This is a genomic window from Acinetobacter sp. XS-4 (assembly GCF_023920705.1).
Classification (GTDB): Bacteria; Pseudomonadota; Gammaproteobacteria; order Pseudomonadales; family Moraxellaceae; genus Acinetobacter.
The window spans coordinates 4,093,379-4,151,049 of sequence record NZ_CP094657.1 but is presented as its reverse complement, the minus strand read 5'-3'; the positions used below and the strand labels follow the sequence as shown (position 1 = coordinate 4,151,049).

General features: G+C 38.8%; 52 protein-coding genes, 2 tRNA genes, 3 rRNA genes and 1 pseudogene (2 of these 58 running past the window's edge). 26 read left to right on the top strand and 32 right to left on the bottom strand.

The genetic code is table 11. The features are described 5' to 3' along the window. The 6 genes and pseudogenes from MMY79_RS19305 to MMY79_RS19280 form a co-directional block, all read right to left on the bottom strand. Nucleotides 1–77, bottom strand: partial view of a hypothetical protein gene (locus MMY79_RS19305; RefSeq protein WP_080645631.1) — the 5' portion only. It extends 298 nt beyond the left edge of the window; only the first 77 of its 375 coding nucleotides appear in the window; the start codon lies at nucleotides 75–77; its stop codon lies beyond the left edge, outside the window. Between the two features lie 101 nt (nucleotides 78–178). Beyond that, nucleotides 179–1,188: pseudogene (locus MMY79_RS19300) on the bottom strand (M57 family metalloprotease). A gap of 81 nt (nucleotides 1,189–1,269) precedes the next feature. Then, nucleotides 1,270–2,187 carry a matrixin family metalloprotease gene (locus MMY79_RS19295; RefSeq protein WP_252611046.1) on the bottom strand — a complete coding sequence of 306 codons (918 nt, stop codon included), beginning with the start codon at nucleotides 2,185–2,187 and terminating at the stop codon, nucleotides 1,270–1,272. Between the two features lie 330 nt (nucleotides 2,188–2,517). Next, complete coding sequence (gene dnaK / locus MMY79_RS19290) at nucleotides 2,518–4,458, bottom strand: molecular chaperone DnaK (protein ID WP_003656004.1); 1,941 nt, start codon at nucleotides 4,456–4,458, stop codon at nucleotides 2,518–2,520. A gap of 118 nt (nucleotides 4,459–4,576) precedes the next feature. Beyond that, complete coding sequence (gene grpE / locus MMY79_RS19285) at nucleotides 4,577–5,131, bottom strand: nucleotide exchange factor GrpE (RefSeq protein ID WP_252611044.1); 555 nt, start codon at nucleotides 5,129–5,131, stop codon at nucleotides 4,577–4,579. A gap of 162 nt (nucleotides 5,132–5,293) precedes the next feature. After that, complete coding sequence (locus MMY79_RS19280) at nucleotides 5,294–6,187, bottom strand: LysR family transcriptional regulator (protein ID WP_252611043.1); 894 nt, start codon at nucleotides 6,185–6,187, stop codon at nucleotides 5,294–5,296. A gap of 107 nt (nucleotides 6,188–6,294) precedes the next feature. Between MMY79_RS19280 and MMY79_RS19275 the strand changes: the two genes are divergently transcribed. Continuing rightward, nucleotides 6,295–7,161, top strand: a complete 867-nt coding sequence (locus MMY79_RS19275; protein ID WP_252611042.1) for an MBL fold metallo-hydrolase — start codon at nucleotides 6,295–6,297, stop codon at nucleotides 7,159–7,161. 391 nt (nucleotides 7,162–7,552) lie between these two features. Continuing rightward, the gene (locus MMY79_RS19270) at nucleotides 7,553–7,783 is read left to right on the top strand and encodes a hypothetical protein (RefSeq protein ID WP_000733015.1); all 231 of its coding nucleotides are present in this window, start codon (nucleotides 7,553–7,555) and stop codon (nucleotides 7,781–7,783) included. A 167-nt stretch (nucleotides 7,784–7,950) separates the two neighbouring features. Here MMY79_RS19270 and MMY79_RS19265 read toward each other — a convergent pair whose 3' ends face one another. Beyond that, entirely contained in the window at nucleotides 7,951–8,319 is a 369-nt protein-coding gene (locus MMY79_RS19265) for a hypothetical protein (protein WP_252611041.1), read from the bottom strand. A 211-nt stretch (nucleotides 8,320–8,530) separates the two neighbouring features. Between MMY79_RS19265 and MMY79_RS19260 the strand changes: the two genes are divergently transcribed. The 8 genes from MMY79_RS19260 (at nucleotide 8,531) to MMY79_RS19225 (ending at nucleotide 16,586) form a co-directional block, all read left to right on the top strand. Beyond that, complete coding sequence (locus tag MMY79_RS19260) at nucleotides 8,531–9,601, top strand: alpha/beta hydrolase (RefSeq protein ID WP_252611040.1); 1,071 nt, start codon at nucleotides 8,531–8,533, stop codon at nucleotides 9,599–9,601. A 157-nt stretch (nucleotides 9,602–9,758) separates the two neighbouring features. Next, nucleotides 9,759–10,310 carry a peptidylprolyl isomerase gene (locus MMY79_RS19255; RefSeq protein WP_252611039.1) on the top strand — a complete coding sequence of 184 codons (552 nt, stop codon included), beginning with the start codon at nucleotides 9,759–9,761 and terminating at the stop codon, nucleotides 10,308–10,310. A gap of 421 nt (nucleotides 10,311–10,731) precedes the next feature. Beyond that, a 16S ribosomal RNA gene (locus tag MMY79_RS19250) occupies nucleotides 10,732–12,269 on the top strand. 59 nt (nucleotides 12,270–12,328) lie between these two features. Next, nucleotides 12,329–12,405, top strand: a tRNA-Ile gene (locus MMY79_RS19245). Nucleotides 12,406–12,461: 56 nt separating this feature from the next. After that, nucleotides 12,462–12,537: transfer RNA gene (locus MMY79_RS19240), tRNA-Ala, on the top strand. A gap of 351 nt (nucleotides 12,538–12,888) precedes the next feature. Then, a 23S ribosomal RNA gene (locus MMY79_RS19235) occupies nucleotides 12,889–15,781 on the top strand. 179 nt (nucleotides 15,782–15,960) lie between these two features. Continuing rightward, nucleotides 15,961–16,075, top strand: a 5S ribosomal RNA gene (gene rrf, locus MMY79_RS19230). Together the 16S, 23S and 5S rRNA genes with 2 tRNA genes alongside form the textbook arrangement of a ribosomal RNA operon. 199 nt (nucleotides 16,076–16,274) lie before the next feature. Then, entirely contained in the window at nucleotides 16,275–16,586 is a 312-nt protein-coding gene (locus MMY79_RS19225; protein WP_252611038.1) for an ankyrin repeat domain-containing protein, read from the top strand. A 40-nt stretch (nucleotides 16,587–16,626) separates the two neighbouring features. Here the strand turns inward: MMY79_RS19225 and MMY79_RS19220 are convergent, their stop codons facing one another. The 5 genes from MMY79_RS19220 to ribF form a co-directional block, all read right to left on the bottom strand. Continuing rightward, entirely contained in the window at nucleotides 16,627–17,169 is a 543-nt protein-coding gene (locus MMY79_RS19220; protein WP_252611036.1) for an NAD(P)H-dependent oxidoreductase, read from the bottom strand. Between the two features lie 134 nt (nucleotides 17,170–17,303). After that, nucleotides 17,304–17,786 carry a peptidylprolyl isomerase gene (locus tag MMY79_RS19215; protein WP_252611034.1) on the bottom strand — a complete coding sequence of 161 codons (483 nt, stop codon included), beginning with the start codon at nucleotides 17,784–17,786 and terminating at the stop codon, nucleotides 17,304–17,306. A gap of 1 nt (nucleotide 17,787) precedes the next feature. Next, on the bottom strand, nucleotides 17,788–18,318 hold the full coding sequence (lspA, locus tag MMY79_RS19210; RefSeq protein WP_003655819.1) for a signal peptidase II: 531 nt from the start codon (nucleotides 18,316–18,318) through the stop codon (nucleotides 17,788–17,790). Further along, nucleotides 18,311–21,148, bottom strand: a complete 2,838-nt coding sequence (ileS, locus tag MMY79_RS19205; protein WP_252611032.1) for an isoleucine--tRNA ligase — start codon at nucleotides 21,146–21,148, stop codon at nucleotides 18,311–18,313. Before ileS ends, lspA begins: the two co-directional genes overlap by 8 nt. A gap of 61 nt (nucleotides 21,149–21,209) precedes the next feature. Next, the gene (gene ribF / locus MMY79_RS19200) at nucleotides 21,210–22,211 is read right to left on the bottom strand and encodes a bifunctional riboflavin kinase/FAD synthetase (RefSeq protein ID WP_252611030.1); all 1,002 of its coding nucleotides are present in this window, start codon (nucleotides 22,209–22,211) and stop codon (nucleotides 21,210–21,212) included. Between the two features lie 207 nt (nucleotides 22,212–22,418). Here ribF and MMY79_RS19195 point away from each other — a divergent pair, with 207 nt between their 5' ends. Together MMY79_RS19195 and MMY79_RS19190 are read left to right on the top strand one after the other, a co-directional pair. Beyond that, nucleotides 22,419–23,552 (top strand): TDT family transporter, encoded by a 1,134-nt coding sequence (locus MMY79_RS19195; RefSeq protein WP_252611028.1) that lies wholly within the window; start codon nucleotides 22,419–22,421, stop codon nucleotides 23,550–23,552. 80 nt (nucleotides 23,553–23,632) lie between these two features. Further along, complete coding sequence (locus MMY79_RS19190) at nucleotides 23,633–24,199, top strand: 5'-nucleosidase (RefSeq protein ID WP_252611026.1); 567 nt, start codon at nucleotides 23,633–23,635, stop codon at nucleotides 24,197–24,199. Nucleotides 24,200–24,235: 36 nt separating this feature from the next. On the opposite strand, the gene MMY79_RS19185 is transcribed toward MMY79_RS19190, so the two are convergent. The 12 genes from MMY79_RS19185 to ubiG all read right to left on the bottom strand — a co-directional run bounded on the left by MMY79_RS19185 (nucleotide 24,236) and on the right by ubiG (nucleotide 35,189). Beyond that, on the bottom strand, nucleotides 24,236–24,856 hold the full coding sequence (locus MMY79_RS19185) for a TetR family transcriptional regulator C-terminal domain-containing protein (protein WP_003655809.1): 621 nt from the start codon (nucleotides 24,854–24,856) through the stop codon (nucleotides 24,236–24,238). A 259-nt stretch (nucleotides 24,857–25,115) separates the two neighbouring features. Then, a complete protein-coding gene (locus MMY79_RS19180; RefSeq protein WP_252611024.1) occupies nucleotides 25,116–25,916 on the bottom strand; it encodes an ATP-binding cassette domain-containing protein in 801 nt (266 codons plus the stop codon). 13 nt (nucleotides 25,917–25,929) lie between these two features. Further along, nucleotides 25,930–26,727, bottom strand: a complete 798-nt coding sequence (gene ssuC / locus MMY79_RS19175) for an aliphatic sulfonate ABC transporter permease SsuC (protein ID WP_252611022.1) — start codon at nucleotides 26,725–26,727, stop codon at nucleotides 25,930–25,932. Further along, complete coding sequence (ssuD, locus tag MMY79_RS19170; RefSeq protein WP_252611020.1) at nucleotides 26,724–27,899, bottom strand: FMNH2-dependent alkanesulfonate monooxygenase; 1,176 nt, start codon at nucleotides 27,897–27,899, stop codon at nucleotides 26,724–26,726. Before ssuD ends, ssuC begins: the two co-directional genes overlap by 4 nt. 26 nt (nucleotides 27,900–27,925) lie before the next feature. Continuing rightward, nucleotides 27,926–28,909, bottom strand: a complete 984-nt coding sequence (locus MMY79_RS19165; RefSeq protein WP_252611018.1) for a sulfonate ABC transporter substrate-binding protein — start codon at nucleotides 28,907–28,909, stop codon at nucleotides 27,926–27,928. 72 nt (nucleotides 28,910–28,981) lie between these two features. Beyond that, nucleotides 28,982–29,950, bottom strand: coding sequence for a sulfonate ABC transporter substrate-binding protein (locus MMY79_RS19160; protein WP_252611016.1), 969 nt, complete (start codon nucleotides 29,948–29,950; stop codon nucleotides 28,982–28,984). Between the two features lie 334 nt (nucleotides 29,951–30,284). Beyond that, nucleotides 30,285–31,640 carry an amino-acid N-acetyltransferase gene (gene argA, locus MMY79_RS19155; protein ID WP_252611014.1) on the bottom strand — a complete coding sequence of 452 codons (1,356 nt, stop codon included), beginning with the start codon at nucleotides 31,638–31,640 and terminating at the stop codon, nucleotides 30,285–30,287. A gap of 120 nt (nucleotides 31,641–31,760) precedes the next feature. After that, nucleotides 31,761–32,090 carry an RcnB family protein gene (locus MMY79_RS19150; RefSeq protein ID WP_016139689.1) on the bottom strand — a complete coding sequence of 110 codons (330 nt, stop codon included), beginning with the start codon at nucleotides 32,088–32,090 and terminating at the stop codon, nucleotides 31,761–31,763. A 241-nt stretch (nucleotides 32,091–32,331) separates the two neighbouring features. After that, nucleotides 32,332–32,745, bottom strand: a complete 414-nt coding sequence (locus MMY79_RS19145) for an RcnB family protein (protein WP_016139688.1) — start codon at nucleotides 32,743–32,745, stop codon at nucleotides 32,332–32,334. A 217-nt stretch (nucleotides 32,746–32,962) separates the two neighbouring features. Next, a complete protein-coding gene (locus tag MMY79_RS19140; RefSeq protein WP_004795498.1) occupies nucleotides 32,963–33,709 on the bottom strand; it encodes a YciK family oxidoreductase in 747 nt (248 codons plus the stop codon). Between the two features lie 68 nt (nucleotides 33,710–33,777). After that, nucleotides 33,778–34,479 (bottom strand): HAD-IA family hydrolase, encoded by a 702-nt coding sequence (locus MMY79_RS19135; RefSeq protein WP_252611012.1) that lies wholly within the window; start codon nucleotides 34,477–34,479, stop codon nucleotides 33,778–33,780. Further along, nucleotides 34,476–35,189, bottom strand: coding sequence for a bifunctional 2-polyprenyl-6-hydroxyphenol methylase/3-demethylubiquinol 3-O-methyltransferase UbiG (gene ubiG, locus MMY79_RS19130; protein WP_003655787.1), 714 nt, complete (start codon nucleotides 35,187–35,189; stop codon nucleotides 34,476–34,478). The genes MMY79_RS19135 and ubiG overlap by 4 nt, the downstream gene beginning before the upstream one ends. Nucleotides 35,190–35,369: 180 nt before the next feature. Here ubiG and MMY79_RS19125 point away from each other — a divergent pair, with 180 nt between their 5' ends. After that, complete coding sequence (locus MMY79_RS19125) at nucleotides 35,370–35,987, top strand: thiol:disulfide interchange protein DsbA/DsbL (protein WP_016139684.1); 618 nt, start codon at nucleotides 35,370–35,372, stop codon at nucleotides 35,985–35,987. Nucleotides 35,988–36,095: 108 nt separating this feature from the next. Here MMY79_RS19125 and MMY79_RS19120 read toward each other — a convergent pair whose 3' ends face one another. Beyond that, nucleotides 36,096–36,743 (bottom strand): TetR/AcrR family transcriptional regulator, encoded by a 648-nt coding sequence (locus MMY79_RS19120; protein WP_005037677.1) that lies wholly within the window; start codon nucleotides 36,741–36,743, stop codon nucleotides 36,096–36,098. A gap of 138 nt (nucleotides 36,744–36,881) precedes the next feature. Then, on the bottom strand, nucleotides 36,882–37,520 hold the full coding sequence (locus MMY79_RS19115) for a TetR family transcriptional regulator (RefSeq protein WP_252611010.1): 639 nt from the start codon (nucleotides 37,518–37,520) through the stop codon (nucleotides 36,882–36,884). Between the two features lie 173 nt (nucleotides 37,521–37,693). On the opposite strand from MMY79_RS19115, the gene MMY79_RS19110 reads away from it, so the two are divergent. The 6 genes from MMY79_RS19110 (at nucleotide 37,694) to MMY79_RS19090 (ending at nucleotide 43,849) form a co-directional block, all read left to right on the top strand. Beyond that, on the top strand, nucleotides 37,694–38,719 hold the full coding sequence (locus tag MMY79_RS19110; protein WP_252611008.1) for a ferredoxin reductase: 1,026 nt from the start codon (nucleotides 37,694–37,696) through the stop codon (nucleotides 38,717–38,719). A gap of 33 nt (nucleotides 38,720–38,752) precedes the next feature. Beyond that, nucleotides 38,753–39,916, top strand: coding sequence for an acyl-CoA desaturase (locus MMY79_RS19105; protein ID WP_252611006.1), 1,164 nt, complete (start codon nucleotides 38,753–38,755; stop codon nucleotides 39,914–39,916). A gap of 125 nt (nucleotides 39,917–40,041) precedes the next feature. Then, nucleotides 40,042–40,758 carry a ribonuclease PH gene (gene rph, locus MMY79_RS19100; RefSeq protein WP_016139679.1) on the top strand — a complete coding sequence of 239 codons (717 nt, stop codon included), beginning with the start codon at nucleotides 40,042–40,044 and terminating at the stop codon, nucleotides 40,756–40,758. A gap of 134 nt (nucleotides 40,759–40,892) precedes the next feature. Next, the gene (locus MMY79_RS19435) at nucleotides 40,893–41,027 is read left to right on the top strand and encodes a hypothetical protein (RefSeq protein WP_262409250.1); all 135 of its coding nucleotides are present in this window, start codon (nucleotides 40,893–40,895) and stop codon (nucleotides 41,025–41,027) included. Between the two features lie 21 nt (nucleotides 41,028–41,048). Beyond that, nucleotides 41,049–43,217, top strand: a complete 2,169-nt coding sequence (locus tag MMY79_RS19095; protein ID WP_252611004.1) for a phosphocholine-specific phospholipase C — start codon at nucleotides 41,049–41,051, stop codon at nucleotides 43,215–43,217. A 464-nt stretch (nucleotides 43,218–43,681) separates the two neighbouring features. Beyond that, nucleotides 43,682–43,849: a hypothetical protein gene (locus MMY79_RS19090; RefSeq protein WP_252611002.1), complete on the top strand. Its 168-nt coding sequence runs from the start codon at nucleotides 43,682–43,684 to the stop codon at nucleotides 43,847–43,849. Here MMY79_RS19090 and nadC read toward each other — a convergent pair. Then, on the bottom strand, nucleotides 43,846–44,691 hold the full coding sequence (nadC, locus tag MMY79_RS19085; protein ID WP_252610999.1) for a carboxylating nicotinate-nucleotide diphosphorylase: 846 nt from the start codon (nucleotides 44,689–44,691) through the stop codon (nucleotides 43,846–43,848). The genes MMY79_RS19090 and nadC overlap by 4 nt on opposite strands. A gap of 171 nt (nucleotides 44,692–44,862) precedes the next feature. On the opposite strand from nadC, the gene ampD reads away from it, so the two are divergent. From ampD to MMY79_RS19070, 3 genes are all read left to right on the top strand, one after another. Next, the gene (gene ampD, locus MMY79_RS19080; protein WP_252610997.1) at nucleotides 44,863–45,432 is read left to right on the top strand and encodes a 1,6-anhydro-N-acetylmuramyl-L-alanine amidase AmpD; all 570 of its coding nucleotides are present in this window, start codon (nucleotides 44,863–44,865) and stop codon (nucleotides 45,430–45,432) included. Between the two features lie 72 nt (nucleotides 45,433–45,504). After that, nucleotides 45,505–47,055 (top strand): murein biosynthesis integral membrane protein MurJ, encoded by a 1,551-nt coding sequence (murJ, locus tag MMY79_RS19075; protein WP_252610995.1) that lies wholly within the window; start codon nucleotides 45,505–45,507, stop codon nucleotides 47,053–47,055. Between the two features lie 84 nt (nucleotides 47,056–47,139). After that, the gene (locus MMY79_RS19070; RefSeq protein ID WP_252610993.1) at nucleotides 47,140–48,126 is read left to right on the top strand and encodes a right-handed parallel beta-helix repeat-containing protein; all 987 of its coding nucleotides are present in this window, start codon (nucleotides 47,140–47,142) and stop codon (nucleotides 48,124–48,126) included. Between the two features lie 52 nt (nucleotides 48,127–48,178). Here MMY79_RS19070 and MMY79_RS19065 read toward each other — a convergent pair whose 3' ends face one another. From MMY79_RS19065 to MMY79_RS19045, 5 genes are all read right to left on the bottom strand, one after another. Then, nucleotides 48,179–48,868, bottom strand: a complete 690-nt coding sequence (locus MMY79_RS19065) for an FKBP-type peptidyl-prolyl cis-trans isomerase (protein ID WP_252610990.1) — start codon at nucleotides 48,866–48,868, stop codon at nucleotides 48,179–48,181. Nucleotides 48,869–48,916: 48 nt separating this feature from the next. Then, complete coding sequence (locus MMY79_RS19060; RefSeq protein WP_252610988.1) at nucleotides 48,917–49,642, bottom strand: FKBP-type peptidyl-prolyl cis-trans isomerase; 726 nt, start codon at nucleotides 49,640–49,642, stop codon at nucleotides 48,917–48,919. Between the two features lie 191 nt (nucleotides 49,643–49,833). After that, complete coding sequence (locus MMY79_RS19055; protein ID WP_252610985.1) at nucleotides 49,834–52,017, bottom strand: polysaccharide biosynthesis tyrosine autokinase; 2,184 nt, start codon at nucleotides 52,015–52,017, stop codon at nucleotides 49,834–49,836. Between the two features lie 18 nt (nucleotides 52,018–52,035). Next, nucleotides 52,036–52,464, bottom strand: a complete 429-nt coding sequence (locus MMY79_RS19050) for a low molecular weight protein-tyrosine-phosphatase (protein ID WP_252610983.1) — start codon at nucleotides 52,462–52,464, stop codon at nucleotides 52,036–52,038. A gap of 4 nt (nucleotides 52,465–52,468) precedes the next feature. After that, a complete protein-coding gene (locus tag MMY79_RS19045) occupies nucleotides 52,469–53,569 on the bottom strand; it encodes a polysaccharide biosynthesis/export family protein (protein ID WP_252610981.1) in 1,101 nt (366 codons plus the stop codon). Nucleotides 53,570–53,929: 360 nt separating this feature from the next. Between MMY79_RS19045 and tviB the strand changes: the two genes are divergently transcribed. The 4 genes in view from tviB to MMY79_RS19025 are tightly spaced (at most 18 nt apart) and all read left to right on the top strand, a layout consistent with a single transcriptional unit that may run on beyond the window. Then, nucleotides 53,930–55,204 (top strand): Vi polysaccharide biosynthesis UDP-N-acetylglucosamine C-6 dehydrogenase TviB, encoded by a 1,275-nt coding sequence (gene tviB, locus MMY79_RS19040; RefSeq protein ID WP_252610978.1) that lies wholly within the window; start codon nucleotides 53,930–53,932, stop codon nucleotides 55,202–55,204. 18 nt (nucleotides 55,205–55,222) lie between these two features. Continuing rightward, nucleotides 55,223–56,245 (top strand): NAD-dependent epimerase/dehydratase family protein, encoded by a 1,023-nt coding sequence (locus MMY79_RS19035; RefSeq protein ID WP_252610976.1) that lies wholly within the window; start codon nucleotides 55,223–55,225, stop codon nucleotides 56,243–56,245. 5 nt (nucleotides 56,246–56,250) lie between these two features. Further along, complete coding sequence (locus MMY79_RS19030) at nucleotides 56,251–57,453, top strand: polysaccharide biosynthesis protein (RefSeq protein WP_252610974.1); 1,203 nt, start codon at nucleotides 56,251–56,253, stop codon at nucleotides 57,451–57,453. Then, nucleotides 57,450–57,671, top strand: partial view of a glycosyltransferase gene (locus MMY79_RS19025; protein WP_252610973.1) — the start only. The gene runs 843 nt beyond the window's last position; the window shows 222 of its 1,065 coding nt (coding positions 1–222); the start codon lies at nucleotides 57,450–57,452; the stop codon falls past the right edge of the window. Before MMY79_RS19030 ends, MMY79_RS19025 begins: the two co-directional genes overlap by 4 nt.

Here is a 57,671-nt window from a genome sequence, read left to right as displayed (position 1 = left end):
TCACGTGTTTGTTCAATTGTGCTGATATGATCATTTACTTCAATCAGGATATGATAGTAACTCATCTTCATCTCCATTCTATTTTCGTTAGCTCTTATAACCACAATAACATGACTTTGATATGAATTTCGATGTATCTAATTAGAAATAGATACATCATTTTATATCAAGTTCTTAATTATTGAGGTAAAGCACTTAATAGATCACGATCAGCATCTGTAAGACCGGTGACTTTTCTGTCACCATCTTTACGTACTGAGTACATCAATGCATTTGGTTGATCGCTGTGTTTTAAGCCAAGTGCATGTCCTAACTCATGAGCAATTGTTAAACGTAAATCATCAATAGATTTAAACTCATAAATCACAATCTGTTTGCCGTTATAGATACCTTTTTTAAAGACATCAGCTTGAGCATTTTGCTTAAATTGGTTCAATGAATTATTGAACTCATTGTTAATCTGATTAAAGTGCGTAACTTTGACATTTAAATCTTTAGCTTGCTCATTATATGCAGCAATTTCTTTCTTTAAAGCAACAGTTTGTTTTTGCAAATCTTTCTGAGTTTTAGCCAAAGATTTAGCACTGTATTCAGGTGCTAATTTGCCTTGGTTAAGCTGCATCATTTGCTCGTCAAGATTTTTCAATTTGCCATTCAAAATCTGCTTTTTATTTTCAAGGTCAGATTGAGTTTGGCCAAGAGTTTGTTTCAATTGCTTAATTTTTTGTTGTTCATCAATTACACGTTGCTGTTCTTGCTGAAACTGAGCTGCAATTTTTTGACGCTGTTCAGAACGACTTTGGCTATTATCGTAAACTAGACGGATTTCTAACTTTGCATTTAGATCATAAGTAAAATAATCCTGACCAGTGCCTTGTTTCCAAATATCCGCAGCTTGTTGACTAATCTGAATCAATTGGTCTTGGCTTAAACCAAAACGTGGGTCAATTTCAGCAATTTTATAAGTCAGATGCTGACCCACTTTTTGCTGGATTTGAGTATTAGCTGGAGTAGCAAGATTAGCATTAGCCTGAAAATTTGAAAAAGCAAAGGCTACGCCTAGTAACAAAGATGTTAAACGCATAATTGACGGGGGAGATTTTAAAAAAAACGTATTATAAGAATATAGAGTGAAAAATCAATCAAAAAATGTACAATTCCGAGAAATAAATGAGACTTTAGTCTCATTATGTTTTACCAAATGCCAAATTATTTTTTAGAAAAAATTCAGTATATTTAGTTTTATTTAGTTTTTTTAATTATTTAACTTTAATGATTTCCCTCAATTGAACTATAACTAGAGCCTAATAGCTCTAAATCTGAATCTGTTAATTTGAAATTATAGATATCTTGCTCTTTTAAACGGGGGTACATTAAAGATTTAGGATCCGTGGTATGTTTTAGTCCTAGAGCATGACCAAACTCATGAGCAAGGGTCAAACGTAAATCATTTAAAGAGGCATAACCATAAATTTGAATTTGGTTTTTGCTAAATAAGCCTTTATGAAAGGGCTGAATACTGGTTTTTTGCTCTAGCTTAAATTGTGTCATTAAAGTTGTTAAATCACTTTGCTCTTGATTTAGTTTTTTAATTTTTGTATTAAGTAATTGAATTTTAAGGTTTAAATTATTTGATTCGTTTTGCAGATTTCCAGACTTTTGCTGTAATTCATTTTGCTGCTCTTTTAACTCACCGGCATGATAGTATCGATGTTCCCCTTGATTAAAGCGTGTTACGTCTCGTTGATATTGCTCAAACTCAGCTTTTAGGCTGATCTTTTTTTTGCTTAAATCTGATGATAGCTGATCAACTTCTTGTTTGTTTAAAACAATTTCTTCATTTTTAATGCGCCATTGTTCCTGCTTTTGCATGAGTGAATTCAAATTTTCCTGTTGCTCGCTTTTCATCATTTGATGATCATCATAAATTAAGTTAATTGATAACTCTGCTTCAGGATCATAAATAAAATAGCTTTTTCCAGTCTCTTTGTGCCAGATTTCGGCAGCTTGTTGGCTAACTTCAATAAATTTTTCTTGAGTTAATTGAAACCGTGGATCAATAAAAGCAATTCGATACTTTAAAGGTTGATTAGATAAACCCCTTGGTAGATTACTTTGAGCAAAAATCGTTGTTTGAAAGCCTATGCATAAACATAAGCTCAATCCCCACCATAGAATTTTTTTCATGGCAAAATAAAAAATATAAATAAAATCTTATTGTTAGCTACTTAATTTAATTCGTCAAAATGATAAAAAGTACAGGAGAGTGGGAGAGCTTTGTGATCTTGGTAGAAAAATTTAAAAAGATGTTTTTAGACTTGGCAATAATGGAATAATTACTGGAATAAGTAACAGTGTATTTTAGTTTATAAAATCTTTTTTATAATGAATAGATTAGTTTTTATGATTGACTTTTTTGACACTAGAAAATTTAAAAATATATTTAAAAACCTATTGTTATTTTTTGTAACCAATAAAAAACCGCGCCTAAGCGCGGTTTTTTATTAAAGAAACAAATTATTTTTTGTCATCTTTAACTTCAGTAAACTCTGCATCTACAACGCCATCATCAGCTTTTTGTTGACCTGCATCGCCACCTTGGAATGCATTTGGATCAAAGCCTTCTGCACCACCAGCTTGCTGTGCTTGTTCATAAGCACGTTGAGTGATAGGCATTAAGATGTTTTGTAAAGCTTCAGTTTTAGCTTTGATATCTTCAACATCATTTTCTTTGGTTGCTAATTCAAGTTCAGAAACCGCAGTACTTACAGCTGTTTTTTCATCTTCAGTAACTTTATCACCAAGATCTTTAACTGCTTTGTTCGAGCTTGAAATCAATGCATCAGCTTCGTTACGAGCTTTTGCAAGTTCTTCAAACTTACGATCTTCTTCAGCATTCGCTTCAGCATCTTTAATCATTGCTTCGATTTCAGCATCAGACAAACCTGAGTTCGCTTTAATCTGGATCGATTGCTCTTTACCAGTGCTCTTATCTTTAGCAGATACTTTCAAGATACCATCAGCATTGATGTCGAAAGATACTTCAATTTGTGGCACACCGCGTGGAGCAGGTGGAATGTCGCCTAATTGGAAGTTACCCAACAATTTGTTTTGTTGAGCCATCTTACGTTCACCTTGGTAAACAGAAATGTCTACAGCAGGCTGGTTGTCAGCAGCAGTAGAGAACACTTGTGATTTCTTCGCAGGAATCGTCGTGTTTTTCTCAATGATTGGTGTTAATACACCACCCATTGTTTCAATACCTAAAGTTAATGGTGTTACGTCTAATAAAAGAACGTCAGTTTTGTCACCAGACAATACTGCACCTTGAATCGCAGCACCGATTGCAACTGCTTCGTCAGGGTTCACGTCTTTACGTGGCTCTTTACCAAAGAATTCTTGTACTTTTTGTTGTACAAGTGGCATACGAGACTGACCACCAACCAAGATTACGTCAGAGATGTCAGAAGTCGAAAGACCAGCATCTTTAAGCGCAATGCGGCAAGGCTCAATTGTGCGAGCAACTAAATCAGCAACTAAACCTTCAAGTTTTGCACGAGTTACATTGATCACTAAGTGTTTAGGACCAGTCGCATCAGCAGTGATATATGGAAGGTTGATTTCAGTTGCATTCGATGAAGAAAGCTCGATTTTTGCTTTTTCAGCAGCTTCTTTCAAACGTTGTAACGCAAGTGGATCATTTTTCAAGTTCACACTTTGTTCTTTCTTAAATTCTTCAACCAAGAATTCAATTAACGCGTTATCAAAGTCTTCACCACCAAGGAAAGTATCACCATTTGTTGATAACACTTCGATTTGTTGGTCGCCATCAAGGTCTGCGATTTCAATGATTGATACGTCAAAAGTACCACCACCTAAGTCGTAAACAGCAATTTTACGATCGCCTTCTTTTTTGTCCATACCGAACGCAAGTGCAGCAGCAGTTGGTTCGTTAATGATACGTTTAACGTCTAAGCCAGCGATTTTACCCGCATCTTTAGTTGCTTGACGTTGAGCATCGTTAAAGTAAGCAGGAACAGTAATAACTGCTTCAGTTACTGTTTCACCTAAATAATCTTCTGCAGTTTTCTTCATCTTTTTCAAGATTTCAGCAGAGATCTGTTGAGGCGCTAATTTTTTGTCGTTTACTTCAACCCAAGCATCACCATTGTCAGCTTTGATGATTTTATAAGGTACAAGACCGATGTCTTTTTGTACCGCTTGATCTTCATAACGACGACCAATTAAACGCTTAATAGCGAATAATGTATTTTTCGGGTTAGTTACTGCCTGACGCTTAGCACTTTGACCCACTAAGATCTCACCATCTTTATAAGCGATGATCGATGGAGTTGTACGTGTGCCTTCAGCGTTTTCGATTACTTTTACTTTATCGCCTTCAAGTACAGCAACGCATGAGTTGGTAGTACCTAAGTCAATACCAATAATTTTTGCCATGTGACTTTTTCCTCAAAAATTCTTTTGCAATGTTTTTGCTTGTTATCCGATATGAGAGTGAATCTATTTTTTTCAAGCGTTTTAGCTAAAAAAAATCTAAAAACTCTCAAAAATTTGTCTATTGACCGACCATAACCATAGCAGGGCGCAATAAGCGGCCATTTAAGGTATAGCCTTTTTGTAAAACAGTACCGATTTCATTCGCTTTAGCATTTGGATCAATACCAACTGCTTGATGTAAATCTGCATTGAAACCATTTTTAGTGTCAGCTTCTACAACGCCAAATTTTTCAAGCGCAGTTAAAAGCGACTTCAACGTTAATTTGATACCTTCAAGTACTGGTGTTTCTTCATTACCCGCCGCTTGAATTGCGCGCTCTAGATTGTCTACAGAATCCAATAATTCTTTTGCAAATTTTTCAAGCACAGTTTCTTTGTGCTTTTCAGACTCACGTTGAATACGCTCTACACTTTTCTGTGCTTCGTAGACAGCATTGGCTGTACGTGCTTTTTCAAGTTTCAGACTTTCTTCTAATTTAGTGATTTGCGCTTGTAAAGATTCAACGGTAACGTCGTTTGCTTGCTCTACACCTTCAGCCTGAGTTTGCTCATTAGATTGCTCTGCTTGCTCGTGTTGAATGTCTTGAGCTTGCTCGTTTTGCTCATTAGCCATTGATGATCTCCGTTTAAATGGGTTTTTAAACATGTACAGTCCTTTTGGCATCAGCATTTACTGGGTAAAACCTGAACTGCCATGCATATGCTGTAATTCATTAATAGGGATGAAGTATGGGCATTGCCTAAAAATTCAAGCGTACACGGCAATTTAAAACTTTTAATTTTGCGGTTTTAAGTAAAAATCTAAATTTTCGATCATAAAAGCAATAAATTCCTGCGTTATTTTGGGTAAATGTTGTCTTGATGCATATACCACTGACAGACTTAATTCCGGAGCCGAAAAGTTTTTAAATAGAGGAACTAGAAGTTTTTCTTTTAAATCTTTCTTAACTAATAGTGAGGGCAACATTGCCACACCTTGGGCATGTATACACATGTCATAAACAGCATTTACATCATTACTTTTAAAGGTCACGTTTAAAGGATAATTCTGCGGTTGTTGTTCTTCATCAAAAAGAGTCCAGTATTGATGCTGGCTATGGTGAGTTAAACATTCATATTGAATAAGTTGTCTTGGGTGAGAGAGGGGGCTGTGCTCTTTTAAATAGTCAGGATGAGCACAAAATACCGATTCAATCTGACAGACTGGTCTAGCAATTAATCCATCTGCAACTTTTTGCGTTATACGCAAGGCTAAATCGACCTGTGCATCAATCAAGTCAATTGTATTTTCAGTAAGATATACGTCAAATTGAATATGTGGATGCTGCTTTTTAAATTGACGAATACATTCCCCAACACCTAATTGAAATAAAAATAAACCACAGGTAAAGCGAATCGTACCGTTATGTTGTTCAGGTGCCGCCAGCTCTTGTAGAAGTTGTTGTTGTTGTAAAATATTTTCGCAGTAGAGTAGGGCTTTTTCACCGGCTGGAGTGAGAGATATTTTTCGGGTATTTCTTTGAAATAGTCGAGTTGAGAATGTGTGCTCTAGGTGCTCAAGATAGCGAGAAACCATGGCGCGGGAATAATTAAGATGTTCGGCAGCTTTAGTTAAATTGCCATGTTGAGCAATAGAAACAAAGACGTGTATGGCTTTTAACGTATCCATATGCTTTATCATTATTACAATATATGCAACAGTTTATCTTAATTTAGTGCATTTATCTTACAGAGATTGCAATTTAAAGTATTCCTCATGAAATTGGAGAATACATAATGAAATTTTTTAAATTAACTGCTTCAGCCCTAGCAACTGCCACAGCTTTGACAATGGCTTCCTCAGCTTTTGCGCAAGATCTAAAAATCCAAAGTTTTCTGGCTAAACCCGAACATTTTGGCGTGACTTCTACTTTAATTGAAGGCGATAAAGAAGTTTTATTGGTTAATGCGCAATTTTCAAAATCTGAAGCATTACGTATTGCTGCCGACATTATCGATAGCGGTAAAACGCTCAAGACAATTTTCGTAAGCTATGGCGATCCAGATTATTACTTTGGCTTAGATGTATTTAAACAATACTTCCCAAATGTACAAATCATCGCGACGCCTGAAACTGTTAAACATATTCAAGATACTCAAGCGCTTAAAGTGAAATATTGGGGCCCACAAATGGGTGCAAATGCTCCTAGCCAAATTATTGTGCCTCAAGCTTATACTGCTAAAACTTTAAAGCTGGAGAATGAGTCAATCGAGATTAAAGGTAAGAAAGAACTTACTTATTTATGGATTCCTTCTTCTAAAGCAGTAGTAGGTGGTATTCCAGTATCTTCAGGCATTCATTTATGGATGGCAGATACACCAAAAGTTAAAGACCGTAATGAAGTGATTCAAACTCTAGAAAGCATTAAAGCACTTCAACCTCAAACAGTTGTTCCTGCTCATATGGTTGAAGGAGCTCCACAAGGTTTAGATGCGGTTAACTTTTCGATAGATTATCTCAAAAGCTATGAGAAAGCGGCTAAAGTAAGTAAAAATGCGAGTGAGCTGAGTCAACTCATGCAAAAACAATATCCAACATTAAAAAGTGTGGATAGCCTGGAGTTAGGTGCAAAAGTTGTAAAAGGCGAGATGCAGTGGCCGTAATTTAAATCGAAATATCGTAAATTTGTAGAGAAGCCGTGGTGTATACTCGGCTTTTTTAATGGAAACAGGAATTTTTAAGCAAAAAACCTCTGTAACATTCTACGCACCTTATATAGCGTTTCTATAAATAGAATTTTTTTGAGTAGGGTAAAAGGCTCAGATCAAAATTGAAAATTGATAAAATTAAACAAAAGCTTAAGTTGCTATCTTTATATAAAAGATAGAGCTAAGAGTGGGAAAGTGAATTTAATAAAAAATTGCACAATTTGTACTTCTATTACTACAAAAGACAACCAATGATACGCACGCCAGAAAAAAAAATTGTGAATTATAGGCAGCGCGAAGATGATCTTTGCATTTAAGTGTTTGTCGTAATGAAAGGAAAGCGATTATGAAAAAATTAGGTCTTATCTCTGTAGTACTTGCTGGTGTTGCTTTTACAGCTGTTGGTTGTGCATCTGAAGCTGGTTTAAATGCATCAGGTTCTGCTCAAACAAGTGCTAGCCCATCTGGCGTACAAGCTGGTGTAGGTGTTGATGCTGGCGTTTCTGGCCAAGCGCAACCAGGTCAAGTTGATGCTGGCGCTTCAGGTTCAGTTTCAGGCTCTGCAACTGCTCAGTAATTCTTAGCGATAAGAACATTTAAAAGATTATGGAATACATATATTCAAGATGCCGGTTTATATATGAAATGAGCTGCTACTCATTATTCTATAATTAAGAGAATTTAGATGTCTCAAAAAAGCCCCAAAAGACTTAACTTCTTGGGGCTTTTTATATAGTAATGAATTTAGTCATCATGACGAGAATCTCGGCGATTATGATCCCGATCTTCTACTCGTTTTTTATCCCATTCGTGGCGTCTTTTATCGTCATCACGGTGTTTTCTATCCTCGTCATGGCGTTTTTTATCCCATTCTTGACGATTTCGATCCTGTTCGCGAGCAACTCTTCGTTGTTGCTCATATATTCTTTGACGTTCTTCCCAGCGTTTCCGCTCCCAATCATTATATCGACGTCCATCATTGCGATCATAGCGATTAGTATCATGATCATGGTAACCATAACCACCACGATAAGAAGGGTCGTCTGTATAAGCCACACAGCCTACAGTTAAAAGACTGGTTGCTAATAAAGTAACAACTAGCTTTGTTGACATAATCGTACCTCTTTTTGTCTGTTAACAATAATTGGCAAAAAAGTCCTGTTTTAAGTGACAGATTTGTTAATGACATTTGCTTTAAATCAGATTAGCGTAATTTGGGTTTTACCTTTGTATCTTGATTACGTGAGTTGTATGCGAATATAGTCAAACAACAACAGAATTCTGTAGAAAATATGAAGGATAAGAGGAATTCATGGAGATAGGCATGACAGCATTCAATCAAAAAATTCAAACATTGCTAGAAAAAGGCCAAGGGCCCGCTGCTCGAGCTCTTGATAAGTTACCTCGATTAGCTCAAGAATCACTTGCCAAAATTCTTGGATATTCTTATCAATATCCAGATCTCGACTCATTTACTAAATGTATGATGGCTGTACAAATTAAACAGGGTCGTGTCGGTTTTATTGGCTCAGATCCAATTGAATCTAGAAGGCTGTTCGATACTCAAATGCTGGCTATACGCCAGAAATCAACTGATATTGATTCAGTAGAAGATATTCGTTTACCTCTCCAAAGCGGAACTGTTTTCGCGAGACACTATCATCCGGCACCTAATAAAAAATTACCTCTTCTTGTTTTCTACCATGGGGGAGGGTTTGTTGTAGGTGGTTTAGATACTCATGATGAGGTTTGTCGTATATTGGCAAAATATGCAAAAGTACAAGTCCTCAGTATCGATTATCCTCTTGCGCCTGAGGTTTCACCTCAACATTTAATCCAATCCTGTGAAGATGCTTTGGCTTGGGTATATCAAAATCGTAGACAATTAAAAATATTAAAAGGTCGAATTGCGGTAGCGGGGGATAGTGCAGGTGGAAACATCAGTACCGTCGTGGCTCAAAGATCAGTAAATAAACCTTATGCTCCTCAGGCCCAACTTCTCATTTATCCTGCAGTTGATTTCAAGAGCCGACATCCTTCCTTCTATGCCTATAACGAAGGATTAGTTTTGACGGATAACGATATCAATAATGTCACTCAATATTATGCAACCCAGCATAACGTAGAACTAGATGATCCTATTATTTCTCCAACCTATGGCAATTTGAAGAAGAATCCTCCAGCTTTTGTGATTACTGCTGGGCATGATGTATTACATGATGAAGGGAAAATCTATAGCTATAAGCTACGCCAAAATGGTGTCAAAATGCATTATGAAGAATATTCAGATCAAACTCATGGTTTTATAAATTTGACGCCTATTTCTAAAAAGGCCAAACGTTACACTATTGAGCTCAGTAAAAACTTTAGAAAATTTTGGGATAAAAATAGCTAAATAAAAATTTGGTCCATGTTTCACGTGGAACGTGGACTCATACACAAATCTAAAATATAAGGCTTTAAATAAAAGATAATAAATACTCACTAGAATTCTTTTATATAGACGATTAAATTTAACCTTTATCAAGTTTTGCATTTTATTGTAGGAATATATGAAAAAATTATTAGTGCTATGTTGCTTGGGTTTAAGCAGTCATTCTGTCTGGGCTGACACTTTAGTTGAAATGCAAACAAATTTAGGCAACATAGAAATACAACTTTATGATGAGAAAGCCCCAATTAGTGTGAAGAATTTTAAAACCTATATAAAGTCGAACTTTTATAAAGATACGATCTTCCATCGCGTAATTCCTGGTTTCATGGTGCAGGGTGGTGGACTTACTGCAAATATGCAGGAAAAGACAACCCGAGCACCAATCAAAAACGAAGCTGGAAATGGAATTGCTAACACCCGTGGAACTTTAGCAATGGCTCGTACTGCAAATCCTGACTCTGCTACTAGTCAATTCTTTATTAATGTTGCAGATAATAGTTTTCTAAATCGTTCGGCTGGTAACGCAGGTTATGCAGTTTTCGGAAAAGTAATTAAAGGAATGGATGTGGTTGACCGTATTGTAAAGGTACCTACAACCAATGATGGCATGCATCAGAACGTTCCTAAACAACCTATTAAAATAATAGAAGTGAAAATCAAAAAAGAATAAAAATAAACTATTTATATATTTTTGTTAAATATCAGCAACTTAAATTAATATTTTTACTTTTTTTGATTTTAGTTGGGTGAAAAAGAATCGATCAAGCACATATATTTAGAAAAGTGCTTGCGTACCAATTTTTTTTCCCTATAATGCACTCATCCCGACGCGATACATGAGAATATCTTAGCTTACAGGGTTAAGATGAAAAGCTTAGTATTGTGTTGAATTCTGTCTCTGACGAAGAGCAGAAAGATCATTAAGAAATTATGAAGAACAACTTGTGTGGATTTTTACTGATTGATTGATCGAAATATTATCATTGATTGATTGGTTTAACTTACTCGAAGTTTATTTGAGCGAAATTTAAGTCAGAAAATTGATGAGCCAGAATTGGCACCTTGTCTTTAATAAGGTGCAAAATGATTTTTAACTGAAGAGTTTGATCATGGCTCAGATTGAACGCTGGCGGCAGGCTTAACACATGCAAGTCGAGCGGAGTGATGGTGCTTGCACTATCACTTAGCGGCGGACGGGTGAGTAATGCTTAGGAATCTGCCTATTAGTGGGGGACAACATTTCGAAAGGAATGCTAATACCGCATACGTCCTACGGGAGAAAGCAGGGGATCTTCGGACCTTGCGCTAATAGATGAGCCTAAGTCGGATTAGCTAGTTGGTGGGGTAAAGGCCTACCAAGGCGACGATCTGTAGCGGGTCTGAGAGGATGATCCGCCACACTGGGACTGAGACACGGCCCAGACTCCTACGGGAGGCAGCAGTGGGGAATATTGGACAATGGGCGCAAGCCTGATCCAGCCATGCCGCGTGTGTGAAGAAGGCCTTATGGTTGTAAAGCACTTTAAGCGAGGAGGAGGCTACTTTAGTTAATACCTAGAGATAGTGGACGTTACTCGCAGAATAAGCACCGGCTAACTCTGTGCCAGCAGCCGCGGTAATACAGAGGGTGCAAGCGTTAATCGGATTTACTGGGCGTAAAGCGCGCGTAGGCGGCTAATTAAGTCAAATGTGAAATCCCCGAGCTTAACTTGGGAATTGCATTCGATACTGGTTAGCTAGAGTGTGGGAGAGGATGGTAGAATTCCAGGTGTAGCGGTGAAATGCGTAGAGATCTGGAGGAATACCGATGGCGAAGGCAGCCATCTGGCCTAACACTGACGCTGAGGTGCGAAAGCATGGGGAGCAAACAGGATTAGATACCCTGGTAGTCCATGCCGTAAACGATGTCTACTAGCCGTTGGGGCCTTTGAGGCTTTAGTGGCGCAGCTAACGCGATAAGTAGACCGCCTGGGGAGTACGGTCGCAAGACTAAAACTCAAATGAATTGACGGGGGCCCGCACAAGCGGTGGAGCATGTGGTTTAATTCGATGCAACGCGAAGAACCTTACCTGGCCTTGACATAGTAAGAACTTTCCAGAGATGGATTGGTGCCTTCGGGAACTTACATACAGGTGCTGCATGGCTGTCGTCAGCTCGTGTCGTGAGATGTTGGGTTAAGTCCCGCAACGAGCGCAACCCTTTTCCTTATTTGCCAGCGAGTAATGTCGGGAACTTTAAGGATACTGCCAGTGACAAACTGGAGGAAGGCGGGGACGACGTCAAGTCATCATGGCCCTTACGGCCAGGGCTACACACGTGCTACAATGGTCGGTACAAAGGGTTGCTACCTAGCGATAGGATGCTAATCTCAAAAAGCCGATCGTAGTCCGGATTGGAGTCTGCAACTCGACTCCATGAAGTCGGAATCGCTAGTAATCGCGGATCAGAATGCCGCGGTGAATACGTTCCCGGGCCTTGTACACACCGCCCGTCACACCATGGGAGTTTGTTGCACCAGAAGTAGGTAGTCTAACCGCAAGGAGGACGCTTACCACGGTGTGGCCGATGACTGGGGTGAAGTCGTAACAAGGTAGCCGTAGGGGAACCTGCGGCTGGATCACCTCCTTAACGAAAGATTGACGATTGGTAAGAATCCACAACAAGTTGTTCTTCATAGATGTATCTGAGGGTCTGTAGCTCAGTTGGTTAGAGCACACGCTTGATAAGCGTGGGGTCACAAGTTCAAGTCTTGTCAGACCCACCATGACTTTGACTGGTTGAAGTTATAGAAAAGAAGATACAGAACTGATGATGTAAGCTGGGGACTTAGCTTAGTTGGTAGAGCGCCTGCTTTGCACGCAGGAGGTCAGGAGTTCGACTCTCCTAGTCTCCACCAGAACTTAAGAGAAGTTCGGATTACAGAAATTAGTAAATAGAGATTTAGATCTTAGTTTATTAACTTCTGTGATTTAAGTATCACGGTATTAAGCATGACCTGACGAAGGCGTGTTTATTCATTAACAGATTGGCAAAATTGAGTCTGAAATAAATTGTTCACTCAAGAGTTTAGATTAAGCAATTGATCTAAATGAATTGAGAACTAGCAAATTAACTGAATCAAGCGTTTTGGTATATGAATTAGATTGAAGCTGTACAGTGTTTAAGTACACAGGCAACAGATAGTAGCGATGAAGAATCGCACGGACAACACTCACTTGTAGGTGTTGACGACTGTTTGGGGTTGTATAGTCAAGTAATTAAGTGCATGTGGTGGATGCCTTGGCAGTCAGAGGCGATGAAAGACGTAATAGCCTGCGATAAGCTCCGGGGAGGCGGCAAATATCCTTTGATCCGGAGATTTCTGAATGGGGGAACCCACCTACTTTAAGGTAGGTATTGCAACATGAATACATAGTGTTGCAAGGCGAACGAGGGGAAGTGAAACATCTCAGTACCCTTAGGAAAAGAAATCAATTGAGATTCCCTTAGTAGCGGCGAGCGAACGGGGATCAGCCCATTAAGTTATGTGTGTTTTAGTGGAACGCTCTGGGAAGTGCGAACGTAGAGGGTGATATTCCCGTACACGAAAGGGCACACATAATGATGACGAGTAGGGCGAGGCACGTGAAACCTTGTCTGAATATGGGGGGACCATCCTCCAAGGCTAAATACTCCTGACTGACCGATAGTGAACCAGTACCGTGAGGGAAAGGCGAAAAGAACCCCTGTGAGGGGAGTGAAATAGATCCTGAAACCGCATGCATACAAGCAGTGGGAGCCGACTTGTTCGGTGACTGCGTACCTTTTGTATAATGGGTCAGCGACTTATATTCAGTAGCGAGGTTAACCGTATAGGGGAGCCGTAGAGAAATCGAGTCTTAATAGGGCGTTTAGTTGCTGGGTATAGACCCGAAACCAGGCGATCTATCCATGAGCAGGTTGAAGGTTGGGTAACACTAACTGGAGGACCGAACCCACTGTCGTTGAAAAGCCAGGGGATGACTTGTGGATAGGGGTGAAAGGCTAATCAAGCCTGGTGATAGCTGGTTCTCCCCGAAAGCTATTTAGGTAGCGCCTCGGACGAATACCATAGGGGGTAGAGCACTGTTTCGGCTAGGGGGTCATCCCGACTTACCAAACCGATGCAAACTCCGAATACCTATGAGTACTATCCGGGAGACAGACTGCGGGTGCTAACGTCCGTAGTCAAGAGGAAAACAATCCAGACCGCCAGCTAAGGCCCCAAAATCATAGTTAAGTGGGAAACGATGTGGGAAGGCATAGACAGCTAGGAGGTTGGCTTAGAAGCAGCCACCCTTTAAAGAAAGCGTAATAGCTCACTAGTCGAGTCGGCCTGCGCGGAAGATGTAACGGGGCTAAAACTATGTGCCGAAGCTGCGGATTTGACTTTAAGTCAAGTGGTAGGGGAGCGTTCTGTAAGCCGATGAAGGTGTATTGAGAAGTATGCTGGAGGTATCAGAAGTGCGAATGCTGACGTGAGTAACGACAAAACGGGTGAAAAACCCGTTCGCCGAAAGACCAAGGGTTCCAGTCCAACGTTAATCGGGGCTGGGTGAGTCGACCCCTAAGGCGAGGCCGAAAGGCGTAGTCGATGGGAAATTGGTTAATATTCCAATACTTCTGTGTAATGCGATGAGAGGACGGAGAAGGTTAAGTCAGCCTGGCGTTGGTTGTCCAGGTGAAAGGAAGTAGGCATGCATCTTAGGCAAATCCGGGGTGCTCTATGCTGAGATCTGATAGCAAGCTGTACTTGTACAGCGAAGTGGCTGATACCATGCTTCCAGGAAAAGTCTCTAAGCTTCAGTTACACAGGAATCGTACCCTAAACCGACACAGGTGGTCAGGTCGAGTAGACCAAGGCGCTTGAGAGAACTCTGCTGAAGGAACTAGGCAAAATGGTACCGTAACTTCGGGAGAAGGTACGCTGTTGTTGGTGATGGAACTTGCTTCCTGAGCTGATGACAGCCACAGAAACCAGGCCGCTGCAACTGTTTATTAAAAACATAGCACTCTGCAAACACGAAAGTGGACGTATAGGGTGTGATGCCTGCCCGGTGCTGGAAGGTTAATTGATGGGGTTAGCGTAAGCGAAGCTCTTGATCGAAGCCCCAGTAAACGGCGGCCGTAACTATAACGGTCCTAAGGTAGCGAAATTCCTTGTCGGGTAAGTTCCGACCTGCACGAATGGCATAATGATGGCGGCGCTGTCTCCAGCAGAGGCTCAGTGAAATCGAAATCGCTGTGAAGATGCAGTGTACCCGCGGCTAGACGGAAAGACCCCGTGAACCTTTACTGCAGCTTGACATTGAACTTTGACCTTACTTGTGTAGGATAGGTGGGAGGCTTTGAAGTTGGAACGCTAGTTCCAATGGAGCCGTCCTTGAAATACCACCCTGGTAATGTTGAGGTTCTAACTCTGCCCCGTAATCCGGGGCGAGGACCATGTCTGGTGGGTAGTTTGACTGGGGCGGTCTCCTCCTAAAGAGTAACGGAGGAGTACGAAGGTGCGCTCAGCGTGGTCGGAAATCACGCGTAGAGTATAAAGGCAAAAGCGCGCTTAACTGCGAGACCCACAAGTCGAGCAGGTACGAAAGTAGGTCTTAGTGATCCGGTGGTTCTGTATGGAAGGGCCATCGCTCAACGGATAAAAGGTACTCTGGGGATAACAGGCTGATACCGCCCAAGAGTTCATATCGACGGCGGTGTTTGGCACCTCGATGTCGGCTCATCTCATCCTGGGGCTGAAGCAGGTCCCAAGGGTATGGCTGTTCGCCATTTAAAGAGGTACGCGAGCTGGGTTTAGAACGTCGTGAGACAGTTCGGTCCCTATCTACCGTGGGCGCTGGAAATTTGAGAGGATCTGCTCCTAGTACGAGAGGACCAGAGTGGACGAACCTCTGGTGTACCGGTTGTGACGCCAGTCGCATCGCCGGGTAGCTATGTTCGGAAGGGATAACCGCTGAAAGCATCTAAGCGGGAAGCCTACCTCAAGATAAGATTTCCCTAGGACTTTATGTCCTCTAAAGAGCCGTTCGAGACTAGGACGTTGATAGGTTGGATGTGGAAGCATAGTGATATGTGAAGCTGACCAATACTAATTGCTCGTGAGGCTTGACTATACAACACCCAAGCAGTTGTATATAAAGCATCAATCGATTCATTAATGTACAAAGCAACTTGATTTAGTTATATGCTTAGCTAAAATGAACAAATAAAGTAAGATTCAATCAGCCCATCTGTAAAGTTTTGGAAAACGCATCGGCACATTAAGACCAATGCAAGTATCCATACCAGTTGTGCTGGCGACCATAGCAAGAGTGAACCACCTGATCCCTTCCCGAACTCAGAAGTGAAACCTCTTAGCGCTGATGGTAGTGTGGGGTTTCCCATGTGAGAGTAAGTCATCGCCAGCTCATTATTCTAAACACCCCCTACTTAATCGTTGGGGGTGTTTTTTTGTGCGCGGAATTAGTGAGAAAAATAAAACTGAAAATATTATGAAAGATTCGTGCTATAAATAATTACATAGTTAAAGTTTTAAAATCAGATTTGCATACTAAGTCTGTTCTATGAATATAATAATGATGAAGTTTGTTATTTTTAGGTGCTTACGTGAAAATTAATTCCTTCTCTTCAATACCTGAGGATGATGAAGAACTCTCTCTCCCTGAATTAGTCTATTGGGCTTCTTTAGGTGATTTAGATCAGGTAGAGCAATTACTTTTAGAAGGACAAGATCCTAATCAGGTAGATGATGAAGGCTATAGTGCTTTGCAAGCAGCTGCTGAAAATGATCATTTAGAGATAGTTAAACTCTTGGTAGGAAAAGGTGCTCAAGTCGCTTATAAAAGCGAATATACAGCGCTACAGCTTGCAGAAATGGCTGGTAATATAGACGTAGTAAATTATTTAAAAAGCTTATAAAAAAAGGCCTCTTAATTTGATTATAGAGGCCTTTTAAAATTTAAGATAAATGATATTTCTGTAGTTTCTCAACAATTGATTGAAGTCCTTTTACTTCAAATTCATTAGCTTCGAATTTTTCATCTTTATTGCGTTTAAATATATCCCGAATCTCTATTACAGCGTTGGGATCAATGATACTTAAACTTGAGGTGACTTGACGTATTTGGCTAATAGAGCGAGAACCATTCGTTGAACCATAACCAATAAATGCAGCTGGTTTATTACTCCATTCTTTACCTACATAGTCCAGAGCATTTTTTAAAGCTGGACTGTAGCCATGGTTATATTCGGGGCTAATAAAGATAAATGCATCAGCTTTGGCAATTTTATCTGCCCATTCTTGTTGTTTAGGTTGATCATAAATTCCGGTAGCGGGTGGGTGAGATCCTGAAAATAGAGGTAAATCCCATTCTTTTAAATCAACTACTTCGGTTTGGAAATCATTTAGACTCAATGTTGGAATTGTTGATTTTAGCCAATTGGCAATTTTAATGGCTGTACGGCCTTCACGAACACTTCCCACGACAATATAGACCAGCATGTATTTTTCCTAAGGATTTTTATACTTATAACTTAATTCATTATATGGGTAGCTGAGAATATAGAATTTGTAAGGATTCTTATGTTATGAAAAAAATTAAATAATAAAAAGCCCTCATTGAGAGGGCTTTTTATTTACATGAGTTTAATACCTTGTTGGCCTTCAGGAGTAACCTTGAATATTTCTACTTCAAAGGTAATATTTTTTCCGGCTAAGGGATGATTAAAATCAATTTCTGTAATGTCATCATTAACTGACTTCACTACACCAAATAACGTTGTTTTTGCCTTATCTTCAAATTCGATCATGTGACCAGGAATAGGGCGTTGTTCAAACTTAACTGTATCGAAAGTTTGAATATTTTCCTGATTCCATGGACCGAATGCATCTTCTGGTGGAAGGTGTACTGTACGACGGTCACCAGCACGTAAACCAAATAATGCTTTTTCAAAGCCTGGTAAAAGATTTCCGTCACCAATAGTCAAGCTAACAGGTTCTTCACGGTTACGTGTATTATCAATTTCTACACCATTTTCAATAGCGACAGAAAAGTGTAGATCGACTTTAGAGCCGTCTGTAATACGAATTTCTTCGTTAGGTTGGATAATTTCGGTCATATTATGCATCCGAATTTTGGTTGCGTTGCTTCTCAAGGAAAAATGTATCGATGAGTAGCAAGATGGTACCTAAGGTAATAGCACTGTCCGCAATATTAAAAGCTGGAAAGTGATGATTTTGGTAATAAACATGAATAAAATCGACTACATAACCTAGGGTAATACGGTCAATTAAATTGCCTAAAGCTCCACCTAAAATTAAAGCGATGGCTACAGGTAGCACCACCATTTTTTTAGGCATACGAAGCAACCAAAATACAAAAAGGATTGAAACTAAGCCTGCTAAAGATGTGAAGAAATAGCGTTGCCATCCTCCTGCATCAGATAAAAAGCTAAAGGCTGCACCATAGTTATGTAATAGTGTCCAGTTTAAAAATGGAAGCACAGGCACTGGATCTGCGTAGTTCAGATGCGTACTTGCAATCCATTTTGTCCATTGATCCAACACAATGGCAAGGACAGAAAGTCCAAGCCAAATGAGGTTGTGTGGATAAAACTGGAATAAGCCTTTTTTAGCTTGTGAATTAGGCATATTTTCTCACTTCGCCACGACCAGTGACGTTCACAATACAACGACCACATAAACCTGGATGATCGGCATGTGTATTTACATCTGGAAGGACATGCCAGCAACGTGCACATTTTTCGCCTTCAGCTGCAGATATTTGTACACGTAAGCCTTCCATTTCAGTTGCCTCACCTTGTTCAGCAAATGGATGTACTACTACTTGAGAAGTAATAAGAACAAAACGGAGTTCATCAGCCAGTTGGTTTAAAACTGTTTGTAATGATTCATTTGCCCAAAGTTCAACTTTGGCTGAAAGATTACTGCCGACAAGTTTAGCGTTACGAGCTGCTTCAATCTGTTTATTTACTGCAGATTTTACGCTAATCAATGTTTGCCAATCTTCTTCAGAAAGCAGGTTTGCTTTTGATGAAACAGGCAAGTCATACCATTCTGAAGTAAATACATACTTTTCAGTTTGTTCTGGAATGAGTGGCCATGCTTCTTGAGCAGTAAAGCTTAAGATTGGGCTCATCCAACGGATAAATGCTTGAACAATATGATAAAGCGCTGTTTGTGCAGAACGGCGTGCCTGAGAATCTGCTTTAGTGGTGTATTGACGATCTTTGATAATGTCTAGGTAGAAACCACCTAAGTCATTAATACAGAAGCTTGTTAACGCACTACATACCACATGGAAGTTCATTTCTTCATAGGCAGTAATAATCGTTTGTTGTACTTCATTTGCACGCTGCAAGATATATTGATCTAGAGCAATTAAGTCATCGATAGCTAAAGCATCTGTGCTCGGTTTGAAACCATTTAGGTTAGCAAGCAAGAAACGTAGCGTATTACGAATACGACGATAGCTATCACTTACACGGCTAAAGATTTCTTTAGATGCTGCGATTTCATAGCGATAGTCACTAGAAGCTACATATAAACGTAAACCATCAGCACCAAGCTGTTTAATGATTTCTTCAAGCGGAATGTAGTTGCCTAAAGATTTCGACAATTTACGACCGTTTTCATCCACTGTAAAACCATGTGTTAACAAGGCTTTATATGGTGCACGATTATGAATTGCCATAGATGTTAATAAAGAAGACTGGAACCAGCCACGGTGTTGGTCTGAACCTTCTAAATATAAATCTGCAGGACTTTCTAATTCTTCACGTTGCTCAAGTACAGCATAATGCGTTGTACCAGAGTCGAACCATACATCTAGCGTATCGCGAATAGCGTTATATTGTGCAGCGTCTTCACCAATGAAGTCTTTCGCGTCACGTTTGAACCATGCTTCGATACCTTCTTGTTCGATCAGTTGAGCAACTTCTTCGATAAGTTCAGGTGTACGAGGGTGTAATTCGTTCGTATCTTTATGAACGAAGAAAGGAATTGGAACACCCCAAGTACGTTGACGTGAGATACACCAGTCCGGACGACCTTCAATCATTGATTCAATACGGTTTTTACCCCAATTCGGTACAAACTCGATATCATTTTCAATCGCGTTAAGCGCACCTTCACGTAAACCTTTTTGATCCATGTTAATGAACCATTGTGGTGTAGCACGGAAAATAATAGGAGTTTTGTGGCGCCAGCAGTGTGGGTAGCTGTGTTTAATTGGTTGATGAGCCCATAAACGACCTACAGCACCTAAAGCTTCGATAATCTTTGGGTTGGCTTTATAGATGTGCTCACCAGCATAGATTGGAGCAGTTGGTAAATAAACACCGTTACCACCGACTGGATTATCTACTGTAAGGTTGTATTGAAGACCTACTTTATAGTCGTCTGCACCATGGCCAGGCGCTGTATGTACTGCACCTGTACCGCTCGTTGCGATAACGTGCTCACCTAAAATCACTGGAACTTGACGATCAGTGAGTAAAGGATGTTGTAAGGTAAGATTTTCAAGTTTGTTGCCAGTAAAGTCTGCTAAAACTACTGGATTTTCAAGTTTATAACGTTCAATTGCTGAAGTAACTAAGTCTTTAGCAAGAATGAAGTTTTGCTTGCCACGCTCAGTAGTTACTTGTACCAATTGATATTCAATTTCGGCATGCAAAGCAACGGCTTGGTTAGCAGGTAATGTCCACGGTGTAGTCGTCCAGATCACGATATCTGTTGAGTCTTGAACTTCTACATTTAAACGAGTACTTAAATCTTTGAGATCTACAACGCCAAATCCAACGTCAATTGCGTCAGATTTTTTATCTTCATATTCAACTTCAGCTTCAGCAAGTGCTGAACCACAGTCCATACACCAGTTCACTGGCTTTAAGCCCGGCTGGATATGACCATTTTTCTGGATTAAGCCTAAAGTACGAACAATATCGGCTTCTTGTTTATAGTTCATGGTGAGATAAGGATTATCCCAGTCACCTAAAATACCAAGACGTTTAAAGTCAGTACGCTGTAAATCAATTTGTTTTAGAGCATATTCACGGCAAAGCTTACGGAAAGTAGCTGCGTCAACTTTTTCGCCAACTTTACCTACTTTTTCTTCAACTTTTAGCTCGATTGGCAAGCCATGACAGTCCCAACCCGGAACATAAGGTGCATCGAAACCTGCCAAAGTACGGCTTTTTACAATCACGTCTTTGAGTACTTTATTGACTGCGTGACCTAAGTGAATTGTACCGTTCGCATATGGAGGGCCATCATGCAAAATATATTTTTTCTTGCCAATACGCGATTCACGAATCTGCTGATAAATGTTGTCGGTATACCACTCTTCTAACCATTTCACTTCACGTACTGCCAAATTTGCTTTCATTGCAAATTGAGTATCTGGCAGGTTTAGCGTGGCTTTGTAGTCCACTGCATTCTCAGGAGTTTGCTTATCGCTCATGCAAGTTTTCATCCAGTTTAATCAGCTTGGGAGCCGACATGTTTTACAATCAAAATTCGAATTAAAAAGGAAATTGTGTCGTGTCGTTACGGTATTGTCGTAACTGCTGCACGTCATTATCAATTCCTGCCTTAAGTGCCTCAAGCGAAGGGTAGTTCAATTCACCATGAAGATAGTGAAGGAAAGTCACCCGCATAAATAAGCCATACAGATTAGCAGAAACATCAGGGAAATGTACTTCTAATCTCCACTCTGGATGTTCTTGCTGAATGGCTGGACGTGTACCGACATGCCCCGCGCCATATAGGCTGTTTTCATGATATCCGGCAATTCCCGGTTTTTCAGGTGTATCTTGACGCACTTTTTGAGTGAGTGAAGTTGTTTCACAAATGACTTCAACACCATAAATCCCATTTAAACACGGCTTGTGGCGGTTGAGGCGAACGTTAATGGTTGGAAAATCCAGAGTTCGGCCAATTTGGTCGCCATATTGGACACGTCCGGTAATACTATAAGGACGGCCTAATAATTTAGCTGCTAAGGCAAGATTTCCTGCCTGAAGAACTTGGCGAACACGAGTTGAACTTACGCGTTCACCTTCGAGTTCAATCGTATGTAGATTTGTGACCCCAAATCCGTAATCTTTTAAAAATTCGCTGTTGCCTTGACGGTCTTTGCCGAAATGAAAGTCATCTCCTAAAACCAAAGTTTGCGCGTTTAATTTATCTTTTAATAAGTCTGCAAAGGCAGATGCACTCAGGCTACGGAAATGCTCATCAAATTTAGCAACTGCAATGTAATCAACCCCAAGCTCGGCTAGATATTCAACTTTTTCCCGTAGTGAATTGATACGAGGAGGAGCATCGTAGCCCTTAAAGAATTCAAGAGGTTGTGGCTCAAAAATCATAACCAATGTTTTTAAGCCTTGTGCTGCAGCAATTTTTTTGAGTTGAGCAATCATCGCTTGGTGACCTAAATGGACACCATCAAAATTACCAATAGTTACCGCTGTTTGAGGTAACTGAAAATTGGGCGATAACGCATTAAGACGAAGCAGTTTCATGAACTTAAAATATGGCTATTTTTGCAAGGGCTATATATTGCCATAATCTCACAGATTCGTCTTGTTGTTGTGTTTTTACTCAGTTATTTTTCAATATGAATATCTTTATATCTAAAATACTGATGAATTAAATAAAAATAAATCAATTTTTCTTATTAAGAGTTTGCTCTACTATATCTTTATCCACTCTTTGATTAGAGAATTAAGATGAAAAAACCTTTTTACCAATTAAATCATAGCAAAGATGTTATACGACATTTTACCCCAAATTGGTTTACAGCGACTATGGGTACTGGTGTGGTCAGTATGATTTTAATTCAGCTTCCATTTGCTCAATCGTTTTTATTCACGTTAGCAACTTTGTTATGGCAATTTAATATTGTTTTATTTAGCGTTTTTTCTGCTCTCTATTTATTGCGATGGTTTCTTTTCCCTCATGAAGCGAAGCAAATATTTAACCATCCAAATATGAGCTTGTTTTTAGGCGCTATCCCAATGGGGCTCGCTACAATATTGAATGGCTTTTTAAGCTTCGGTATTGGGCTTTACGGTGAAGTTGCGATACATATTGCTCAAGCTTTATGGTACATCGATGTCTTTTTAGCGCTAGCAATTGCGTGGATCGTACCGTTTTGTATGTTTAGCCGTCAGAACCATCAGCTACATACGATGACCGCAATCTGGTTATTACCAGTGGTTGCCTGTGAAGTAGCAGCAAGTTCAGCAGGCATGTTAGTCGCTCATTTACCAGCAGATTTGCATAGCTTTCATTTATTAATGGCTGGCTACGTACTTTGGGGAATTTCTGTTTTACCAGCGTTTGCTATTTTGACAATTCTAATGTTGCGTATGGCTTTGCATCAATTACCTGAAAAAGAAGTCGCAATTTCTAGCTGGCTTTCTTTAGGCCCGATTGGTACTGGTGCATTAGGTTTGTTGTTACTAGGTGAGCAAGCCCAAAGAGTAGCGCCAAATGTAGGATTTCACCAATTTGCGAATGTCTTTCAAGCTTTAGGAATTGTAGGCAGTCTGGTGCTTTTAGGCTTCGGGTTATGGTGGTTGGGTCTTGCGATTTTAACAACGCTTCGTCACGCAAAGACAGGTATTCCATTCAACTTAGGTTGGTGGGGGTTAACTTTTCCATTAGGCGTATTTATTTTGGCGCTATTTAATTTAGGGCATCAGGTTGAAATCGTATTTTTACAATATGTTGCTGTGGCATTGAGTCTTTTATTATTAACAATGTGGGGCGTGGTAATGAAGAAAACGCTAGCAGGCGCATATAGCGGCCAACTGTTTTTCTCTCCTTGCTTAATCGCCTTACAACAAAAAATGCAGTAATGATGAAAAGGTGCAAAAAGCTTTTGCACCTGATTTATACTTATTTTCTAATTTATTTAATTTTGATTTGAGCTTTTTGAATGAATACCGATATTGCTTTAATTATGGCGCTTCCTAATGAATCTAAAGGTTTGTTTGAACAAGCAGGTGTTGAAGTCCATTACAGTGGTATAGGTAAGATTAATGCTGCCTTTAAAGCATTTGAGGTTATTCAAAAAACAGGATGTAAAACTTTAATTAACTTGGGTACAGCTGGAAGCTCTGCATTTAATCGACATGATTTAGTCGAGGTGAAGACTTTTGTACAACGTGATATGGATGTTTCACCCTTAGGGTTTGAAGTAGGTGTAACGCCATTAGATGATCACTTGGCAGCAGAGATTCATCTTCATTCGCATTTTACTGATTTACCAAAAGCAATTTGTGGAACTGGTGATTCATTTGAAACGGGTCAGCCAAAAGTAGCTTGTGATGTGGTGGATATGGAAGGCTATGCCTTGGCCAAAGTCTGCCATAAGTTAGGTGTACGCCTGATTTCGGTGAAGTATATTACTGATGGGGCAGATGACACGGCACATGTGGATTGGGAAGAAAATTTATTATTAGGTGCTCAAAAACTTTTGGCTCTTTATCAAAATCACTTCTAAAAAAAGATCGGCAAATTTGCCGATCTTTTTTTTGTTTTAACGAGGCAATACGCCGTAGAGCATCAGGTGGACTGTATGCTCAATTGAGCGTTGGAACATGCTTCGGTTACGAAGTGTTTTTCCGGTCACCATTTCCATTTGGGTTGCAAAATCTGCGTAGTTTTGCGTAAGGCCCCAAATATTTAAAATTAATAATTCTGGGTCGATATCTGGTGAAATTTTCCCTTCTTCCTGCCACGTCTGAATGACTTTAGCTTTGCGCTTAAATAGTTTTTTTAATGGCCCTTTGAGTATAGGTAAAATATGCGGAGCGCCTTGAATGATTTCTAATGCAAACAATCTAGATGCTTTCGGTTGGCTACGAGACAGTTCGATTTTTTGTATTAAATAGTGAGATAAGGCTTCGGCTGGTTCTAATTCAGATTCTAAAGTTTGTAAGGGAGCCAACCATTTTTGTAAAACAGTTGTGAGCACTTCTACATATAAAGACTCTTTATTTTCGTAGTAATAGAAAATATTCGACTTATGCATGTCGGCGAGTTGGGCAATTTCATCCAGACTTGCGCCAGTGAACCCATAGACTGAAAATACGTCAAGGGCGGCAGCAAGAAGCTGATTGCGCTTTTGGGTACTCTTTTTTTGTTCCATCTGCTGCATAATTAAAAAAATAATATTCCCATTGTAAGGGAAATTGTTTGATTTGTGCACAGGTGTCTTGCTTTTTTAATCAAAAAACGGCTAGTTATTTGCGTAATAGATATACTATTGTGCAAAAAATAGTGAGATTCACTAGTTTATTGTTATTCTTAAAAATATTTTTTAAATTTCGCCCTAAAAAAGAGCAATAAAACAGCAGTTTTATTGCTCGTAAATTGGGTGTTTTTCGGTTAAACAGTTCTCATTATTCATCACAACCCTAAGTTGCCAAAACCGCATCGAGTACTTGTTGCTCAAGTTGGGAAAAACTAATACTTTTTTTACGAGGACGTGGCAAATTAACTTGGAAACTTTGAGCAATTTGCCCCTTATCTAATAAGATAATACGGTCAGCTAATTGTACTGCTTCACTTACATCGTGTGTGACTAAAATGGCAGTAAAACCTTGCTCTTTCCACAAGCGCTCAATCAAGCTTTGCATCTCAAGACGAGTTAGGGCATCTAATGCACCTAAAGGTTCATCTAACAACAAAATACGTGGTGTATGAGATAATGCACGTGCTAGGGCTGTACGCTGACGTTGTCCACCTGAGAGTTGTGAAGGCCATTGCCCAGATTTTTCTTTTAAACCGACTTTTTCCAGTAATTCTTCCGCTAAAGAATGTTGGGCTTTAGGTAAACCCAGTTGAACATTTTGAAGGATATTTCTCCAAGGAAGTAGGCGTGGGTCTTGGAACATTACTCGAATATCATCGTTAGTAATGCCTTCACGCAAATGTCGGGCAGATTTGAATTTGATTTCCCCAAAACTGGCTTTTTCAAGTTGAGCAATTAAACGTAGTAACGTACTTTTGCCACAGCCACTTCGACCAACAATTGCTAAAAACTCACCTGGCTGAATGTGTAGGTCAAGATCTTCAAGGACCTTTACCTCGCCATAGAATTTATAAAGTTGCTCAATCAGAATCTCTGCACCTAATGTCGGTTCTTGTGATTCTGCTGGACTTTCAGGAATGAGCTGCACTTCATTTTGATTAATATTTAAATTCAGATTTGTCATGTTCTAAGCTCCCTTATTTCTGATATCCAGAGTGCCAACGTAGTAAATAGCGTTCTAAAAGTTGTGCTAAAACATCTGCCAGTTTGCCTAGTAAGGCGTAAAGAAGAATACCGACCAGAACGACATCTGTTTGTAAAAATTCACGTGCATTCATGGTCATATAACCAATACCTGCTTGAGCCGAAATGGTTTCAGCGACAATGAGCAATACCCAAACCAAACCTAAAGCAAAACGTAGACCCACTAAAATAGAAGGCATTGCACCTGGAAGAATAATTTCTTTGTAGAGCTGCCAACGTGAGAGTCCGTAGCTTTTGCCCATCTCAATCAATTGAGGGTCAACTGATCGAATACCGTGATAGGTATTGATATAAATTGGAAAGAAAACGCCTACTGCGACCAAGAATAATTTCGCTGTTTCATCAATACCGAACCATAAGATTACGAGTGGAATAAGTGCTAATGCGGGAATGTTGCGAATCATTTGCAAGGTTGTATCGAGCAGGGTAGAGGCGAAGCGTGAAGAGCCATTAAGTAAACCTAAGAGTAAACCTAAGCCACCACCCACCAAAAGTCCAAGCAAAGCGCGACCAGCACTTACCTTAACGTGATGCCATAATTCTCCACTAACGAGTAAGTGCCAAAAAGCAGAAACGACGGCAGTCGGTGCTGGTAAAATGCGACTTTCTAAAAGACCTGAACTTGAGGCAATTTGCCAAACAACCAAAAGAACAATTGGGAAAATCCAAGGCAGCAAATGCTGCCCGATTTGTTTTGTTCCACGTGAAACAATACTTTCATCTTTACTCATGCAGGCTCCTTGACGGAATCATTTTGCTTCTTCTCGTCTGGAACATAGTTGTTAGCAATAATTTCACCGAATGGGCCGGTTAAATTAGGTTGAGCAAGTTTGGCGCGAGTTTCGATTGGTAGTAGTGGAAATACTAATTCTGCAAACCGGATAGACTCTTCAAGATGCGGATAGCCAGAGAAAATAAAGGTATCAATACCTAAATCAGCATATTCCTGAATGCGGGCAGCGACTGTTTCTGGATCACCTACAAGTGCTGTACCAGCGCCACCACGGACTAAACCAATACCCGCCCAAAGGTTTGGAGATACTTCAAGTTTGTCTCGATTACCGCCGTGAAGAGCTGCCATACGCTGTTGACCTACAGAGTCCATCTGCGCAAATTTTTTCTGTGCCGCAGCAATAGTTGCATCATCAAGATATTGGATAAGTTCGTTAGCTGCTGCCCAAGCTTGTTCATTGGTTTCGCGAACAATCACATGTAAGCGAATGCCGTAAGTTAATTTACGGCTTTTAGCCTCAGCTTTGGCACGAACATGTTCGATCTTTTGTTTGACTGCTGCTGGGGGTTCACCCCAAGTGAGATAAGTATCCACTTGCTCAGCTGCAAGATCGACAGCGACGTCTGAAGAGCCACCGAACCAAAGTGGTGGATAAGGCTTTTGCACAGGTGGATAAAGCAGTTTTGCATCGTCCACTTGTAAGCGTTCGCCGTGAAAGGTAAATGCTTCACCTGTATGTGAGCGTGTCAAAATTTCACGCCAGATTTTTACATATTCATTGGCAGTTTGATAACGGGTCGAGTGATCTTCATATAAACCATCGCCGCGCAGTTCAGCTTCATCACCACCAGTCACTAGGTTGAGTAACACGCGACCATTCGACAAGCGATCAAATGTTGCAGCCATGCGAGCTGCCAATGCAGGTGTTGTTACACCTGGACGTAACGCGACTAAAAACTTAAGGTGCTGAGTTGCATCAATCAGGCTAGCCGCCGTAATCCAAGGATCTTCACATGAACGACCTGTTGGAATAAGTACACCTTCATAACCTAAATTATCTACTGCCACAGCAATTTGCTTCATATAGGCATGGTCAACCTGACGAGCACCTTTACTTGTACCTAAATAGCGACTATCACCGTGGGTAGGAATAAACCAGAAAATTTTCATGTGCATTACCTATATGTCTATTGAAATTACTTGGCAATCCAAACAGCTTGTTTGATGCTGATTGGTTTTGGAATGATGCCTTGTTGAGTAAAGATGTCTGCGAGTTGCTGCTGCTCAGCAATCACTTTGCTGTTCAGCGGAGCGGCTGATGAAGGACGAGGACGGCGTTTAATAAATAAGTCACTGGTCGCAGGCTTTAGTCCTGTGCTTTGGCCAATGGCTGTTGCCGTTTCTGTTTGATGGCTTTGAACCCATTTGTCAGCTTGATTGATTTGTTTGATGAGTCCAGAAACAGCTTTCGGATGTTGTTTAACAAAGTCTGGAGCGGCTAAATAAAATGTATAGTTCGGGCTTAAGCCTTTACCTGATGCAAGAATACGAGCTTGATCTTCTAGTTGTGCTGAAGCGAAGTAAGGGTCCCAAATTGCCCATGCATCAACAGCACCTTTTTGAAATGCTGCGCGAGCATCGGCAGGAGTAAGCCAGATTGGAGTAATGTCGCTCCAGTTTAGACCTGCTTTACGTATGGCTTGTACAAGTAAGTAATGTGAACTCGAACCTTTTTGCAGCGCGATGCGTTTGCCTTTAAGATCTTTAAGTTGTTTGAGCTGCGAGTTTTTAGGAACTAAAATTGCCGATGCCAATGGTTTAGCTGCTTCATAGGCAATGTAATATAAAGGCTTACCAGCTGCTTGAGCGTAGACTGGAGGAGTATCCCCAGTAACTCCGACATCAAGGGAACCGACGGCTAAAGCTTCTAAAATTTGTGGGCCAGCAGGGAACTCATTCCAAGAGATTTTGGCATTTGGGAATTCTTGTTCAAATAATTTTTGCTGTTTGGCAATCGCAAAATTAATTGAACTTTTTTGAAAACCGATACGAAGCTCTTTCACCGTTGGGTCAATTGCCCAAGCTGGTGCTGCGATTGTTAAGCCTAATACAGTGACTGCGCTGATGCGTTTAGCTAATTGTGCCCACTGACTCTTATTAAATAATGACTGATGTTGCATATTGATATCCTTGTTCCCCTTGAGGTCAGGCACAGCATTTATATGATTATTTAAGCTGTGCCCAAGCTGGGTTTATTTCAGTTTTAGAATGGCATCTTGAATGGTGAGCTTGTTAGGAATGAGCTTTTGCGCATAAAAGGCATCAGCTACTTGTTGTTGTTCTTGTGCCACCTTGTCAGAGATTGGCTGAACTCCAAAACCCATACGTGAAATGGAAGTTTTGAGTACATCAAACTCAAGTGCTGTAGGTTTTTCGAGTAGTTTCGCAGCTTCATCCTGATGTGAACTCACCCATTCAGTTGTCTGGTTAAGGGTTTGCACAACTGTGCTCAGAACTTTTGGATTATTTTCTGCAAATTTACGGTCAGCTAGATAGAACTGATGATTGCTTACCAAGTTTTCACCAGTCGCTAAAACTCGAGCTTGAATTTGATGTTCAGCTGCTGCAAAGAACGGATCCCAAATGACCCATGCATCTACTGCACCTTTTTCAAAAGCTGCACGAGCGTCTGATGGCGGTAAATAAACAGGTTGAATATCACTTAAGTTTAAGTTGTTGGCTTCTAGAACTTTTAATAATAGGTAATGAACATTCGAACCTTTATTAAGAGCAACACGCTTGCCTTTTAAATCTTGAATAGAGTGGATTGGAGAGTCTTTTTGTACCAATAGTGCTTCAGCTTTGGGTGCAGCAGGTTGGTTTGCGACATAGACTAAATTGGGATTGGCAGCCTGAGCAAAGATGGGTGGTGCTTCACCTGCTTCACCGAGTGAAACGCTCCCTACATTTAAGCCTTCAAGCAATTGAGGTCCAGCAGGAAACTCAACCCATTTTACTTGCACGCCCTGTTCTTTTAGTACTTTTTCTAGGTCACCACGAGCCTTTAAAATAGGAAGAATGCCATATTTTTGATAGCCAATATTTAAAGTTGTGGTGGCCTGTTCCTCTTTTTTGGCACAACCACTTAACATCATCACTCCAGCAAGGCTGGCTGCGATGACTGAATATTTTGCCCATGAAGTGGTGTTGAAAAGTGCCATGAGATTTCGTGCTCCCCGAAAGAGAAAAAGAAAAAATAATTGGATGAGCAGATACCCTAAAGGGATTTTTATTTCAGAAAAAATAAGTATTCGGTCTTTATTTATGCAAAAAAAAGCTAAAAACAATAGGCTATAAACTTATGCAAAAAAGTGATTTATCTAATAGAAATATATTTAATGAATTGCGGGTAAGCTCATGTAAATAAAATAAAAAATATTAAAACATTAAAAAATAGAGATTTAAAAAAAGTACAACCATAAATTAATAGTGTTTATGGATGTACTTTTTTAACTAAGCTTATCTGAAATAAGAATATCTTAAAAAGAGCAAAGGCTAGGGAAGTAGTTTCTTAAAGACTAAAGAATTCCTTTGGTAGTTATAAAGTGCCTGACGGGCATTCGGTAACTCATCCACACTGACCTGATGAAAACCATGTTCTAAAAACCAGTGAGCAGTACGTGTTGTTAAAACGAATAATTGACGAATACCTTGTTCTTTGGCTTTTTCTTCAAGAAATTGCAAAATTTGGCTACCACGGTTTGATTTACGATAACTTGGATGTACTGCAACGCAGGCAATTTCTGCAGAACGAGTTTCGTTAAATTCAGTCGGAATTGGATACAGCGCAGCACACGCTAAAATCATACCGTCGCGTTCAATGACAGCGAACTGGCTGATTTCTTGCTCCAGACGTTCACGTGAACGATAAACCAAGATACCTTCTTCTTCTAAAGGACGTAATAAATTCATTAAACCACCCACATCTTTAATATGGGCCATGCGAACTTCTTCATAATGCGCATCGGTAATCATGGTTCCTATACCATCTCGAGTAAATAACTCTTCGAGAAGGGCGCCATCATAGGCATAGGAAATAAGATGAACGCGGTGTACACCTGATAAAGACGCTTTTTTTGCTTGTTGCAAATGCAAAGTGAGTGTTGGACTGATGGTTTGGTATTGTTGAATATAGTAGTCTAATTGATGTGGGCTTAACTCACGTAATATTTGTTCATCTTCATTCAGAAGACCTTGTTGCTCTCCAAGAAAAATGAGTTTATCTGCTTTTAAATAAGTTGCAGTTTTTGTCGCAACTTCTTCCGCCCGCAAGTTAAAGACTTCGCCTGTAGTGGAATAACCTGTTGGCCCCAGTAGAACAATATTATGATTATCGAGGTGTCGTTCAATTGCATCGGTATCTATTGAACGAACTTCACCTGTAAGCTGGAAATCCATGCCATCACGAATGCCATAAGGTTTAGCAGTCACAAAATTACCCGATACGACATCTATTCGAGCACCGTACATCGGTGAGTTTGCTAAGCCCATAGAAAGCAATGCTTCAATTTCTAGACGAATAGAGCCTACGGCACTCATGACACAGCTTAAAGATTCGCGTGTAGTAATACGGCTGTTGTCATAAAAAGGGGTTTCAATTCCTTTTTCCTTAAGATTTTGATTAATTTGCGGACGTGCGCCGTGCACGAGAATTAAGCGAATACCAAGAGAGTGAAGTAACGCAATATCATGAATGATATGTTCGAAGTTAGGATGACGGACTGCTTCACCACCAAACATCAATACGAATGTTTTATCGCGGTGAGCATTAATGTAGGGTGCTGAGTGTCGAAACCAGTGTACATAATGCTGGGGGTTATTATGCGACTTTTCTAAAGACTTGCTTGGCATACCGATCTCGAATCAACAGCAAAAAGATATAAAGATGATTCTAAACAAAAAAGATTAAAGCCGCATGTTTTAGATAAAAAAACACCCAAATCTAAGTTTGGGTGTTTAAATTTTTTTAAATTAGTGAACTACTCTAATGATTTTATGGCTTTGTTCATTTACCAACACGTAATTTCCATTCACCTTGTACCATTTTTGGTAGCGACCCGGCTTAGTTAATTTTTGATGCTGACGATAGTCAATCACGTAACGTGAGTGTTGATATTCATGGGGTACAACCTGACCTGCTCGCCACACATTACGATGGTCGTCTTTTTTAATTACTTTAACGGTTTTTACTTCATGGTTTTGGTAGTTGCCATGGTGGTTATGATCGTTTGGTGCTGCCATTGCTGTTGTTGCAACTAAACCACTAAGTGAAAGGACAATCGCTGTTGTTAATTTTTTCATTGTAAACCTCGAGTGATGAATTAAATTTCAATAACTAAAGATTAGTGAACAATTACAGATAAATCGTGGAGGCTACGAAGAATAAATGTGAAAACTAACGATGAAATAAGAAGAAATTAAGAAAATATGAAATATTAGAATATAAAAAATCTCTTTATTTTTAAAATATTTAAGCAATAAAAAAAGGATAAAACCACAAGGCTTTATCCTTTTCGCTCAGCGATAGCGAGGTTCTATCGCTTTAAAAACCACGAATACTCACAATGCTATTAGAATCAGTGTCGACTAAAATATAGTCATTGTTGATTTTGTACCATTGTTGGTTTCGGTCTGGTCTTGGCAAGTTACTGTCTTTATAGTCAACTTTATAGCCATTGCCACGATAGTGCTGTGGCATAACATAGCCAGGCTGCCAGCGATGCTGTTTAAGCCGTTCAAAACCACGTTCTTCGCGCATACGACGTTCGTCACGGACACGATCTTCATCATGATCACGTCCAAATCCTGGCCCACGATCGTTCCATTCACCGCGTGGTCCTCCACCTTTAGGACCTTTGGGGCCATGGCCTCTGTCAAAAGGAGGATCAGCAAAGCTCGCCATACTTGTGGTGAGTACGGCTATGGAAAGGGTTAAGATTGTGAACAACTTTTTCATGATGCATCCTCGTTTACATCTGATGTCTCTCATGTTGAATACTCTACGCGCAAAATGCAGAGAAACTGTGAAGATCATTTAATGGTTCAATTAAAATTACGGATAGATCAAGAATTTTTATCAATAATAAAAAAGGCTTGGATATATCTTTTCAGGTATAGGCAAGCCAGATTTGATGATTGGCCGTAATTTAATTTAGCTTTTCATCTTTAACTTTTTAATCCTGTGCATCGATACTTTGACCATTGAGCGCCAAGCTATCTTCACCCATTAAATAGAGATAAGCAGGCAAGATCGACTCTGGTGTAGGTAGTGTTTTCGGATCTTCTTGTGGATAGGCTTTAGCACGCATTGCAGTACGCGTTGCACCTGGATTAATGCAGTTAAAACGGATATTAGGATAAGTATGTTCCGCCGCAAAAATTTTGCTCACCGCTTCAATTGCAATTTTTGAGACAGAATATGCGCCCCATAAAGCACGTGCTTCACGGCCTACACCCGAGCTGGTAAATACGACAGAGGCATTTTCTGATTTTTGCAAAAGTGGTAATAAGGCTTGAGTCAAAGCAAAAGGCGCGCGTAGGTTAACCGCCATGACATCATCCCAAGTTTCGGTTGGATAATGTGCTAGCTCTACGCGTTCACCTAAAATACCTGCATTATGCAAAATACCGTCTAGGCGTCCAAACTGCTTTTCGAGCGTATCGACTAAAAAGTCATAATCACGGTCAGAAGCACTTGAAAGTTGTAATGGTAAAATCGCTGGTTGCGGTGCACCCAGGCTTTCAATTTCATCATAAATAACTTCAAGTTTATTTAAGGTTCTACCATGCAGTACAACGGTTGCACCATGTAGGGCATAAGTCAGAGCGGCAGCTCGCCCAATTCCATCGCCAGCACCGGTGATTAAAATAATTCGATCTTTGAGTAGATCCGGACGAGGTTGGTATTCTGAATATTTCATTGGTAAACCTCCTTCTTTTTATATTGATAAAACAAAGAACTGTTAAAAAAGCCTATAAAACTCTTATGTTAACCTATCATACGCTGATTTTCCTGTAGAGCAGGAAGCTTTTGACGTAACATATGGTGTAATTCTGTCACCGTATTTACAATCGAGTCGGCCTGCCATGCAGCGAGATCATCACGATGTTCGATTGGTAAATAGCCATATGCAGCCAAAATAGTATACATATTGGCATATCGACCAGCATCAATATCACGTGGATGGTCACCCACATAAATAATTTCATTTGCTGGGATATTTAACTGTTTAGCCGCCAAATACATTGGTTCTGGATCTGGCTTAGTTTTACTGACATCTTCAGGACACACCAAAACCGCGCAGCGTTCGGTCAGATTTAACTTTTCTAAAAGAGCTTCACTTAATCCGCGTGGTTTATTGGTCACAATACCCCACGGAATTTGCTGAGCCTCTAACTCTTCTAAAAGTGGATACATGCCTTCAAACAGGTCTGTATCAACCACAATATTATTGCCGTAAATATCTAAAAAGTTTTGTCGATGTGCCAAGAAAATTGGATTGGTCACATCCAGCTCTGGATAGACCAATTTCACCATCGCACGTGCACCTTCAGAAACCTGAGTGCGAATGAGGTCGGCATCAACAACAGGGCGTTTTTCATCACGGCACATTTGCTGAATAATACGAATGAAGTCGGCAGCCGTATCGATAAGAGTACCGTCTAAATCAAATAAAACAGCTTTCATCATGCACCTGTATTTATCGTGTGAACCATATAATTAACGTCAACATTTGGCGCTAACCAGTAATGCTTGGTCAGCGGGTTGTAGTGCAGTCCTGTCATTTCTTTTAGAGTAAGACCTGCATTACGAATGTCATGTGCCATTTCAGATGGTCGAATAAATTTATGATAATCATGTGTACCTTTTGGCAACATGCGTAGTACGTATTCTGCGCCAATAATGGCAAATAAATAAGATTTTGGGTTACGGTTAATAGTTGAGAAGAACACATGGCCACCCGGTTTAACCAAAGCCTGACAAGCTCTTACAATAGATGCTGGATCTGGAACGTGTTCCATCATTTCCATGCAAGTTACCACATCGTATTGACCTGCTTGTTCTTGTGCTAATTCTTCTACAGGAATTTGGCGATATTCAATATTTTGAACATTGTCTTGCTGAGCATGCAAACGGCCAACAGCTAGCGGTGCTTCGCCCATATCAATACCAAGTACATCTGCTCCACGACGTGCCATGCTCTCTGCCAAAATACCGCCACCACAACCGACATCAAGTACTTTCTTACCAGCAAGGCCGCCTACACGCTCATCAATCCAGTTTAAACGTAGTGGATTAATTTGATGAAGTGGGCGAAATTCAGAATGTTGATCCCACCATTTGGCAGCAAGTGCTTCAAACTTTGCGATTTCTTGTAAATCAACATTCAATTGCGACATGGTGCTACCTCTAAACTTGAGTTATCTTTTTGGATATAGTTCGCCGTTAGTGTAGCGATTATTGGGAAAAAAGCGATAAACCCAATAAAAAACTTCACAGAAGCAAAACGAATTTAGCATATTTGTTTTATATTTAGAGCATAAGCTAATGCATAACAACTTAGAGGAAAAGCTGTAGCAATGAAAAAATTGGTTTTGGGTGGTTTAAGCGCAGCAATTATGGCCGTATCGGGTGGTGCAATGGCAGCAGATTTTGTTGCTGGTAAAGACTACACCGTGATTGCCAATCCAGGCAAAGTGGAAGTTCCGGGGAAAATCGAAGTTCGAGAGTTCTTTTGGTATGGATGTCCACACTGTTTTAAACTTGAACCGCATATGCAAACGTGGTTAAAACAGATTCCTAACGATGTGCGTTTTGTACGTACACCAGCTGCAATGAATAAAATGTGGGAACAAGGGGCGCGTACTTATTATACATCTGAGGCATTAGGTGTACGTAAACGCACGCATTTACCATTATTCCATGCGATTCAGGTGAATGGTCAGCAAATTTTTGATCAGGCTTCTGCTGCGAAGTTCTTTACTCGTTATGGCGTGCCTGAACAGAAGTTTAATAGCACTTACAACTCATTTGCCGTGACTGCAAAAGTTGCCGAGTCAAATAAACTTGCTCAACAGTACCAATTAACAGGTGTTCCTGCGGTTGTCGTTAATGGTAAATATGTTGTACAGGGTGAAGATGGTAAAGTTACTCAAGTTCTTAATTATTTAATTGAGAAAGAACGTAAAGCAAAATAAGTTGTTTAGGCTTTACTTCAAAAATGGGCTTCGAATGAAGCCCATTTTTATTTAATTAAAATTTATATCGATGTTTAATTTTTTGTTAATGATCACGAAATATTTCAATTAATTTTTTGGGTTTTCATCTTCAATTTGAAAATTTAAAACATCAAAATTAACAGTTTGAGTGGGCAGTGATAATGCCTGATTAATATATAAATTAATTAATTTTTGGCGAGAACCAATAGAGCGCTGGTAATACGTAGAATTTAAAAGCAGTGATGCACCATAAGTCAGTGACCAAATATAAGACAAATAATCACGAATCGACATATCATAATTTAATGATTTTAAATAATTTTCTGTAATATCTTTAATTGCTAAAATACGCTGTTGGCGGATTTCATAAAGCTCTTCGAAAAGATGCTTCAACTTAGACTCTGTCATTGTCAGATTTTCTTCAAGTTGATGCAATAAAATGGTTTTTCCCGGCGTGAGCAAATGATGAAGCATGTAATGAGGGGCATACTCTTTGAAATCTGTATTATATTTTTTAGAAATTTCTAAAATTTGCTTTTCATTTTGAATAATGAGCTCAAGCAGAAGCTCATTTTTACTTCTAAAATGCTTATAAAGTGTGCCTTTAGCAATATCTAGCTCGGCCACTAACTCATCTAGAGTAATTTCCTGATTGTTTTCTAGTAACAACTTTTCTGCCACGCTTAGAATTTTTTCTTTGCGCATCAAAAACTGTGTATGACGATCAAGATTCATAGGTATTCCCACACCAGTTTGGCCTAACTAATAATTTACTTCCTGTAAAAAAGAAAAAGACTTTTCTCGAAATTTTTAGCCTTTTTCTTTCTCTCTTTACGTATTACCACATAACCTGTTTTTTGTCATTTGCCGCTTCTAACGTTCCCAGTTTGCAATCCCTCTAAAGAGTAAGCGAACTTGTGTAGACGCATTTTCAATAAAGGCAGTTTGTTGCAGCTTGAGCTGATCACCTTGATATTGTTTTGATAGGTTGAGCCATGTCATTGCCCATGTAAATGACATGTTGGTCAAAATAGTGGATAGGACATTTAAGTCTTGAGGTTGTTGAATATGTTTAAAATTTTCGAGTTTAGTCAGATCAGTTGTTAGATCTTCAATCAGAAATTCGATTTCTCTAGCAATGGCTGCACGAACCGTTTCTGAACCGCCCCAACGCTCGGAAATCATAAATTGCCACTGCTTAGGGCTATGATTTACCGCCTGAACAAATAGCTCAATGCTGGTCTGAGTTTTGGTCGATTTATGTTGTAAATAACTTTGACCCAGTTGATGTAAAACACTTTTTAAATGTAGCGCGACTTGGTCAACCAGTTCCTTGCCAAGTTCATCCATATCTTGAAAATGGCGATAGAACGCTGTCGGTACCAAACCAACTTCACGTGCAACTTCACGCAAACTGATACTACTGAACGAGCGCCCAGACGTGCTCAGATGCAAGGCTGCATCTAGAAGTGCTTGACGACTTTGCTGTTTTCGTTCATCCCGTATCGACATTAAAAGAGCCTATTTAAACCGTGAGCCAGAGTCTAACAAAAAAGAGCAAACTTTCATAAAAAAAATAGTGAACAAGTGTTGACTGAGTGAACAGTTATAAATATAGTGTACATATGTTCACTATACGAACATGTGTTCACTCAAATAAATAGCCAGATACAAAAGAGGAACGTATGAACGCAACACTTAGTTATCAGCCACATTTGGTCCGAGAAGATTTCGTTGATTTTGTTTTGCAGAAAATTAACGTGACTTGGGCTTGGAAACGCGTACTTGCAGAAGTTATTGCAGTTCAGTCTCTACATACCGATATGGTGCTTATTAAGCTTAAACCGAATCGTAATTTTAATTTCGATCAGGTACGTGCTGGGCAAAGTATTCTATTAACACTACTGATAGATGGAGTTTACCAACAGCGTAGTTATTCAATTATTGAAGTAACTCCTCAAGGTGAAATCTCTTTAGGTATTAAAGTACAAGGCTTAGTGTCTAGTGCAGTTCAACGATTGCATGTTGGTGAGTGCATTGAGATTTCACAGCCACAAGGTGATTTTACTTTGCACCAAGACCAGCAACCTGCGATTTTAATTGCGTCAGGGAGTGGTATTACTGCAATTTATTCACTGTTGCAGCAAGCTTTGAAGCAGCAGCTTAAACAGATTCATGTCATTTACTTTAATCGTGCAGAAATTTTTCATGCTGAATTAAAAGCTTTGGCAGAAAAGCATCCAGAGCTTCACTATCATTTTTTTAATACAGCCGAGCAAAAGCAGCATTTAACTGAAGACCTATTGCAAAAGTTGGTTCCTGATTACGCACAGACCGCAACGTATGTGTGTGGACACCACGGCATGATGCAACAGGCAAATGAAATTTATGCGCAGCAAAGTGCTCAGTCGCAGCTTCATCAAGAGTTTTTCATGCCTGTTCAAATTGAACAGTCTAATGAAGCACAACCCATCGTATTTCGTCGTTCACAACAAAACTTTATTGCCACGACAACGTTATTAAGCAGTGCAGAGCAGGCTGGTTTACGTCCACAGCATGGTTGTCGTATGGGTGTATGTAACCAATGTACGTGTACCAAAGTCAGTGGTGTTACCCAGAATATATTAACAGGTGAAATTGACGATCAACCAAATCGTGCAATTAAGTTATGCGTGAACCAGGCATTAAGCCCAGTCACTATTGATCTATAAAAACAAACATAAAAGAGATTTGAGGATACCATTATGAATATGGCAGTAGAACTTAAAGCAACATCAAAATCGGCACATTTAACCCCAGAGCAAACAGAAGCTTTTGGTCGCCGTATTGAAGAAATTCGTCTTGAAGTGATGAAAGATCTTGGGGAGCAAGATTCAAAATATATTTACAAAGTACGTAATTTTGTACGCTACACCGAAATTGCATCACGTGGCATGTTGATGTTTGGTGGTTGGATTCCACCTGTATGGTTGTTGGGTATGGCTATGCTAGGCGTATCTAAAATCGTTGAAAACATGGAACTCGGTCATAATGTGATGCATGGTCAGTTTGACTGGTTAAATGATCTGACGCTTAACGGTGCAACCTATGACTGGGATACGGTGTGTACAGGTGAAGACTGGAAATATACCCATAACTATAAGCATCATACCTATACCAATGTGTTTGGCATGGATCATGATATTAGCGGTTATGGTGTGATGCGCATGAGCCGTGAGCAAAAGTGGGAAACCCGTTTTTTATTCAACGTGCCAATGGGTTTTGTATTGTCAACAGGTTTTGAATGGCTACTGGCTTTACAACGTCTAGAAATGGAAAAAGTGTTGTTTGATGGCACCAAAACTTGGAAAGAAGTATATGTAGAATCCAAAAATCTACGTAAAAAAATGGTACGTCAGTTTGGTAAAGATTATGTGCTGTTCCCACTCATTGCAGGACCAATGTTCTTGCCAGTATTGGTTGGTAACTTTTTTGCTAACTTGATCCGTAACTACTGGGCATCGACCGTGATTTATTGTGGCCATTTCACAGAAGACTCTGAAATTATCACTGACAATATTGATAATGAAACCAAAGCAGAGTGGTACTTGCGTCAGATTCGTGGTTCAGCAAACTTTACTGGCGGTAAAATCATGCATTTCTTGAGTGGTAACTTGAGTCATCAAATCGAGCACCATTTGTTTCCCGATGTACCTGCCAACCGCTATCAAGAGATGGCACCTAAAGTACGTGAAGTTTGTGCAGAGTTCGGTCAACAGTACAATACCGCACCCTTTGGATCTCAAATTGTGAGTGTATATAAACGTCTGGCTGTTCACTCTTTGCCTGATAATGTGGTTGATCGTTTGGTGTCGACCAAGCGGACCTTTGTTGAGACAGTGAAAGGCATGTTTGGCAAAGCTGTTTAATTAAAGATAGAGCATTGTTTGAGTTATCAAGCGATGCTCTTTACCAATAAGTAAAAGGGAAAGTACGTGTAATTGAGATATACTACGGTGCAATTATATTTGTGCCATTGTTTTAAGGAATCATTATGCGTATTGACCAAAGAGCATTAGACCAGTTACGTGAAGTAAAAATTACACGCAACTATACCCGTTACGCAGAAGGTTCAGTTCTGGTTGAGTTTGGTCATACCAAAGTATTGTGTACTGCAAGTATCGATAATTCAGTGCCACGATTTTTAAAAGGAAAAGGACAGGGCTGGGTTACTGCTGAATATGGCATGTTACCGCGTTCAACCCATACTCGTAGTGACCGTGAAGCAGCACGTGGTAAACAGTCGGGCCGAACACAGGAAATCCAACGTCTGATTGGTCGTAGCCTACGTGCCATGGTGGATTTGAAAAAATTGGGTGAGAACACGATTACAGTTGACTGTGATGTGATTCAAGCTGATGGCGGGACACGAACAGCAGCCATCACTGGTGCAGCTGTTGCTTTGGTTGATGCGATGAATGTATTGCTCAGCAACAAAAAAATTAAACAAGATCCACTAAAAAGTTTAGTGGCAGCAATCTCTGTTGGTATTTATCAAGACGAAGTATTACTTGATCTTTGCTATGAAGAAGATTCGAACTGTCAAACTGACTTAAACGTGGTGATGACACAAGCTGGCGAATTTATTGAAATTCAAGGTACAGCTGAAGATAAACCATTTACTCGTGCACAAAGCAATGACATGTTAGAAATGGCTGAAAAAGGAATTGCCGAGCTGATTAAAAAGCAACAAGAAGCTTTAGGCTGGTAATTTTAGGCTTTCTAAAAAAACGCATCTTCGGATGCGTTTTTTTATGTCTTCATCAAATCGACATAAAAACATCACCTGCCTGTCACTTTTTCACTTTATTAGTAGTTCGCATTTAAACCGTTTGGAAAAAACCAATGCGAAAACTTTCACTTCTATTAATTACTTCTTTAGCACTTCTGCTCAGTGCTTGTAACGATGATAACGACTCAGATAATTCATCGCCAACAACACCGCCAACCAGTAATTGCAAAATGCACTGTGCACCATAATAAGAACTTAGGATAGAACTAATGAATCGTCGCGAATTTCTTTTAAATTCTACAAAAACAATGTTTGGGACAGCTGCTTTGGCGAGTTTCCCTCTGAGTATTCAAAAAGCCCTTGCAATTGATGCTAAGGTTGAAAATGGGACTATTCAAGATGTTAAACACATCGTGATTTTGACTCAGGAAAACCGCTCATTCGATAATTATTTCGGAACACTAAAAGGCGTGCGTGGTTTCGGTGACCGCTTTACTATTCCAATGACGGAAGGGCGAAAAGTATGGGAGCAATATGATGCTAATAAAAAGAAAGTATTGCCTTACCATTTAGACAGCCGTTTAGGAAACGCACAGCGTGTTACTGGTACAAATCATTCATGGTCAGATGGTCAAGGAGCTTGGGACAATGGTCGTATGAGTGATTGGGTCGCGCATAAAAAACCACAGTCGATGGGCTACTACAAAAAACAAGAAGTCGAATATCAGTTTGCTTTAGCCAATGCTTTTACGATTTGTGATGCCTACCACTGTGCTATGCATGCGGGAACTAATCCAAACCGTAAATTTATCTGGACGGGAACCAATGGCCCTACAGGTGCAGGTGTAGCTAGTGTGGTAAATGAATTTGATGGGATTGGGCCATCAACAGAAGGTTATGAATGGACGACTTATCCTGAGCGCTTACAGCAGGCTGGGGTGACATGGAAAGTTTATCAAAACATGCCAGATAACTTTACCGATAACCCGCTTGCAGGCTTTAAACAATATCGCCGTGCAAACGAACAATCTGGTCAACCTGTCAGTAACGACACGCCGACATGCCCTGCATACGATGAAAAAATCGATGCAACACAGCCGCTTTATAAGGGTATTGCTAACACAATGCCCGATGGTGGTTTTTTGGGAACCTTTAAAGCTGATATTGCACAAGGTAAATTGCCGCAAGTGAGTTGGTTAGTCGCTCCTGCGACCTATAGCGAACACCCCGGACCATCTAGTCCTGTGCAGGGCGCTTGGTATATGCAGGAAGTATTAAATGCATTAACTGAAAATCCTGAACTGTGGAGCCAAACCGTTTTATTGGTGAATTTTGATGAGAATGATGGTTTCTTTGACCATATTCCTTCACCAAGTGCACCGTCTAAAGATGAAACGGGTGTAGTTCAAGGGAAAACGACATTAAGTGATCAACAAGTATCTTATGAATACTTTAACCATCCAGCAGTAGCGACTTCAAAATCTCAACCTGCAACAGACGGGCGGGTGTATGGGCCTGGGGTACGCGTTCCAATGTATGTGATTTCTCCGTGGAGCCGTGGTGGCTGGGTGAATTCACAAGTCTTTGACCATACCTCTATTTTACAATTCTTAGAAAAACGTTTTGGTGTGCAAGAGCCAAATATTAGTCCATATCGCCGTGCCGTATGTGGTGACTTAACGACAGCTTTTGATTTTAAAACACCGAATATTTTGCCTGTCGCTGAACTAAATGGGAAAAAAACAAAAGCTGAGGCCGATGCGATTCGTGTTGCTCAAGAGCTATTGCTGCAAGTTCCGATTCCAAACCAACAGGAATTTGCACAGCAGGAAATGGGAATTAGACCATCGCGTGCTTTGCCATATATTTTGCACACCAGTGCCAAAGTCGATGCAGCACAAAAGACTGTAAAGCTGATGTTCTCAAATACTGGCAAGCAGGCAGCTGTTTTTCATGTGTATAACCGATTAGATCTTACGGTAGCTCCTCGTCGTTACATGGTTGAGGCGGGTAAACAGCTTGATGATGTATGGAATACTATAAATGGACAGTACGATTTATGGGTGCTCGGTCCAAATGGTTTCCACCGCGCGTTTAAAGGTAATTTAAGCCAAGCCAACCAAACTCAAGCATTGCCAGAAATTAGAGTCTGTGTGGAAGAGTGTGATGCGAATTTGTATTTAAAAGTGCGTCACGATGGTAATAAGTCAGTTAAGCTCACAGTCAAAGCAAATGCTTATTTTCCAAATAAGACATGGGCTATAGAAACGAATAGTTCTGAAAAAGAACTGGTTTGGGATATGTCTGAATTTGGAGGTTGGTACGACTTCACTGTGACCTTAGCTGATGATGCTACTTTCAGCCGCCGTTTTGCGGGTCGTATAGAAACTCAAGAAGATTCAATTTCTGATCCGTATATGGGTTATGTAGAGTCTTAAGCTGGTAAGTTTTTCCCTTAATGAGGGTATTGGAATTTATTCCTCATTAGCTGGTGCTAAAAGTCATCTGCAACCTGTCTATAATCTATAAGGATCTTATTTTTGCAACAAAATAGGATAAAGGATGAAAGTGGGCAGGTTTTGCAGATGGCAATGCCTTTTGCCTTGCATGGCTTTAGTCGCCATTCAGGGCAAAACCAAAGTAACAGAATTAGCTGTTGGCAAAAAAAATCTAGACGGTAAGACTCCGTCGTGTAGGTTGATAAAGAGAAACAAGATATTCCTGTCACGATAGTAAATACAGGGTTTAGGCTGTTGATATAAAACTTTATTTGCGGGTGAGGCTGTTGTACCGATGAATAATAAAAATAAAGACTTACCTTTTGTAACAGAATCTCCTAAGCCTCGTCATATTTATCTTTTACCTTGGAACCCTGATTTTTTTAAAGCGATGGGGAAAATTTATGCTACAAGGTTTTATTGTATTATTAGCAGTAGTTACATTTGTTTTAATGGCTGCTGACCCACGAGATAATGGGGCACAAGCGACTCAGTCAGCATGGCAAAAAACACAAGCCACGGATATGACCAAGTCGCAAAAAAATACTAATAATGACGCAGATTTTATTTAAGCATTAAAACGCATTGATAAATCAACAGCTCTAACATCTTTAGTCAGCACACCCATAGAAATGTAGTCAACACCAGTGGTGGCAACTTCGCGCAAGTTTTCAATGGTGATATTGCCTGATGCTTCGAGCTTACAGCGGCCAGCAACATGTTTTACAGCATCAATCATTTGTTGTTGACTGAAGTTGTCGAGCATCACAATGTCTGCACCTGCTTCAAGCGCTTGATTTAACTCATCCCAAGTTTCAACTTCGACTTCAACAGGTTTACCCGGTGCAATTTGATGTGCTTGTGCAATTGCCTGAGCAATACCGCCCGCTGCCATAATGTGATTTTCTTTAATTAAGAATGCATCAAATAAACCGAGACGATGGTTCTGTCCGCCACCAATAGCCACAGCATATTTCTGTGCAATACGTAAGCCTGGTAAGGTTTTACGTGTATCGAGAAGTTTTGTATTTAAACCTTCAAGCTGTTGAACGTATTCAGCAGTTTTTGTTGCAACCGCAGATAAAGTTTGAATAAAGTTTAAAGCAGGACGCTCTACAGTAAGTAAGCTACGTGCAGAACCGGCAAGTTTTAAAAATGCTTCGTTTGCAGCAACACGTTCACCTTCTTGTTTTAACCAAGTCACCTGAACGGTATTGTCATAAGCTGAGATGAGTGCATTGACCCAAGGTTGTCCAGTTAAAACCATATGTTCACGGCTAATAATGGTCGCGGTTGCCTGCTCATCTTCAGGCGTGAGCATAGCGGTAATATCGCCGTCCCCAATATCTTCTTGTAATGCTTGTTGAATATTGATTTGAATTGATTGTTCAAGCAAAGACTGAGGTATGCTCATACGGTTTCCATTTTGTAGATGACCCTAAAACTTGCGATATATTAGCACCGTCGACTTTAAAAATAAGCTGTTTTATGAGATTAATCGTGATAAACAATCGCATTTACTGCTTTGCAAAGTAGATAACTGCTTTAAACTAAAACAATGGGCAAGCAATTTATTGGCATCTCAATGAAGCAAATCACACCGTATGAAGTTATAGATGGACAATTAAAAGGGGCGAGACAAATCCCTTCTCCAAATTTTAACCAGCGGCCGACTGGTACCGAAATTCAAATGATCGTCGTTCATAATATTAGCTTGCCGCCGTCTCAATTTGGAGGCGGATATATTGAGCAGTTTTTTCAAAATAAATTAGATTGGTCAGTTCATCCCTATTTCCAGACTATTGAAGGCATGCAAGTTTCTACACACTTGCTGATTTTACGTAGTGGGGAGGTCCTACAGTTTGTTAATTTTAATGATCGGGCATGGCATGCAGGACGTTCGAGCTATTTAGCCAAAGTAGAATGCAATGATTATTCAATTGGAATAGAACTTGAAGGAAGTGATGATTTACCGTTTGACGAAGTACAATACGAAGTATTAACCGATGTAGTTAAGACTATTCGTCAGGCTTATCCCGAAATTAAAAACCATATAGCAGGGCATTCAGACATTGCACCGGGCCGAAAAACTGATCCGGGACCTTATTTTAAATGGCAGCACTTTAGACAATTACTTGCTCAGAAAAAAAGTTGAGTTCATTCATCATTTCACAACGAAAAGATTTTCTAGTTTCATTACAATAGCGTCTTTCGAATATAGCTGTAGGTGAGTACGATGGCATTGTGGCGATCGACTTTTATTGTCAGTGCAATGACGATGTTGTCACGAGTGTTAGGCTTAGTACGTGACGTCGTATTGCTCAACGTGTTTGGTGCAGGTAAAGATTTTGATACCTTCGTCGTCGCTTTTCGTATTCCCAACTTCTTTCGACGATTATTTGCCGAAGGCGCCTTTTCTCAGGCCTTTATTCCAGTATTAACTGAATATAAAACAGGCCGAGCACACGCTGAAGTACAGATCTTGATTAGTCGGGTATTTGGCTGCTTGCTAACAGTCATGACCCTACTGACTTTCGTGGCTATGGTTTTGGCACCTGCAATCATTTATATGTACGCACCGGGTTTCCATAGCGATCCTGAGAAGTTCGATTTAGCAGTCAGCATGTTCCGTCTGACCATCCCATATTTATTATTTATGTCACTGACTGCCTTTGCTAGCAGTATTTTAAATAGTTATGGCTCGTTTGCTTCACCAGCTTTTTCACCAGTTTTGCTGAATGTTGCGATGATCGCAGGTGCATGGTGGCTTACACCGTATATGGCTGAACCAATCAAAGCCTTAGGTTGGTCAGTGGTCGTGGCAGGGATATTACAGTTAGCTATACAAATTCCTGAATTGTGGCGTAAAAATCTACTGATTCCACCTAAAGTTGATTTTAAACATGAAGGTGTAGAACGCATTTTAAAGTTAATGCTGCCAGCATTATTTGGGGTATCTGTTACCCAGATTAATCTGTTGTTAAATACGATTTGGGCTTCTTTCATGCAAGATGGTTCAGTATCTTGGCTCTATAGTGCAGAGCGTATGACTGAATTGCCGTTAGGTTTAATTGGCGTTGCGATTGGTACAGTGATTTTACCTTCACTTTCTGCACGTCATGCAGAACAGGATCAAGCCAAGTTCCGCGGTATGATCGACTGGGCTGCAAAAATTATTGTATTAGTTGGCTTACCAGCAAGTATTGCCTTATTTATGCTTTCTACTCCAATTATTCAGGCATTATTCCAACGTGGCGAGTTTGACCTACGTGATACACAAATGACAGCGCTTGCACTACAGTGTATGAGTGCTGGTGTGATTTCATTTATGCTGATTAAAGTCTTTGCGCCTGGTTTTTATGCACAGCAAGATACTAAAACCCCTGTACGTGTTGGTTTAATGTCAGTCGCAGCGAATGCTATTTTAAACGTTGTATTTATTGGTTTCTTTAAGCTAATTGATTGGCATGCAGAGCATATGGCGCTTGCATTGGCATCTTCAGGCTCGGCTTTAGTAAATGCGGGTCTACTCTATTTCTATTTACATAAGCGTAATATTTTCCGATTTGATTCGCATTGGAAAAAATTAGGGCTTCAATATGGTTTGGCTAACCTTGCCATGATTGCAGCACTTTGGTTTGGGTTAAATTGGTATAACGGTGAAGTTTCACAATGGTTACGCATTGCCGAAGTGGTTGGATTGTGTGTAGTCGGCGTAGTCGCTTATCTGGTGGCTCTAGTTGTTACAGGTTTTCGTCCTAGAGACTTAAAACACTAAAAATAGACAATAGACTAAATAGTTTTGTTTATATTATGAAGTTAAGTTTTGATTCTTAATTACTGGAAAATAGGGTTTAATCTTATGGATATATTTTCTTTTAGAACTTTGTTAATTATATTAACCTTTAACCCTATTTTGGCTAATGCTGAAATTTATAAAAATGGTGAAGATATTACAAGTATATTAAATAATCAAATCCAAGAGAATAAAACCATAAATATTCCTGCAGGTGATTTTAAAATAGATGCAGAAACTTCTATTATATTAAAAGATAATGTTACAGTAACTATGAGTCCTCAGACAATTTTAAATGTAATACCAAATAAAAGTAGCAGTTATCAAGTTTTTAGAATACATAATGTAAAAAATGTTACAATTACGGGTGGGGTAATTGTAGGTGATAAATATACTCATAAAGGAGTAAGTGGAGATTGGGGGATGGGAGTTGAAATAAAAGATTCTCAGAATATTCATATATCAAATATGTCAATTAAAAAAATGTGGGGTGATGCAATTTATATTGGTTCAAAGGGATTATATAATAATGATAATATATATCTTGAAAATTTAAAATTAGATGATAATAGAAGACAAGGAATTTCAATTATTTCTGCTCAAAATTTATATGCAAATAAAATTTCAATTAGTAATACTAGTGGGGCAGCACCAGGAAGTGGTATTGATATAGAACCAAATGATAATAAAGCCTTTTTAAAAAATTTAAATTTTAAAAATATAATTACAAAAAATAATAGAGGTATGGGAATACAGACAACCTTAAAATTTTATAAAGAGAGTTTAAATCCGATAAGTATTAATATTTACAATCATAAAGATTTTGGCTCTAATTTTGGTTTTTTAGTTAATGGGGTAGATTCTAAAATCAATGGAAAGATAACTGTTTTAAATACAGATTATAAAAAGAATAAATATTCTAATTTATGTTTTAGTAAGTGGGAAAACTCAAAGTTTACTGTTAATTTAGAAAAAATGAATAATGATAAACAACTTTATATTGGACAATGGTGTGAGGATTTTAGAATTAATAAACAGATTAAATTTAAATAATTTTATAAAAAGAGACTTAGATAGTTTTATAAGTCTCTTTTTATATAGTAAATCAATGTACTTGCAATAATTCAATATCAAAAATTAAAGTGCTATTTGGACCAATCGTATCACCAGCACCGACTTCGCCATAAGCAAGATTCGCAGGTATAAAGAAACGGGTTTTTCCGCCTTCTTTCATGGTTTGTAGACCTTCTGTCCAACCGGCAATGACTTGGCTGAGCTGAAACTCAACTGGATGATTACGAGCAATAGAACTATCAAATACAGTTCCATCTAGTAAACGACCTTCATAATTTACTTTAACGCGAGAGGTGGCTTTCGGTTTTTGTCCATTACCTTCTTTTAACACTTGGTATTGGAGACCAGATTTAGTCGTTATCACACCAGATTTTTTTGCATTGTCAGCAAGAAATGCCGCGCCTGCTTGAGCGTTTAGTTGACCTGTTTTTTGAAATTCGACGAGTTGTTTGGCTTCTAATGTTTTCTTATAGTCATTAATCGCTTTCGCCATTTCTTCATCAGTTAAGCGTGCTGTTTTACTTTGAGAGCCTTCTTGGAGACCTTGGTAAAAAATATCAAGATTCAGATCTGTTAGCGCATCCGTATTATTACGACCCATTAAATAGCCATAACTATAACTAAATTGTTCTTTTGCTGGACTTTTATTCGTTATAGGAGTTGCAGCAAAAACAGATAAACTCATTGTTGATGCTGCAATAATTAAACCGATTTTTTTCATGCCGTTTTCCAAAAAAAGGAGAGTAGTGTTCTACTCTCCTGAATGTTTTTATTTCACTGAAATAAGTTCTACATCAAAAATCAGTGTACTGTTTGCTGGAATGCCAGGAACTTCCTGTGGACCATATGCAAGATTTGACGGAATGAAGAACGTCGCTTTACCACCTTCTTTCATTAATTGAAGTCCCTCAGTCCAACCTGGAATTACTTGATTAAGAGGGAACTCAACTGGCTCGCCGCGTTTATAAGAACTATCAAAAACCTGACCGTTAATTAAACGACCTTCATAATGTACTTTAACAACTGACTGAGTTGTTGGCTGTTTGCCAGTACCTTCTTTCGTAATGATATATTGCAAGCCAGAAGCGGTTGTTTTTACACCAGCTTTTGTTTTATTTTCTGCAAGGAACTGCGCATCGGCAGATTCAGTAGGAATACCAGCAGCTTGTTCCGGTTTATTTTGTTGCTGCATTTTTTGCTGCAATTCTTTTTCATAAGCGGTTACAGCAGCTTTTAACTCTTCTTGAGTATAAGCACTTGGCTGCTTACTACGAGCGTCATGAATGCCTTTTACAAATGCTTTTGTATCTAGCTCAGGCGGAGTTTGCTGAGCAACTTCGTACCCAAGAACATAACTGATTTTTTCAATTGGAGAGGCATTTTTATTTGCCTTGCTTCCGACTTCTGTGGTCGGATGTTGGCTTGCATAATATACTGGTACAAGTGCAGCACCGCCTAAAACTACAGCGACAGCAATGGGTAAGGCTTTACTCATAAAAGGTTCCAAAAATAATCATTTGAGTCTAAAAGGCTGCTTTTGATCTTAGCATGCTTAAGCATAGAATGTTTAAGAAAAAAAACGAGTGGTTTTTTATATATTTTAGTTAGTTTTAGTAGGGATATACTTAAAAAATCTTAAATAAAAAAAACCGGATCATTTGATCCGGTTTTTTTATGACTTTATGCTTAATCTTCTTTTTGTGCTTTATAAGCATAGGCGTAGTTATAGCCGTAACCATAACCAGCACTAGCACGTTGAATGTCATTGAGAATAAAGCCGTTGACTTTAACACCCGCTTGTTCAAAGCGATTAAGTGTTAATTCAAGCTCTTTCATTTGTGATTTAGCATAACGAGCAACAATTAAGTTCACACCAGTGTATTGCGAAATAATAATACCATCAGTTACTGCAAGTACTGGTGGAGTATCAATAATGATGTGGTCATATTGAGTTTGTAGCTGTTCAAGTAATTCTTTAAATTGGTTTGAGCTTAAAATCTCTGAAGGATTTGTTGGACTCTTACCACGCGTAATCACATCAAGGTTTGCCACAGGAGTCTTATGCAAAACTTTTTGTAGATCAGCTTGTCCACTCAATAATTCAGAAAGACCTGGTTTGACATCAACATCGAAATATTTGTGCATATAACCGCGACGCATATCGGCATCAATGAGTAATACACGTTTATCACCTTGTGCAAAAATCGTTGCGAGGTTGGTTGAAATAAATGATTTACCTACTTCTGGAGAAGGGCCTGCAATCATAATGATGTTATTTTTCGCGCTCGCCAATGCAAAGTGAATCGCAGTACGGATACTACGTAAGCTTTCAATTGCAATATCATCACTATTTTTAACAGCAAGAATAGGAATACTCTTCTTCTTCTTTAAAATTTTGATGCGACTTTCTTGAATTGGAGAGCGTGGAACTGTTGCATAAACAGGTAAATCCAGTTCATTTTCAATTTGTCCAGAATCTTTAATTCCTGTACGTAACATATTACGAAGTAACGCAATAACTGTCCCAATAAATCCGCCTAAGAATAAGGATAAGATAAGGACTTGTAACTTTTTAGGTTTAATGGGTTCGACTGGCTCAACGGCAGTATCAACTATGCGTACATTTCCGATCTCACCTGCTTTTGCGATACGGAGTTGCTGATAAGAGTTGAGTAGTGCTGTATAAAGCTGAGTTTTAACTTCAACTTCGCGATACAGCTGTAAATATTGGCGTTGTACATCTGGTAATTGTTTCAAAGTACTGTTGAGCTCACCAATTTGTTTATTAACGGCTGTAAGTTGACCATTAATTTCACGCATTGCAGGGTGTTCAGCTGTATATTTTGCTGCCATTTCCGCTTGTTTTTGTTCGAGCTCAGCTTTCTTTGTTTCTAGTGTAATACTTTGAGTTAAATATAACTCTGATTCTTTAGTCACATCAACAGTGTTGTACTGTTGACGGAATTTGTTAAATTGACGTTCTGCATCATCTAATTGCTTTTTAAGATCTGGGAGTTGTTCATCCAAAAACTTTAAAGTTTGAGCAGATTCTGCGGAACGGCGCTCAACATTTTGGGCGCCGTAGGTTACTAAAATCGCATTTAAGACTTGAGTAATATGTTCTTTGTCATGCCCTTGGTAATTTAAGCCAAGAATACCCGTTAATTTACCGCGTTCTGCTACAGAATAATTTGAACTTATGTTGTCTACAGCTGCTGGAATAGATAGTTTTTCAATATTATATTTTGAACTTAACAGATCTCTAGTAAAGATTGCGACCTTCCATATTCCATTGGCTCCTGTAATTTGATTATTTTGATTTATTGGAGCAGTGAGTACAACCTCATCTGTCTCAGGATCTATTAATTTAAAAGATTTTTGATTAAAGCTTAATAAAAGATGTTTGTCTAAATAATATTGAGGTACTTCAAATCTTCGTATATCAAAACTTTTAGTGCCATCTTTAAATAAAACTGAGTTTTTAGTGTATTCAGCTTTATATTCAGTGTCACTTAATAAACGATGAGTCAGTGTGTTTTCTGTACTGGAAACGTGAATATCTAGATGTAATTCTTTAATAACCGAGCCTAGAACTAACCGAGACTTTAGAATTTCAATTTCAGCTTGAGCAGGAGATTTTTGCTCAATCATCTGTGATAAATCACCTAAAAGTGCAGCAGAAGCCCCTTTGCTGTCTTCAACCTGAACTAATGCATCAACCGAGTAGGTATCTGGCGTCACACGTAAATAGAGTAGTGCACATACAAGGCTTAAAATAATGCAGAGGGCGATAAGTTTCCACTGAGCAATCAGTGAAAAGAATAATTCCTTTAGATCAATTGTATCTTCGGTATTAGTATTTTGGTTCATAAGCTTAAAATCTGAATGTTAAATATAAGGTTTCCAGTCATCAACACATTGTTGTATGAGTTGGCAAGTTTCATCAAAAATAGTTTGATCATGCTGATAAGGATCTGGCACATTTTTGTTTTGCCAATGGCCTAAGCGATAGGTTTTTCCCTTTGCAAAAGGCCAGGTTTGCTCAATATGTTTTTGCTGGTTGTGACTCATGACTAAAATCAGGTCAGCTCTTTTGATATGCTCCGCATTGAGTTTACGCGCAACATGCGGTTGCATATCAATGCCTAATCGTTGCATACAAAGTCGAGCTTTTTCATCAGCTTGATGACCAATAAGCCCTGAAATACCGGCAGACTCAATATTTAACTGGGGATATTGCTGTTTTAAAAAATATTCTGCCATTGGGCTACGGCAGATATTTCCAATACAGACGACTAAAATATTTTTAAACTCCATGAAATTATTGTCCCAATCGATCTATATTATATAACGCGCTTGAGAACGGAATAATTTGATTGACCACACGCTGCCAGCGAGTCAAGCCAGTCGCATCAACATATACAATATCATTACTACGTAATCTAAACTGATTCGCTAATCCAAAGTCCCCAATGCTCATTAAGTTTAAATGGTAGAGTTCAGTTGTTCTGTCATTTGGATTGGTGCGTAACACATAGATTTTGCTAGCACTAGCAGATAAGGGATTTAAGCCTAAACTTTCACCTAAAGCATCACTTAGTGTCATACCTTGATCACGCATTGGCAAGGCTTGATTTTTACCTGCTTCGCCCATCACATAAATTTTCTGGTTTTCGCGAGTGCTGACGTAAATAGTATCGTTTGGTTGAACTAATAACTTATGTAATGAATAACCTGCTTTCTCTAAATCTATAGTATTTAGATTATAGGTTTGACCGTTTCGAATAAGTTGAATGTAAGTATTGTCACCTTTATCAGTTACTCCTCCAGCAAGACCTAGAGCTGCATAGACACTAACAGGTTGGTCACTTAAGTAGAACTGACCACCCTTTATGACGCTGCCCTGAACAGAAAAGCGCTGTCCCTCATAAGATAGTACACGTACTATCACATCTGGGTTTTTTAAGAAGCGGGAAAGTTGGCTACGAAGTTCGCGATTGACTTGAGCAAGAGTTTTACCTGCTGCTTTATAGCGACCAACTAAAGGAAATTGAATGTAGCCAGTTTGGTCGATTGGATAACCACTTGCCTGAATTGATTGCTCATTATTTATATTGTTTACTGGTGGAGTAATTTCAGGATATGCCCAAAGTTGGATTGAAAGAACATCACCTGAGCTTAGGCGGTATATAGGTTGTTGATTTTTAAATAAAGACTGGTAGTTGTTGCGATAATCAGTTTGTGCAGGTTGAATTGCAGGTAACGTTTCTTGAGAGATTTTAACAACATTAACAGTGGTTCCGAGGTCGGTTCTATATACACCCTCATCTGGAACATCATAAGTTTGTAAACCAGAAGTGACAGCACAACTAGCGACACTTAAACTCAAGGCAAGAACAGAAAAAAACTGACAATATTTCACACGGAACCCTTTGTGTATTTATCTTTAATTGATATCAGTTGATATCGTTAATCGTTTAGCACTAAGTGCTTATCTTAGATATAGACGTTTGTGATTCTAGCCGAAAAAAAATTAAAAAACACAGAAAAATCGTACAGCTTTGTATGATTAATTTATTTGTATAATTTAGAATTTCTAAGAGAAGGACGGTTGGTTTCTTAAGAATTACTCAAATATAAGCAGTGAAAAAGCTTGTAAACACTTTTATACAATTGCTTTATAGTTGTTGAAAAAAAACTGATATAGTTACGCACGACGATCTTTAGTCACGATGAATCATTGTTTATATATACAAATTTGTAAGGAATAAGGCTAACTTTTATGCAACTTGCCGAATTAAGAATAGCGATTATAGGTTTAGGTTATGTAGGCTTGCCATTGGCAGTTGAGTTTGGCAAAAAAGTGCCAGTTGTAGGTTTTGATATTTATCAAAAACGTATCAGTGAATTAAAAAACGGTCAAGATCATACGTTAGAGGTTTCCCCAGAAGAATTAAAACAAGCAACCCAATTAAGCTATACCGCAAGTTTAGAAGATTTAAAAGATTGTAATTTTTTTATAGTAACCGTACCAACTCCGATTGATGACTATAAGCAACCAGATTTAACGCCTCTAGTTAAAGCCTCTACTAGCATTGGTAAAGTTCTGAAAAAAGGTGATATTGTCGTATACGAATCTACAGTTTATCCGGGTGCTACAGAAGAGGTTTGTATTCCAGTACTCGAAGAAATTTCAGGTTTGACTTTTAATGAAGGTTTCTTCGCTGGTTATAGCCCAGAACGTATTAACCCAGGCGATAAATTGCATCGCGTTACTAATATTTTAAAAATCACTTCGGGTTCTACTTCTGAAGTTGCTGATTATATAGATGAAGTTTACAATTTAATTATTGAAGCAGGAACACATAAAGCACCTAGTATAAAAGTTGCTGAAGCTGCAAAAGTTATTGAAAACACTCAACGCGATGTCAATATTGCTCTTATTAATGAATTAGCACTTATTTTTAATAAATTAGGCATTGATACAGAAGAAGTACTTAAAGCTGCGGGTACAAAATGGAACTTCTTACCATTTCGTCCAGGCTTAGTAGGTGGACATTGTATTGGAGTTGATCCATATTATTTAACTCATAAAGCGCAAGCAATTGGATATCATCCAGAAATTATTTTAGCAGGGCGCCGATTAAATGATTCAATGGGAGCATATGTTGTTACTCAACTTGTAAAAGGAATGATAAAAAAGAAAATTCAAGTTGAAGGTGCTAAGGTTTTAGTATTAGGTCTAAGCTTTAAAGAAAATTGCCCAGATATTCGTAATACTAAAGTTATCGATATTGTAAAAGAATTACAAGAATATCATATGGATGTTGATGTATATGATCCTTGGATTGATAGTGAGGAAACTCAACACGAATATGGTATTACTCCAGTTAATCAGCCTACGGCAGGTCAATATGATGCTGTAATATTAGCAGTAGCCCATAATGAATTTAAGGAAATGGGTATTGAGGCAATTCGATCTTTAGGTAAAGCATCGCATGTTCTTTATGATCTGAAATATGTTCTAGCTCAATCTGAGTCAGATATCCGTTTATAATATTTGTTGAGAAAAAATATGAATCAATATGAACAAGTATTGGAACAGCTTAAGAACACACCTAAAATATGGTTAATAACAGGCGTTGCGGGTTTTATCGGATCAAACCTGTTAGAAACTTTATTAAAGTTAAATCAAAAAGTAATTGGTTTAGACAACTTTGCTACAGGTCATCAATATAATCTGGATGAGGTAGAGGGTTTAGTTACTAGTGAACAATGGAAGAATTTCACTTTCTATAATGGTGACATTCGAAACTTAGAAGATTGTCAGAAGGCATGTGCAAACGTTGACTACGTTTTACATCAAGCCGCTCTCGGTTCTGTTCCGCGCTCAATTGCCGATCCAATATTGACAAATAGTGCCAATATTACGGGTTTTTTAAATATGCTCGTTGCAGCAAGAGATGCGCAGGTCAAAAGCTTTACATATGCTGCGAGTAGCTCTACATATGGTGACCATCCGGCATTACCAAAAGTAGAAGAAAATATTGGTAATCCATTATCTCCTTATGCGGTAACTAAATATGTAAATGAGCTTTATGCGGAAGTTTTTGCTCGTACATACGGTTTTAAAGCAGTAGGTTTACGTTATTTTAATGTATTCGGTAAACGTCAAGATCCTAATGGAGCTTATGCAGCAGTTATTCCAAAATGGACGGCAGCTATGATTCAAGGAGATGATGTATTTATCAATGGCGATGGTGAGACCAGCCGTGATTTTTGTTATATCGAAAATACAGTACAAGCCAATATTTTAGCGGCCGTCGCAAATGATGAAGCTAAAAATCAAGTCTATAATGTGGCAGTAGGGGATAGAACTACCCTAAATGATTTATTTAAGGCTATTAAATCTGCTTTAAACGAAAATGGAATCTCTTGTGACAAAGAACCTGTTTATCGTGAATTTAGAGTCGGTGATGTAAGGCATTCTCAAGCAGATGTAACTAAAGTCAAAACATTACTAGGATATGATCCAAAATTTAGAATTTTTGAAGGTATCTCACAAGCAATGGTTTGGTATAAGCATTTCTTAAATTAAATCATATGCTATCACTATTAAATAAAGCAAAATGGCTCATTGGTGGAAATTTCGTTTTCGCATTTTCTCAATGGGTCATCTTAATTTTTCTTGCTCGTATGACGACTCAGGAGAACTTAGGCCAATACTCATTAGCCTTAGCAATAGTTACTCCAATTTTTGCTATTTTTAATTTACAGTTAAGACCGCTCTATATTCTGGACTTAAATGGAGAAAAAAAGTATAGATATTCAAATTTCTATTATTTGAGATTAATAACTTCAATTGTTGCTTTGTTTGTTTGTTTGTTTGTTAGCTTTTTTTCAAATGTTTTGTTTGTTGTTGTTTTTTTAGTTGCATTTTTAAAATTCTTTGAAGCATATTCAGATATTATATATGCTTATTATAATGCACATGATCAAACCAAATTAATTAGTAAATCATTATTTATAAAGGGTGTATTTTCTGTTGGCGCAATGTTAGTAGGCCTTTATTTTTTTAATTTTTATACGGCATTGATATTATTTTTATTAATTTATTTTTGTGTGTGGCTTGTATTAGATAATTTTTATATTCTAAGAACTAATGAATTAAAAAAAATAAGAATAGATTACTCAATTATGAATTTAGCTATACCTATGGGTATTTCATTAGGTATTGTTACTTTACAAAGTAATATTCCCCGTTTGTTTTTAGGTCATTATATTGGAGTTAAGGCTGTAGGGATTTTTACAGTTCTAAGTTACTTTATTATTGTGGGAAGTATATTCATAAATTCTATTTGTCAGTACCTTAGTCCTCGATTAACAAGAGCTTGGAATAATAATCAAAATGAATTTAGAAAAATATTGTTTTTAGCTATAACTATTGCTGGTTTTTTAGGGATAATGGCTATTATTGTAAGTTACTTCTTTGGTGAGTTTTTCCTAAATCTAATTTATGGGGAAATTTATAAAGAATATACATATGAGTTTAATCTAATAATGGTTGCAGGTTTTATTCTTTATATTTGTACAGTTTTAGGTTATACATTAACAGCTATTGGGTTTATTAAAAAACAAGTTTTTTTGTTTTCAATAGTTTTAATTTTTAGTTTATTGATCTCATATTTATGTATACCTGAGTATGGAGTGCTAGGAGGAATATACACTTTAATAGGTAGTTATAGCATACAATGTATTCTATCTATATTTGTTATATTATTTTTATCTAAAGAGAAATTAAAATGAAAATTATGTTATTTATTACTGGCTTAGGCATGGGAGGGGCCGAGAAAGTTGTTTGCGAGTTAGCTGATAAATTATATGAGTTGGGACATGAAGTTTGTATTGTATATTTTACGGGTGAAATTATAAGAAGGCCGAAGAATAATATTCAGATATTTTATATACCACTTAAAATTAGTTCATTTTTTTTAAGTTTATATTCAGTTATGAAACTTATTGAT

Bases quoted from the DNA above. Each gene is read 5' to 3' on its own strand.
- MMY79_RS19135 (WP_252611012.1), bottom strand. From the start codon at position 34,479: ATGATGAAAGCTGTTTTATTTGATTTAGACGGTACTCTTATCGATACG.
- rph (WP_016139679.1), top strand. From the start codon at position 40,042: ATGCGTATTGACCAAAGAGCATTAGACCAGTTACGTGAAGTAAAAATT.
- lspA (WP_003655819.1), bottom strand. From the start codon at position 18,318: ATGCCTAATTCACAAGCTAAAAAAGGCTTATTCCAGTTTTATCCACAC.
- MMY79_RS19125 (WP_016139684.1), top strand. From the start codon at position 35,370: ATGAAAAAATTGGTTTTGGGTGGTTTAAGCGCAGCAATTATGGCCGTA.
- MMY79_RS19105 (WP_252611006.1), top strand. From the start codon at position 38,753: ATGAATATGGCAGTAGAACTTAAAGCAACATCAAAATCGGCACATTTA.
- MMY79_RS19090 (WP_252611002.1), top strand. From the start codon at position 43,682: ATGCTACAAGGTTTTATTGTATTATTAGCAGTAGTTACATTTGTTTTA.
- ubiG (WP_003655787.1), bottom strand. From the start codon at position 35,189: ATGTCGCAATTGAATGTTGATTTACAAGAAATCGCAAAGTTTGAAGCA.
- MMY79_RS19115 (WP_252611010.1), bottom strand. From the start codon at position 37,520: ATGTCGATACGGGATGAACGAAAACAGCAAAGTCGTCAAGCACTTCTA.
- MMY79_RS19215 (WP_252611034.1), bottom strand. From the start codon at position 17,786: ATGACCGAAATTATCCAACCTAACGAAGAAATTCGTATTACAGACGGC.
- MMY79_RS19150 (WP_016139689.1), bottom strand. From the start codon at position 32,090: ATGAAAAAATTAACAACAGCGATTGTCCTTTCACTTAGTGGTTTAGTT.
- MMY79_RS19055 (WP_252610985.1), bottom strand. From the start codon at position 52,017: ATGAACCAAAATACTAATACCGAAGATACAATTGATCTAAAGGAATTA.
- MMY79_RS19060 (WP_252610988.1), bottom strand. From the start codon at position 49,642: ATGAGTAAAGCCTTACCCATTGCTGTCGCTGTAGTTTTAGGCGGTGCT.
- MMY79_RS19275 (WP_252611042.1), top strand. From the start codon at position 6,295: ATGAAATTTTTTAAATTAACTGCTTCAGCCCTAGCAACTGCCACAGCT.
- grpE (WP_252611044.1), bottom strand. From the start codon at position 5,131: ATGGCTAATGAGCAAAACGAGCAAGCTCAAGACATTCAACACGAGCAA.
- MMY79_RS19095 (WP_252611004.1), top strand. From the start codon at position 41,049: ATGAATCGTCGCGAATTTCTTTTAAATTCTACAAAAACAATGTTTGGG.
- MMY79_RS19265 (WP_252611041.1), bottom strand. From the start codon at position 8,319: ATGTCAACAAAGCTAGTTGTTACTTTATTAGCAACCAGTCTTTTAACT.
- ribF (WP_252611030.1), bottom strand. From the start codon at position 22,211: ATGAAACTGCTTCGTCTTAATGCGTTATCGCCCAATTTTCAGTTACCT.
- ssuD (WP_252611020.1), bottom strand. From the start codon at position 27,899: ATGAAAATTTTCTGGTTTATTCCTACCCACGGTGATAGTCGCTATTTA.
- MMY79_RS19035 (WP_252610976.1), top strand. From the start codon at position 55,223: ATGAATCAATATGAACAAGTATTGGAACAGCTTAAGAACACACCTAAA.
- MMY79_RS19255 (WP_252611039.1), top strand. From the start codon at position 9,759: ATGAAAAAATTATTAGTGCTATGTTGCTTGGGTTTAAGCAGTCATTCT.
- MMY79_RS19030 (WP_252610974.1), top strand. From the start codon at position 56,251: ATGCTATCACTATTAAATAAAGCAAAATGGCTCATTGGTGGAAATTTC.
- MMY79_RS19165 (WP_252611018.1), bottom strand. From the start codon at position 28,909: ATGCAACATCAGTCATTATTTAATAAGAGTCAGTGGGCACAATTAGCT.
- MMY79_RS19280 (WP_252611043.1), bottom strand. From the start codon at position 6,187: ATGGATACGTTAAAAGCCATACACGTCTTTGTTTCTATTGCTCAACAT.
- MMY79_RS19145 (WP_016139688.1), bottom strand. From the start codon at position 32,745: ATGAAAAAGTTGTTCACAATCTTAACCCTTTCCATAGCCGTACTCACC.
- MMY79_RS19435 (WP_262409250.1), top strand. From the start codon at position 40,893: ATGCGAAAACTTTCACTTCTATTAATTACTTCTTTAGCACTTCTGCTC.
- MMY79_RS19050 (WP_252610983.1), bottom strand. From the start codon at position 52,464: ATGGAGTTTAAAAATATTTTAGTCGTCTGTATTGGAAATATCTGCCGT.
- MMY79_RS19185 (WP_003655809.1), bottom strand. From the start codon at position 24,856: ATGCAGCAGATGGAACAAAAAAAGAGTACCCAAAAGCGCAATCAGCTT.
- MMY79_RS19270 (WP_000733015.1), top strand. From the start codon at position 7,553: ATGAAAAAATTAGGTCTTATCTCTGTAGTACTTGCTGGTGTTGCTTTT.
- ileS (WP_252611032.1), bottom strand. From the start codon at position 21,148: ATGAGCGATAAGCAAACTCCTGAGAATGCAGTGGACTACAAAGCCACG.
- MMY79_RS19195 (WP_252611028.1), top strand. From the start codon at position 22,419: ATGAAAAAACCTTTTTACCAATTAAATCATAGCAAAGATGTTATACGA.
- ssuC (WP_252611022.1), bottom strand. From the start codon at position 26,727: ATGAGTAAAGATGAAAGTATTGTTTCACGTGGAACAAAACAAATCGGG.
- MMY79_RS19160 (WP_252611016.1), bottom strand. From the start codon at position 29,950: ATGGCACTTTTCAACACCACTTCATGGGCAAAATATTCAGTCATCGCA.
- dnaK (WP_003656004.1), bottom strand. From the start codon at position 4,458: ATGGCAAAAATTATTGGTATTGACTTAGGTACTACCAACTCATGCGTT.
- MMY79_RS19070 (WP_252610993.1), top strand. From the start codon at position 47,140: ATGGATATATTTTCTTTTAGAACTTTGTTAATTATATTAACCTTTAAC.
- MMY79_RS19190 (WP_252611026.1), top strand. From the start codon at position 23,633: ATGAATACCGATATTGCTTTAATTATGGCGCTTCCTAATGAATCTAAA.
- MMY79_RS19220 (WP_252611036.1), bottom strand. From the start codon at position 17,169: ATGCTGGTCTATATTGTCGTGGGAAGTGTTCGTGAAGGCCGTACAGCC.
- ampD (WP_252610997.1), top strand. From the start codon at position 44,863: ATGAAGCAAATCACACCGTATGAAGTTATAGATGGACAATTAAAAGGG.
- MMY79_RS19120 (WP_005037677.1), bottom strand. From the start codon at position 36,743: ATGAATCTTGATCGTCATACACAGTTTTTGATGCGCAAAGAAAAAATT.
- MMY79_RS19140 (WP_004795498.1), bottom strand. From the start codon at position 33,709: ATGAAATATTCAGAATACCAACCTCGTCCGGATCTACTCAAAGATCGA.
- tviB (WP_252610978.1), top strand. From the start codon at position 53,930: ATGCAACTTGCCGAATTAAGAATAGCGATTATAGGTTTAGGTTATGTA.
- MMY79_RS19110 (WP_252611008.1), top strand. From the start codon at position 37,694: ATGAACGCAACACTTAGTTATCAGCCACATTTGGTCCGAGAAGATTTC.
- MMY79_RS19180 (WP_252611024.1), bottom strand. From the start codon at position 25,916: ATGACAAATCTGAATTTAAATATTAATCAAAATGAAGTGCAGCTCATT.
- nadC (WP_252610999.1), bottom strand. From the start codon at position 44,691: ATGAGCATACCTCAGTCTTTGCTTGAACAATCAATTCAAATCAATATT.
- MMY79_RS19260 (WP_252611040.1), top strand. From the start codon at position 8,531: ATGACAGCATTCAATCAAAAAATTCAAACATTGCTAGAAAAAGGCCAA.
- MMY79_RS19295 (WP_252611046.1), bottom strand. From the start codon at position 2,187: ATGAAAAAAATTCTATGGTGGGGATTGAGCTTATGTTTATGCATAGGC.
- MMY79_RS19065 (WP_252610990.1), bottom strand. From the start codon at position 48,868: ATGAAAAAAATCGGTTTAATTATTGCAGCATCAACAATGAGTTTATCT.
- argA (WP_252611014.1), bottom strand. From the start codon at position 31,640: ATGCCAAGCAAGTCTTTAGAAAAGTCGCATAATAACCCCCAGCATTAT.